This window comes from uncultured Barnesiella sp., from assembly GCF_946496565.1.
Lineage (GTDB): Bacteria > Bacteroidota > Bacteroidia > Bacteroidales > Barnesiellaceae > Barnesiella > Barnesiella merdigallinarum.
Genome location: NZ_CAMMHD010000020.1, coordinates 1 through 57,671 on the forward strand (window position 1 = coordinate 1; position 57,671 = coordinate 57,671).

At 54.5% G+C, this 57,671-nt stretch carries 45 protein-coding genes and 1 tRNA gene (1 of these 46 running past the window's edge); 15 read left to right on the forward strand and 31 right to left on the reverse strand.

From position 1 onward, the window contains the following. Window positions 1-347 precede the first annotated feature (347 nt). Window positions 348-2,129, forward strand: a complete 1,782-nt coding sequence (locus tag Q1K76_RS10365; protein ID WP_300133143.1) for a family 10 glycosylhydrolase — start codon at window positions 348-350, stop codon at window positions 2,127-2,129. Between the two features lie 125 nt (window positions 2,130-2,254). Beyond that, entirely contained in the window at window positions 2,255-3,661 is a 1,407-nt protein-coding gene (locus Q1K76_RS10370; RefSeq protein ID WP_300133146.1) for a mechanosensitive ion channel domain-containing protein, read from the forward strand. Here Q1K76_RS10370 and mfd read toward each other — a convergent pair. Next, window positions 3,600-6,944, reverse strand: coding sequence for a transcription-repair coupling factor (gene mfd, locus Q1K76_RS10375; RefSeq protein ID WP_300133148.1), 3,345 nt, complete (start codon window positions 6,942-6,944; stop codon window positions 3,600-3,602). The two genes, Q1K76_RS10370 and mfd, sit on opposite strands and share 62 nt — an antisense overlap. Before the next feature lie 79 nt (window positions 6,945-7,023). Next, window positions 7,024-9,813 carry a DNA polymerase I gene (gene polA, locus Q1K76_RS10380; RefSeq protein ID WP_300133150.1) on the reverse strand — a complete coding sequence of 930 codons (2,790 nt, stop codon included), beginning with the start codon at window positions 9,811-9,813 and terminating at the stop codon, window positions 7,024-7,026. A gap of 117 nt (window positions 9,814-9,930) precedes the next feature. Between polA and Q1K76_RS10385 the strand changes: the two genes are divergently transcribed. Further along, window positions 9,931-10,905, forward strand: coding sequence for a polyprenyl synthetase family protein (locus Q1K76_RS10385; protein ID WP_087407854.1), 975 nt, complete (start codon window positions 9,931-9,933; stop codon window positions 10,903-10,905). A gap of 95 nt (window positions 10,906-11,000) precedes the next feature. Here the strand turns inward: Q1K76_RS10385 and Q1K76_RS10390 are convergent, their stop codons facing one another. Then, a complete protein-coding gene (locus tag Q1K76_RS10390) occupies window positions 11,001-12,674 on the reverse strand; it encodes a nucleoside kinase (protein WP_300133154.1) in 1,674 nt (557 codons plus the stop codon). Window positions 12,675-12,857: 183 nt separating this feature from the next. Between Q1K76_RS10390 and Q1K76_RS10395 the strand changes: the two genes are divergently transcribed. Next, window positions 12,858-14,681: a Na/Pi cotransporter family protein gene (locus Q1K76_RS10395; RefSeq protein ID WP_300133157.1), complete on the forward strand. Its 1,824-nt coding sequence runs from the start codon at window positions 12,858-12,860 to the stop codon at window positions 14,679-14,681. An 82-nt stretch (window positions 14,682-14,763) separates the two neighbouring features. On the opposite strand, the gene Q1K76_RS10400 is transcribed toward Q1K76_RS10395, so the two are convergent. After that, window positions 14,764-15,462 carry an NAD-dependent deacylase gene (locus Q1K76_RS10400; RefSeq protein WP_087407851.1) on the reverse strand — a complete coding sequence of 233 codons (699 nt, stop codon included), beginning with the start codon at window positions 15,460-15,462 and terminating at the stop codon, window positions 14,764-14,766. Continuing rightward, the gene (locus Q1K76_RS11905) at window positions 15,459-16,502 is read right to left on the reverse strand and encodes an acyltransferase (protein ID WP_366944498.1); all 1,044 of its coding nucleotides are present in this window, start codon (window positions 16,500-16,502) and stop codon (window positions 15,459-15,461) included. The genes Q1K76_RS10400 and Q1K76_RS11905 overlap by 4 nt, the downstream gene beginning before the upstream one ends. Window positions 16,503-16,803: 301 nt before the next feature. Here Q1K76_RS11905 and Q1K76_RS10405 point away from each other — a divergent pair, with 301 nt between their 5' ends. Together Q1K76_RS10405 and Q1K76_RS10410 are read left to right on the forward strand one after the other, a co-directional pair. Beyond that, window positions 16,804-17,388 (forward strand): FKBP-type peptidyl-prolyl cis-trans isomerase, encoded by a 585-nt coding sequence (locus Q1K76_RS10405; protein ID WP_087407850.1) that lies wholly within the window; start codon window positions 16,804-16,806, stop codon window positions 17,386-17,388. A 94-nt stretch (window positions 17,389-17,482) separates the two neighbouring features. Beyond that, window positions 17,483-18,280 carry an FKBP-type peptidyl-prolyl cis-trans isomerase N-terminal domain-containing protein gene (locus Q1K76_RS10410; RefSeq protein ID WP_158096831.1) on the forward strand — a complete coding sequence of 266 codons (798 nt, stop codon included), beginning with the start codon at window positions 17,483-17,485 and terminating at the stop codon, window positions 18,278-18,280. A gap of 158 nt (window positions 18,281-18,438) precedes the next feature. On the opposite strand, the gene Q1K76_RS10415 is transcribed toward Q1K76_RS10410, so the two are convergent. The 7 genes from Q1K76_RS10415 to Q1K76_RS10445 are packed head-to-tail and all read right to left on the reverse strand — an operon-like array spanning window position 18,439 to window position 25,234. Further along, complete coding sequence (locus tag Q1K76_RS10415) at window positions 18,439-19,548, reverse strand: ABC transporter permease (RefSeq protein ID WP_258327604.1); 1,110 nt, start codon at window positions 19,546-19,548, stop codon at window positions 18,439-18,441. A 15-nt stretch (window positions 19,549-19,563) separates the two neighbouring features. Next, window positions 19,564-20,667 (reverse strand): ABC transporter permease, encoded by a 1,104-nt coding sequence (locus tag Q1K76_RS10420; RefSeq protein WP_300133163.1) that lies wholly within the window; start codon window positions 20,665-20,667, stop codon window positions 19,564-19,566. 4 nt (window positions 20,668-20,671) lie between these two features. Continuing rightward, on the reverse strand, window positions 20,672-21,415 hold the full coding sequence (locus Q1K76_RS10425; protein ID WP_087407846.1) for an ABC transporter ATP-binding protein: 744 nt from the start codon (window positions 21,413-21,415) through the stop codon (window positions 20,672-20,674). Then, entirely contained in the window at window positions 21,412-22,335 is a 924-nt protein-coding gene (locus Q1K76_RS10430) for an ABC transporter ATP-binding protein (RefSeq protein ID WP_300133166.1), read from the reverse strand. Before Q1K76_RS10430 ends, Q1K76_RS10425 begins: the two co-directional genes overlap by 4 nt. 12 nt (window positions 22,336-22,347) lie before the next feature. Next, a complete protein-coding gene (locus Q1K76_RS10435; RefSeq protein ID WP_300133168.1) occupies window positions 22,348-23,250 on the reverse strand; it encodes an HlyD family efflux transporter periplasmic adaptor subunit in 903 nt (300 codons plus the stop codon). A 29-nt stretch (window positions 23,251-23,279) separates the two neighbouring features. Then, a complete protein-coding gene (locus Q1K76_RS10440) occupies window positions 23,280-24,533 on the reverse strand; it encodes a TolC family protein (protein ID WP_258327608.1) in 1,254 nt (417 codons plus the stop codon). After that, a complete protein-coding gene (locus Q1K76_RS10445; RefSeq protein WP_300133171.1) occupies window positions 24,530-25,234 on the reverse strand; it encodes a TetR/AcrR family transcriptional regulator in 705 nt (234 codons plus the stop codon). The genes Q1K76_RS10440 and Q1K76_RS10445 overlap by 4 nt, the downstream gene beginning before the upstream one ends. Window positions 25,235-25,530: 296 nt before the next feature. Between Q1K76_RS10445 and Q1K76_RS10450 the strand changes: the two genes are divergently transcribed. Then, complete coding sequence (locus tag Q1K76_RS10450; protein WP_025278550.1) at window positions 25,531-25,992, forward strand: Lrp/AsnC ligand binding domain-containing protein; 462 nt, start codon at window positions 25,531-25,533, stop codon at window positions 25,990-25,992. Between the two features lie 139 nt (window positions 25,993-26,131). On the opposite strand, the gene Q1K76_RS10455 is transcribed toward Q1K76_RS10450, so the two are convergent. From Q1K76_RS10455 to pnp, 6 genes are all read right to left on the reverse strand, one after another. Next, window positions 26,132-27,505 (reverse strand): MATE family efflux transporter, encoded by a 1,374-nt coding sequence (locus Q1K76_RS10455; protein ID WP_300133174.1) that lies wholly within the window; start codon window positions 27,503-27,505, stop codon window positions 26,132-26,134. A 17-nt stretch (window positions 27,506-27,522) separates the two neighbouring features. Next, window positions 27,523-29,334, reverse strand: coding sequence for a 4-hydroxy-3-methylbut-2-en-1-yl diphosphate synthase (locus tag Q1K76_RS10460; RefSeq protein WP_300133176.1), 1,812 nt, complete (start codon window positions 29,332-29,334; stop codon window positions 27,523-27,525). 27 nt (window positions 29,335-29,361) lie between these two features. Next, the gene (purE, locus tag Q1K76_RS10465) at window positions 29,362-29,868 is read right to left on the reverse strand and encodes a 5-(carboxyamino)imidazole ribonucleotide mutase (RefSeq protein ID WP_087407839.1); all 507 of its coding nucleotides are present in this window, start codon (window positions 29,866-29,868) and stop codon (window positions 29,362-29,364) included. A gap of 22 nt (window positions 29,869-29,890) precedes the next feature. Continuing rightward, window positions 29,891-30,505 carry a hypothetical protein gene (locus Q1K76_RS10470; RefSeq protein WP_300133178.1) on the reverse strand — a complete coding sequence of 205 codons (615 nt, stop codon included), beginning with the start codon at window positions 30,503-30,505 and terminating at the stop codon, window positions 29,891-29,893. Between the two features lie 25 nt (window positions 30,506-30,530). Then, entirely contained in the window at window positions 30,531-32,000 is a 1,470-nt protein-coding gene (rpoN, locus tag Q1K76_RS10475) for an RNA polymerase factor sigma-54 (RefSeq protein ID WP_300133181.1), read from the reverse strand. Between the two features lie 161 nt (window positions 32,001-32,161). Further along, entirely contained in the window at window positions 32,162-34,327 is a 2,166-nt protein-coding gene (gene pnp / locus Q1K76_RS10480) for a polyribonucleotide nucleotidyltransferase (RefSeq protein ID WP_300133183.1), read from the reverse strand. Between the two features lie 268 nt (window positions 34,328-34,595). Between pnp and Q1K76_RS10485 the strand changes: the two genes are divergently transcribed. The 3 genes from Q1K76_RS10485 to Q1K76_RS10495 all read left to right on the forward strand — a co-directional run bounded on the left by Q1K76_RS10485 (window position 34,596) and on the right by Q1K76_RS10495 (window position 37,084). Continuing rightward, a complete protein-coding gene (locus Q1K76_RS10485) occupies window positions 34,596-35,738 on the forward strand; it encodes a redoxin domain-containing protein (RefSeq protein WP_300133186.1) in 1,143 nt (380 codons plus the stop codon). A 169-nt stretch (window positions 35,739-35,907) separates the two neighbouring features. Then, entirely contained in the window at window positions 35,908-36,378 is a 471-nt protein-coding gene (gene greA / locus Q1K76_RS10490) for a transcription elongation factor GreA (RefSeq protein ID WP_087407834.1), read from the forward strand. A 310-nt stretch (window positions 36,379-36,688) separates the two neighbouring features. Continuing rightward, a complete protein-coding gene (locus tag Q1K76_RS10495; RefSeq protein ID WP_087407833.1) occupies window positions 36,689-37,084 on the forward strand; it encodes an HIT family protein in 396 nt (131 codons plus the stop codon). Window positions 37,085-37,199: 115 nt separating this feature from the next. On the opposite strand, the gene Q1K76_RS10500 is transcribed toward Q1K76_RS10495, so the two are convergent. Genes Q1K76_RS10500 through aroQ form a run of 5 tightly spaced genes read right to left on the reverse strand, consistent with a single transcriptional unit; the run spans window position 37,200 to window position 41,379 of the window. Beyond that, window positions 37,200-38,441: an ABC transporter permease gene (locus Q1K76_RS10500; RefSeq protein ID WP_258327615.1), complete on the reverse strand. Its 1,242-nt coding sequence runs from the start codon at window positions 38,439-38,441 to the stop codon at window positions 37,200-37,202. A 9-nt stretch (window positions 38,442-38,450) separates the two neighbouring features. After that, window positions 38,451-38,786 carry a 30S ribosome-binding factor RbfA gene (rbfA, locus tag Q1K76_RS10505; RefSeq protein ID WP_087407831.1) on the reverse strand — a complete coding sequence of 112 codons (336 nt, stop codon included), beginning with the start codon at window positions 38,784-38,786 and terminating at the stop codon, window positions 38,451-38,453. 55 nt (window positions 38,787-38,841) lie between these two features. Further along, a complete protein-coding gene (locus tag Q1K76_RS10510) occupies window positions 38,842-39,477 on the reverse strand; it encodes an O-methyltransferase (RefSeq protein ID WP_087407830.1) in 636 nt (211 codons plus the stop codon). After that, complete coding sequence (gene pyk, locus Q1K76_RS10515) at window positions 39,474-40,940, reverse strand: pyruvate kinase (RefSeq protein ID WP_087407829.1); 1,467 nt, start codon at window positions 40,938-40,940, stop codon at window positions 39,474-39,476. The genes Q1K76_RS10510 and pyk overlap by 4 nt, the downstream gene beginning before the upstream one ends. 13 nt (window positions 40,941-40,953) lie before the next feature. Then, complete coding sequence (gene aroQ / locus Q1K76_RS10520) at window positions 40,954-41,379, reverse strand: type II 3-dehydroquinate dehydratase (protein ID WP_258327616.1); 426 nt, start codon at window positions 41,377-41,379, stop codon at window positions 40,954-40,956. 471 nt (window positions 41,380-41,850) lie between these two features. Here aroQ and xerD point away from each other — a divergent pair, with 471 nt between their 5' ends. From xerD to Q1K76_RS10540, 4 genes are all read left to right on the forward strand, one after another. After that, window positions 41,851-42,777 (forward strand): site-specific tyrosine recombinase XerD, encoded by a 927-nt coding sequence (xerD, locus tag Q1K76_RS10525; RefSeq protein ID WP_300133191.1) that lies wholly within the window; start codon window positions 41,851-41,853, stop codon window positions 42,775-42,777. Window positions 42,778-42,916: 139 nt separating this feature from the next. Beyond that, window positions 42,917-44,599 (forward strand): tetratricopeptide repeat protein, encoded by a 1,683-nt coding sequence (locus tag Q1K76_RS10530; RefSeq protein WP_300133194.1) that lies wholly within the window; start codon window positions 42,917-42,919, stop codon window positions 44,597-44,599. A gap of 176 nt (window positions 44,600-44,775) precedes the next feature. Beyond that, window positions 44,776-47,226: a YfhO family protein gene (locus Q1K76_RS10535; RefSeq protein WP_300133196.1), complete on the forward strand. Its 2,451-nt coding sequence runs from the start codon at window positions 44,776-44,778 to the stop codon at window positions 47,224-47,226. A 12-nt stretch (window positions 47,227-47,238) separates the two neighbouring features. After that, a complete protein-coding gene (locus Q1K76_RS10540; protein ID WP_087407824.1) occupies window positions 47,239-47,964 on the forward strand; it encodes a hypothetical protein in 726 nt (241 codons plus the stop codon). Window positions 47,965-47,970: 6 nt separating this feature from the next. Here the strand turns inward: Q1K76_RS10540 and ribF are convergent, their stop codons facing one another. Next, entirely contained in the window at window positions 47,971-48,894 is a 924-nt protein-coding gene (gene ribF, locus Q1K76_RS10545) for a riboflavin biosynthesis protein RibF (RefSeq protein WP_087407823.1), read from the reverse strand. After that, window positions 48,891-49,526 (reverse strand): HAD family phosphatase, encoded by a 636-nt coding sequence (locus Q1K76_RS10550; protein ID WP_087407822.1) that lies wholly within the window; start codon window positions 49,524-49,526, stop codon window positions 48,891-48,893. Before Q1K76_RS10550 ends, ribF begins: the two co-directional genes overlap by 4 nt. A 278-nt stretch (window positions 49,527-49,804) precedes the next feature. Between Q1K76_RS10550 and Q1K76_RS10555 the strand changes: the two genes are divergently transcribed. After that, window positions 49,805-49,878: transfer RNA gene (locus tag Q1K76_RS10555), tRNA-Ile, on the forward strand. 199 nt (window positions 49,879-50,077) lie between these two features. Here the strand turns inward: Q1K76_RS10555 and Q1K76_RS10560 are convergent. The 6 genes from Q1K76_RS10560 to Q1K76_RS10585 all read right to left on the reverse strand — a co-directional run. Continuing rightward, entirely contained in the window at window positions 50,078-51,499 is a 1,422-nt protein-coding gene (locus Q1K76_RS10560; RefSeq protein WP_300133200.1) for a Gfo/Idh/MocA family oxidoreductase, read from the reverse strand. Window positions 51,500-51,587: 88 nt separating this feature from the next. Next, window positions 51,588-53,849: a putative Ig domain-containing protein gene (locus Q1K76_RS10565; RefSeq protein WP_300133201.1), complete on the reverse strand. Its 2,262-nt coding sequence runs from the start codon at window positions 53,847-53,849 to the stop codon at window positions 51,588-51,590. Between the two features lie 87 nt (window positions 53,850-53,936). After that, a complete protein-coding gene (locus tag Q1K76_RS10570) occupies window positions 53,937-54,683 on the reverse strand; it encodes an endonuclease/exonuclease/phosphatase family protein (protein WP_087407819.1) in 747 nt (248 codons plus the stop codon). Window positions 54,684-54,694: 11 nt separating this feature from the next. Further along, window positions 54,695-55,423 (reverse strand): GDSL-type esterase/lipase family protein, encoded by a 729-nt coding sequence (locus tag Q1K76_RS10575; RefSeq protein WP_289542126.1) that lies wholly within the window; start codon window positions 55,421-55,423, stop codon window positions 54,695-54,697. A 6-nt stretch (window positions 55,424-55,429) separates the two neighbouring features. After that, a complete protein-coding gene (locus Q1K76_RS10580; RefSeq protein WP_300133204.1) occupies window positions 55,430-56,266 on the reverse strand; it encodes a hypothetical protein in 837 nt (278 codons plus the stop codon). A gap of 31 nt (window positions 56,267-56,297) precedes the next feature. Continuing rightward, on the reverse strand, window positions 56,298-57,671 hold the 3' portion of the coding sequence (locus Q1K76_RS10585; RefSeq protein ID WP_298662987.1) for a RagB/SusD family nutrient uptake outer membrane protein. Its footprint extends 285 nt past the window's final position; only the last 1,374 of its 1,659 coding nucleotides appear in the window; the start codon falls outside the window, past its right edge; the stop codon is at window positions 56,298-56,300.

Below are 57,671 nucleotides of genomic sequence, written 5' to 3' on the forward strand. Positions count from 1 at the left end.
TTCTACAAAGATAGTGAAAGGAGAGTGCAGAGACAAATGAAAACCATGTTTTCAAGTTTGGCAATGCCGAGCCGCATCCTATCTTCTACAAAGATAGTGAAAGGAGAGTGCAGAGACAAATGAAAACCATGTTTTCAAATTTGGCTATGTCGAGCCGCATCCTATCTTCTACAAAGATAAGGAATCTTTTGCTTATTTCTCTCTTTCCTCGTGTGGGAGAAGGGATGGCAGAGCAGAGTGTGTAAATGTATTTTAAATGTTATTTGTTTTATTTTAGCAAAACAGAGTGAATGAATCTCTCGCTTTCGGTGTATTTTTGTCCTGCACACCAATCTGCTGAAAATAACATGAAAAAACATCTGCTCCTCATCCTGTTGGCTACGGTTTTCTTATTCTCGGCCGTGGCCGAATCGCCCAAACGAGAATTACGGGCTACGTGGCTGGCCTCGGTAAGCAATATCGACTGGCCCAAATCGACTCAGACGGCCGCACAGCAGCAGGCTGCACTGGTCGAGATACTCGACGGTATGCAGGCGGCCCGCATGAATGCCGTCTACATGCAGGTGCGTCCCATGTGCGATGCGCTGTATCAGTCGGCCTACGAGCCGTGGTCGCAATACCTCACCGGCACGCGAGGCAAGGATCCCGGCTACGACCCGCTGGCATTTGCTATCGACGAGGCACACAAGCGGGGCATGGAGCTGCATGCCTGGATCAATCCCTACCGCTACGAGAGCGTGAAGAACATGCACGGGGCCGATGACCCCATCCGCAAGAATCACCCCGAGTGGTTGCTCGAGTATTCGTCGAGCTATATCCTCGACCCGGGCAATCCCGAAGTGACCGCCTATCTGGTCGATGTCATCGAGGATATTATCACCCACTACAACGTCGACGGCGTTATCTTCGACGACTATTTCTATCCCTACGAGGGAACCACCAACCAGGATGCCTATTCGCAGAGCCTCTACAAACCGGCCGGCAAGGATGTGGGCGACTGGCGTCGCGAGAATGTAAACACCTTGATGGCCGACATATACAGTATGATTCAGGCGACGAAGCCTACCGTGAAATTCGGTATTGGGCCCTTCGGTATCTGGGGCGGTCCGCAGAGCGTGGCCAACGCCTACGGCATCGACTACCTGAACACGAGCGGCGGCACGAGCGCCTATTCGCAACTCTATTGCGACGGGGTGGCCTGGCTGAAGGCCAAGAGCATCGACTACATCTCGCCGCAATGCTACTGGCCCAGCTTCAACACCCGGGCCTGGGGCTACAAGACGCTGGTGCCCTGGTGGGCCGGAGTGGCCGAGGTGATGGGGCGCCACTTCTACTCGAGCATGCGCATCTCGACCATGCCACAGAGCGCTCCGCAACGCCGCAGCATCCTGCAACGGCTTCGCATCACCGAGAGCGAATACGACAACCTCTCGATGGTCGAGCGTTCGGTAGCCGCTACGGCTGCTCAGGGGACCGAAGAGTGCGGTTTCGAGGTGGACATGAACCGGTCGACCGACCTGCTGGGGGCTCCGGGCCATGTCTTCTTCAACACGACCCAGTTCTTCAGCTATGGTCTGGCCGACTATCTGGCCGAGGAGAAGTTTACCCAACCCGCCCTGACCCCGCTCATGTCGTGGAAGACACCCCAAACGCTCCCCCGGATTACCGATATAACCCTCTCGGGCAACACCCTTTCGTGGCAGGCACCCGGGGCCGACGAGACCATACGATATGCTCTCTATTATGTGCCTAGCCGGGTGGTCAACAGTCCTGCCACGTATGAAAAGTCGACCTATCTGCAGCAGATTACCTGGGAGACGAGTGCCGACGTGTCGTCGTGCACGCAGTCGGGCTACTACTTTGTGGTGACGGCTATCGATGCCGCCGGCAACGAGTCGGAGCCCTATGTGAAGACCCCTTCGGGCATACAGACCGGCCGGGCCGAATCGCTGGCCGTGTATGGGGCGCAAGGTGTCGTGTGCGTATCGGCTCCCGAGGCGACGACCGTGCAGGTCTATGCCGTTACCGGGCAACTGGTGCGCGAGGCCGAGGTCGAGCGGGGCACAACCGAGATTACCCTTCCTGCCGGGCTCTACATAGTCAATGGCTACAAAGTAGTCGTTCGGTAGTTGCTTTTAGTTTTTTATGAAGATGGAGCTTCTCTCGTTTTTGGGGAGAAGCTCCTTTTTTTGTGTGAGGGTGGGGTGAACCCTACGAGCCGATGCGGCGTTTTTAGAAGAAAAAAACGGAAACGATGAATAAAGCGTACGAGATAGCCGACCGGCTCATGGCCTGGGTGTCGGATTTGTTGCAGCGGTTCACCGGCGAGCCTTCGCCGGTGTGGGACCAGATTGTGTACAGCCTGCTGGTCTTTGTCATTGCGATTGTGGTGGGCCGCATTCTGCGGGCCATCGTGATTTACGGGATTCACCTCGTGGCCCGCTATCGGGGCGGCAGTTTGATGAAGGGGCTGGTCAAGGCGCACCTCTTTACCCGACTGACGCACATCATTCCGCCGTTGGTCATCCTGTCGCTGTTGCCGTTTGCCTTTCACGGCACGCCGGCCTTCCTGAAACTTATCGAGAAACTCTGCTGGATTTATGTGTTGGGGGTGATTGTCTTCTCCCTCAATACGCAACTGTCGGTCTTTTGGGAAATCTATTCGAGCCGTACGGCCCTGCGCAACCGTCCCATGAAGGGGATGATTCAGATTATCCGGGGGCTGTTGGCCGGTTTCTGGGTAATCGTGTCGGTCTCGATTCTCATCGAGCGGTCGCCCATGGCGCTCATTACGGGACTGGGTGCTTTTGCCGCGGTGCTGATGCTGGTGTTCAAAGACAGTATTCTGGGCTTTGTGGCCGGGGTACAACTCTCGCAAAACGACATGATTCGCAACGGCGACTGGATTGTGGTGCCGGGCGGCAGTGTGAACGGCATCGTCATCGACGTGTCGCTCGACACAGTGAAGGTGCAGAACTTCGACAACACAATCGTGACCTTGCCGCCCTATTCGCTGGTGTCGGGCGAGGTGCAGAACTGGCGGGGCATGACCGATGCGGGAGGACGGCGCATCATGCGCTCGTTGACCATCGACATCAGCACGGTGAAATTCTGTACGCCCGAGTTTCTGGAAAAGATAAAGGAAGAGGTGGTGATTTTGCGCGATTTCATCGAGAAAAAGGAGGCTCAGCAGCAGCGGGGCATCGTCGAGAATACCCAGAACAGCGAGGGGCTGGTAAACGGAACCATCGAGACCAACCTGGGTCTCTTCCGGGCCTACATGACCCTCTATCTGCAACAGCACAAGTTCATCGGCAGCCAGATGCTCCTGATGGTGCGGGCCCTCGACCCGACCGACAACGGCCTGCCGTTGCAGCTCTATTGCTTCTCGACCAACACCGATTGGGCCAGCTACGAGTCGATTCAATCGGAGATTTTCGAGCACTACATGGCCATCATGCCTACCTTCGGGCTCTATCCTTTCCAGAATCCCTCGAGCCGCGACTACATCAATGCCGCCTTGATTACGGCCGGGCATCACCCCGACGAGATGTGGGGAATACCTTTTGGTACGATGCGTGCGGCCGGTTCGACGGCGGCTAAACCGGATCGGTCTGCAGCACCTCCTCAAGCACCGCAACCGCCGATTCCACCGAAGTAATATCCTTGATGGCCAGCGAACGGCGACCCTTTATCTCGCGCAGTTTGCATTGGCGCGGGTTCTTTTGCAGGTAGGCCAGTATGCGGCCGAAAGCGGCCGACTGGTAGTAGGCCACGTGTTCGTCGGAGACAAAGTAGAGGTACATCTGCCCCTGTTTCAGCCCCACCTTTTCGATACCCAACTGCTTGGCGAGCCGCCGCAGACGCACGATGCGTATCAGCTCCATGGCTTCGTGGGGGATGCGGCCGAAGCGGTCTTCGAGCCGTTCGCAGAACTGGCGGATGTCGGTCTCGCGTTCCATGTTGTCGAGCTCCTGGTAGAGCGAGATGCGCTCCGACTCCTGCGGCACGTAGTCGGCCGGGAAGAGTACCTCGAGGTCCGACTCGATGGTACACTCCGAGACAAACTCCTCGGGTTTCGCGTCGGAGTCGGCACCGTAGTAGAGGTCGCTGAACTCGTCGTTTTTCAACTCGTCGACCGCCTCTTTCAGAATCTTTTGATAGGTTTCATATCCCAAATCGGCGATGAAACCGCTCTGTTCGGCCCCCAGCAGGTTGCCGGCCCCCCGGATGTCGAGGTCTTGCATGGCGATGTGTATGCCGCTGCCCAGCTCCGAGAAGCTCTCGATGGCCTGCAACCGGCGGCGGGCATCGACCGAGAAGGTGTGGCGGGGCGGGGTGAGCAGGTAGCAGAAGGCCTTGCGGTTGCTGCGGCCCACACGGCCTCGGAGCTGGTGCAGCTCGCTCAACCCGAAGTTCTGGGCATCGTTGATGATGATGGTGTTGGTGTTGGGCATGTCGATGCCCGACTCAATGATGGTGGTGGCCAGCAGCACGTCGTAGTCGTAGTTGACAAAGTCGATGATGGCCTGCTCCAGTTTCTCGGGTGGCATCTGTCCGTGGCCGATGACCACGCGGGCATCGGGTACCAGGCGGTGTATGGTGTTCTCGAGTTCGTAGAGTTGCGGGATGCGGTTGTTGACGAAGAACACCTGTCCGCCGCGGCTCATTTCGAAGTTGATGGCCTCCTTGATAATATCGTCGTTGAAGGCGTGTACCTCGGTCTGTATGGGGTAGCGGTTGGCCGGCGGGGTGGTGATGACCGAGAGGTCGCGCGCCCCCATGAGCGAGAACTGCAGGGTGCGGGGGATAGGGGTGGCCGACATGGTGAGGGTGTCGACGTTGACCTTCATCTGTTTGAGTTTCTCCTTGACGGCTACGCCGAACTTCTGTTCCTCGTCGATGATGAGCAGCCCCAGGTCGTTGAATTTCACATCTTTTCCGATGAGCTTGTGGGTGCCGATGATGATGTCGATTTTGCGGTCGACCAGGTCTTTGAGTATCGCTTTCACCTCCGATGCCTTGCGGGCCCGGCTCAGATACTCTACCCGCACGGGGAACTCCTTGAGCCGCTCCTTAAACGTCTGGTAGTGCTGGAAGGCCAGCACGGTGGTGGGTACGAGTACCGCCACCTGCTTGTTGTCGCAGGTGGCCTTGAAGGCGGCCCGTATGGCAATCTCGGTTTTGCCGAATCCCACATCGCCGCAGATGAGCCGGTCCATGGGCCGTTCGCGCTCCATGTCGGCCTTGACCTCGGCGGTCGACTTTATCTGGTCGGGGGTATCTTCGTAGATAAACGAGGCCTCGAGTTCCTGTTGCAGGAACGAGTCGGGCGAAAAGGCGAAGCCCTTCTCCTGCTTGCGGGCGGCATAGAGCTTGATGAGGTCGCGGGCAATCTCTTTCATCTTGCCCTTGGTCTTCTCCTTCATGCGCTCCCAGGCGCCGCTGCCCAGCTTGTTGACGCGGGGCGTCTCTCCCTCTTTCCCCCGATATTTGGCCAGCTTGTGCAGGGCGTGAATGCTCACGAAGATGATGTCGTCGTTCTGGTAGGTGAGCTTGATAACCTCCTGCATCTTGCCGTTGATTTCGGTGCGGATGAGTCCGCCGAAGCGGCCGATTCCGTGGTCGACGTGCACGATGTAGTCGCCTACCTCTATCTGGTTGAGCTCCTTGAGCGAGAGGGCCAGTTTGCCCGAGCGGGCATGTTCGCTCTTGAGGGTATACTTGTGGAAGCGGTCGAATATCTGGTGGTCGGTGAAGCAGCACATCTTCAGATCGTTGTCGACGAACCCCTCGTGCAGCGTCTTCAGCACGGGGGTGAAGGTAATCGATTCGCCCCGCTCCTCGAAGATGGCCTGGAGCCGTTCGATCTGTTTTTCGCTGTCGCTGAGGATGTAGATGGTGTACTTTTTCTCGATGAATTGGGAGAACGACTGGCTCACCAGGTCGAAATTCTTGTGGTAGACCCCTTGCGGTGCGCAGTCGAACCGCATGACGGCGGGAGTCTTCGCCTCGCTCGAGGTACCGTAGTCGATGCGGCGGAACGACAGCGCCTTTTGGCGGAAGGCCGCAGGGTCGATAATCTTCTTCATGGCGTCGCGGTCGCCCTCCTCGGCAATGAGGGTCTGCTCCGAGAGCGACTCCGAGGCGACGGCCTCTATCCGGTCGAGTGCCCACGAGAGGTTGTGGCATACGAGAATGGCGTTTTTGTCGATGAAATCGAGCATCGAGATGCCTGAAGCCTCCTTCCCGCAGACATTCGAGACGATGTAGACCTCGTCGAGCCGTTCGGTCGAGAGTTGCGTCTCGACCTCGAAGGTGCGGATGCTCTCTACCTCTTTCCCGAAGAAATCGATACGGTAGGGCAACTCGTTGGTAAACGAAAAGACATCGAGTATACTGCCCCGCACAGCAAACTGCCCCGGCTCATACACATAGTCGACCTCGCTGAATCCCAGCTCGCGCAGCTTGTCGGCCAGAGCCACGATGTCGTACTTGCTCTTTTTGTCGATGTGGAGCGTCTGGTCCGACAGCGTATCGACCGGCACCACCTTCTCGGCAAGAGCCTCGGGATAGGTGATTACCAGCAGGGAGTCGCCTTTCTGGTTCAGCCGGTTGAGCACCTCGGTCCGCAGGATTTCGGAGGGAGGGTCGGGCTGTCCGTACTTGATGTCGCGCTTGTAGCCCGAGGGGAAGAGCAGGATGCGGTCGCTGCCGTTGATCTGCACCAGGTCGTTGTAGAGGTAGCCGGCTTCGTCGAGGTCGTTGGCGATGATGAGGTGCGGCTTCTTGTTCTCCAGCAAGTTGGAGAAGAGCAGAGCCGGGGCCGAGCCTTCGAGTCCCTGAATGAAGATGTTTTTTCTCTTGGAGTCCTTGACCAGCGATAAAAACGCATCACGCCTCGCCGACGTATTGAAGCGTGCAGAAAAACTTTGAATGTCCATGTTTATCGTTTACTAAACCGGGAAACAAAGTTACACAATTATTCGTCGTTACGAGGCGTATCGCGCTGTTATTTTGGGGTCAATGGGCCTCGAGCCAGTTGTGGCCGGTACCATAGTCGGCAACCAGCGGTACCTGCAAGGGGTAGGCGTTCTCCATCTCGTGGCGTACGATTTCCTGCACCCGTTCGAGTTCGTCGGTCGGGACGTTGAAGTTGAGTTCGTCGTGCACCTGCAGAATCATGCGGCTCTTCAGCCCCTCCTCTTCGAATCGCCGGGCGATGCGAATCATGGCAATCTTGATGATGTCGGCGGCACTGCCCTGGATGGGGGCGTTGATGGCGTTTCGTTCGGCATATCCCCGCACCACGCTGTTGTGCGAATGGATGTCGGGGAGCATGCGCTTGCGGCCGCAGATGGTCTCGACGTAACCCTTTTCGCGGGCCACCTCGATGCTCTTGTTCATGTACTCCTTGATTTGCGGGTAGCTCTCGAAATAGCCGTCGATTAGCTCTTTGGCCTCGCTGCGGGGGATGTTGAGCCGTTCGGCCAGCCCGAATACCGAGATGCCGTAGATGATGCCGAAGTTGGCCGTCTTGGCCTTCCGGCGCATGTCGGCCGTGACTTCACCGATAGGTACCTTGTAGATTTTGGCAGCCGTGGCGGCGTGGATGTCCGACCCCTCGCGGAAGGCCCCGATCATGTGCGGGTCGCCGCTCAGGTGGGCCATGATGCGCAGCTCTATCTGGGAGTAGTCGGCCGAGAAGAAGAGGCATCCCGGGTCGGGCACGAAGGCGCGGCGAATCTCGCGTCCCTCGTTGTCGCGTATGGGGATGTTCTGCAGGTTGGGGTTGCTCGAACTGAGGCGCCCGGTGGCGGTGACCGTCTGGTTGAACGAGGTGTGAATCTTCCCCGTCTTGGGATTGATGAGCTCGGGCAGGGCGTTGATATAGGTGCTCAGCAGCTTGCGGATGCCGCGCTGGTCGAGAATCTTGCCCACGATGGGATGCCGCGAACGCAGTTTCTCCAGTATCTCTTCGGTGGTGGAGTATTGTCCGGTCTTGGTCTTCTTGGCCTTCTCGTCGATTTTGAGCCGTTCGAAAAGAATCTCGCCCACCTGTCGGGCCGAACTCACGTTGAAGGTGGTACCGGCCAGCTGGTAAATCTCCTGTTCGAGTTCGCCCAGGCGGCGGGTGAGCAGGTCGGACGAGCTTTTCAGTTCGGCCGTGTCTACATTGACACCGGCAATCTCCATGTCGGCGAGCACTCGGGTGAGGGGCATCTCCATCTCGTAGAAGAGCTTCTCCATCTTATCTTTGGCCAGCTCCTTTTCGAGTCGGTTTTTCAGTTGCAGGGTCACGTCGGCATCCTCGGCGGCATAGGGGTAGACCTGCTCGACGGGTACCTGACGCATGGAGAGCTGCTTTTTCCCCTTCGGGCCGATGAGTTCTTCGATTTCCACCGTCTTGTAACCCAGATAGATGCTGGCCAGATAGTCCATGTTGTGGTACTGTTCGGGTTGCAGCAGGTAGTGGGCCACCATGGTGTCGAAGAGGTTGCCTTTGACCTCGACCCCGTAGTTGTGCAGCACGATGTAGTCGTATTTGATATTCTGCCCGATCTTGAGCGAGGCCGGGTTTTCGAGGGCCGACTTGAAGATGCGCACCGTTTCGCGGGCCTTCTCCTGGTCGTCGGGCACGGGTACGTAGTAGGCTTCGTGCTCCTTGAGGGCAAACGAGAGTCCTACCAGTTCGACGCTCATGGGGTCGACTCCGGTTGTCTCGGTGTCGAAGGCAAAGGCCGGGGCGCAGGCCAGCAGGGCGGCAAGGTCCCACATCTTTTCGGCGGTATCGACGAGGTGGTAGGTGTGGGGTACGGTGTGGATGTCGGCCAGCTTCGACTCGGCCGGCTTTTCGTCGGCAGCCTCTTCGGCAGGTTGCGGAGCCTGGTCGAAGAGCGAGCGCTGCGGGGCCGGTTTGGGCGCGGCGGCCGTGGCCGCTTTGTTGCCCAGCACCCGTTCGGTGAGGGTGCGGAACTCCAGCTCTTCGAAGATGGGGCGTAGTTTCTCGCCGTTGACCGGTTCGCGGCGCAGGGCCACTTCGTCGAAGGTCAAGGGTACATCGGTGCGGATGGTGGCCAGGAATCGGGAGAATTCGATCTGCTCGCGGTTGGTCTCGATTTTGGTCTTGAGGGCACCTTTCAGCCGGTCGGTGTGGGCCAGCAGGTTTTCGATGCCGCCAAAGTCGGCGATGAGTTTCACGGCGGTCTTCTCGCCTACGCCGGGGCAACCCGGTATGTTGTCGGAGCTGTCGCCCATGAGGCCCAGAATGTCGATGACCTGCTCGGGCGAGTCGATGCCGTATTTGGCCTTTATCTCGTCGGGGCCCAGTATCTCGAAGTCGCCGCCGAACTTGGGGCGATACATGAAGATGTGGGGCGATACCAGTTGTCCGTAGTCCTTGTCGGGGGTCATCATGTAGGTATCGAAACCCTCCTTCTCGGCCAGTTTGGCCAGAGTGCCTATCACGTCGTCGGCCTCGAAGCGGGGCACCTCGATGATGGGGATGTTGTAGGCCTCGATAATCTGCTTGATGATGGGCACCGAGTAGCGTATCACCTCGGGTGTCTCCTCACGCTGGGCCTTGTATTGCTCGTAGGCCTCGTGACGGAAGGTGGGACCCTGGGGGTCGAACCCCACGGCGATGTGCGAAGGATTCTCTTTCTTGAGCAACTCTTCGAGTGTATTGACAAACCCCAGAATGGCCGAAGTGTTTACACCTTTGGAGTTGATTCGGGGGTTCTTGATGAATGCGTAGTAAGAGCGGTAGATGAGCGCGTAGGCGTCTAACAGAAATAGTCTTTTCTCTTGCATGTCGGATATGCGGTTTGTAGATAAGAATTAAAAAAGCGTCATTGCAATGCGGTAAAATTACGATAAAAATACGGATTCTTTTGTTTTATTACTATTTTTGCAGCAGAATAAATTGATATGGATAAACTTTTGGTCATACGGCAACCTATAACCGACGAGCTCGACTTACTGAATAAGACCCTTACCGAGACACTGCACACGAACAGTCCCTTGATGAACGAGGTAATCAACACCTATCTCGAGAGTAAAGGCAAGCAGATAAGGCCTATTCTGGTATTGTTGTGCGCAAAACTGTTCGGCCCGGTACCACGCGAAGCAATCGATGCCGCCGCCTCGCTGGAGTTGTTGCACAACGCCAGCCTGATACACGACGATGTGGTAGACGAGTCGCAGAAACGCCGGGGGCTGCCTACGATCAACCATCTGTACGACAACCGCATTGCGGTGCTGACGGGCGACTATTTCGTGTCGTGTGCCCTGGCCTGTTCGGTGCGGACCAACCAGATGGCCATCATTGCCAGTTTGGGTGTGTTGGGTCGCGAGCTGGCTCGCGGGGAGATAGACCAGCTCTCCAATGCCCGGGAACATCGCCTTGACGAGGATGCCTATTTCGAGGTAATTCGCCGCAAGACGGCATCGCTCTTCTATGCCTGCATGCAGGTGGGCGCCTTGGCGGCCGGAGCCTGCGAAGCCGATGTAGAGCGGTTGGGGCAGTTTGGCGAAAAGCTGGGTCTCTGTTTCCAGATTAAAGACGACATATTCGACTATTTCGAAGACAAGGTGATAGGCAAACCCACCGGCAACGACCTGCGCGAAGGGAAGCTCACCCTGCCGCTCATCCATGCCATTACACAGGGTAAGGGCGAGGAGAACGAACGGATGCGGGCCTTGTTGAACGAGGAGCATCTCTCGGCCGAGAGTGTGCACACGCTCATCGAGTATGCCAAACGCGAGGGTGGTATCGACTATGCCTACGAGACCATGAAGCGGATACGCAACGAGGCCGTGGCTCTGCTCGAGGGATTCCCCCCTTCGGAGACGGTCGATGCGCTCATCTCCATACTCGACTATACGATCGAGCGCGAAAAGTAAGAAGACAGTTTTCTTTCCAGGAGACCAGAGAGATACGACAACGGGACTGCTCACGAGGGCAGTCCCGTTGGCCGTTTATGGGGTGAATGCAGGTATCAATATTTGAAGCTGCTGCCGCCGAGGAACTCGCGCAGAAGCGAGGTGGGCGGTATCTCGCGCTGGTTGATCGACTGGAAGTAGCCCAGGAAGTGGAGCAGACGGTGAGCCTCGGCATATTCGCGGCAGTTGTGCGGCACGGCGCTGAGAATGGGCTGTGCATAATCTTTCATCACGGCCAGCTCGAAGAGGAGCGACGAGTTGAACATGGCGTCGGCATTCTCCTGGTAGGGGAAAATCCACTTCTCTTCGCCTCGGCGCACGCTACCCCAGCGGGCTATGGTGCTTTGGGCCGAGGCACCGCGGTATTTGAAGTCGCGGATGATGCGGCGCAGCAGCCGGTTGTCGGCCGTGGGTATCCAGTTGTGGTCGTCGATTGAGATGGTGGTGAGGGCCGAGACGTAGATGCGGTACTTCAGGTGCGGCTCGATTTGAGGCGTCAGGTCGGGATTCAGCCCGTGGATGCCTTCGAGAATGAGCACGGCCCCCTCGTTGAGCTTCAGGGTGTTGCCTCGGTACTCGCGGCTGCCGGTCTCGAAATTGTAGGTAGGCATCGGTACCGTCTCGCCTTGCAACAGCCGGTTGAGGTCTTTGTTGAAGAGGTCGAGGTCGAGGGCATAGAGCGACTCATAGTCGTAGTCGCCCGTCTCGTCGCGGGGCGTATCCTCGCGGTTGACAAAGTAGTTGTCGAGCGAGATGGCCACCGGCTTGAGCAGGTTGGTCATCAACTGTATCGAGAGCCGTTTGGAGAAGGTGGTCTTACCCGATGACGAGGGCCCCGAGATGAGCACGATGCGGGTGCCCTCCTCGTGGTATCGGCGGGTGATGTCGTCGGCAATCTTGCTGATTTTCTTCTCGTGCAGCGCCTCGGCCACCTTGATGAGGTCGGTCGCCTGGCGGTTCTCGACCACTTGGTTCAGGTCGCCGATGTTGCTCAACCCCACGATGTGGTTGAAGGTGAGGTACTCCTTAAAGGCGTTCAACATCTTCTCCTGCGGTTCGATAGGAGCCGGCGTGGTGGGGTCGTCGGGGGTAGGAGGCACGAGCAGCACCCCGCCGTTGTACTTGATCAAGTCGAAACCCTGCAGGTAGCCTGTCGAGGGGGTGAGCCAGCTGTAATACGAGTCGGCCAGTCCGTCGAGGGTATGGTATTGGGTGTAGAGCTGGCGGGTCGACTGCAGCAGTTCCACCTTGTCGAGCATGCCTTGTGCCCGGAATACCTCGATGGCATCGGCCGTGTGGCACTCGATTTTCTCGAAAGGAATGTCGGCTGCGATAATCTGGGCCATGCGCTCCTTGATGCGGGCGATAGTTTCGGGTTTCAGTGCCTCGGGGTTGTCGAGCAGACAGTAGTACCCGTGCGAAAGGGAGTGCTCGATGCGCAGTCGTGTGCCGGGCACGATGTCGCGGATGGCCTTGTACATGACAAAGCAGAGCGAGCGCACGTAGGTGCGCATGCCCGAGGGGTGGGTAATGTCGAGAAACTCTATGTCCTTGGGGCCGTATACCCGGTATCTCAACTCTTCGGTCTTGTTGTTGACATAGGCACATACCGGACGATGAGCCAGTTGCGGTTTGGCCATTTCGTAAATTTCGAGCAGCGATTCACCGCCTTCTACGCGAATGGTCTTTCCGGTGTTTACACAAAAAACGTCAAATTTTTCTCTTTCCATCGTAGTTTTCAGCTCAGGGTAGAGCCTTCTTTAATTCGTTAATAAAAGTAAAACAACAATCTTTCCTCTGGGCAACTATTTTTATTTGTATAAATTTGCAAACGAATGCTTTTTCCAGATGCAAGATTGAGTGTTAAATATACCACAAAGAGGATAATAAAACAACTTATTTAAGAAACTTTTATGGAGTACACATTTCTGGACTTCTTGACCTTAATCGGGTCGGTAGGCTTGTTCCTGTATGGCATGAAGGTCATGAGTGAGGGGTTACAGAAGGTGGCGGGCGACAGGCTGCGCAATATCCTGGCTGTAATGACGAAGAATCGGTTTTCAGGAATGTTTACCGGTATATTGATAACAGCATTGATACAGAGCTCGTCGGCCTCGACGGTGATGGTGGTGAGTTTCGTCAATGCGGGTCTGATGACTCTGGGGCAGTCGATGGCCGTCATCATGGGTGCCAATGTGGGAACCACCGTTACGGCCTGGATTATCTCTATCTTCGGGTTCAAAGTCAACATCACGCTGTTTGCCTTGCCTCTGATTGGTATAGGCACTCCGCTGCTCTTCTCGGGCAGCAGCACCCGCAAGTCGTGGGGCGAGTTTCTCATCGGCTTCTCGTTCCTCTTCATGGGTCTCGATTACCTGAACCACTCGGTCCCCGACCTGAAAAGCAATCCCGAGATATTCGAGTTCCTCACCTCGTATACCCAGATGGGTTTCCTCTCTATCCTGATATTCTGTGCCGTGGGCGCTATTGTGACGATGATTGTGCAGGCCTCGAGTGCCACGCTGGCCATCTCGCTCATCATGTGCAGCAAGGGATGGATTACTTTCGACATCGCCGCCGCCCTGATTCTGGGCAGTAACATAGGTACCACCATTACTCCGCTGCTGGCTTCGATCAGTGCCAACGTGTCGGCCAAGCGGGCCGCCATGGGGCACCTGCTCTTCAACGTGCTGGGGTCGGTTTGGACGTTGATTCTCTATTATCCCTTCATCCGCTTCATCGTGTGGATATGCACCTCGCTGGGGGTAGGCAATCCCAACGACCTGATGGCTTTCGTCTCGGCCAACGAGCAGACCAACCCTTCGCTCATCAATGCCCTCAACAACGGAGGCACTCTGAATACGCCCGACTTTGAACAGCAAAAGGCCCATTTCGAGGCCATGCAGTTCTCGGTATCGTTCGGCCTGTCGATGTTCCACACGGTCTTCAATGTCATCAACGTAACCATCATGATCTGGTTTACAGGGCTCTACGAGAAGATTGTCACCCACCTGGTGCGGGTGAAAGACAAGAACGAGGAGGAGTTCCAGCTGAAATTCATTTCGCGTGGTATGCTCTCGGCCTCGGAGTTGAATTTGCCCCAGGCCCATCAGGAGATTGCCGTCTATGCCGAGCGGGTGCAACGCATGTTTGGCATGGTGAAAGACCTCTTGCACGAGAAGGAGGGGAGCGAGGCCTATATGAAACTCTATAACCGCATCGAAAAGTACGAGCAGATTTGCGACCGCATGGAGCTCGAGATTGCCGGGTTCCTGAATCTGGTAGTGGGTGGCCGGTTGAGCTTCGAAGGCAAGATGCGGGTAAACGGCATGCTCAGTATCGTGACTGAAATCGAGAGCATAGGCGACTGCTGCTACAACCTGGCCCGCACGCTGCAGCGCAAGCAAGACTCGCACATCGTCTTCAACGACGAGATTGTGAGCAACATCGACGCCATGTTCCGCCTCAACTCCGAGGCGTTGTCGAATATGGTGGCGCTCCTGTCGAGCAACGAACCTCCCATGAGCGAGATTATGATTTCGTACAACAAGGAGTGCGAAATCAACAACTTCCGCAATCAATTGCGTAAATCGAACATCGAGAATATCAACAACATGCATTACGAATATCAGGCCGGTATCTATTACATGGATATGATTTCGGAGTGCGAGCGGCTGGGCGACTATGTCATCAACGTAGTCGATGCCATCAAGCAGCAGGAGGTACGCCACGCCTGACCCGGTTTGTGATAGCCGTATAGCACAGAGCCCGCGGAAAACATCCGCGGGCTCTGTGTGTAATTGGGGAGCAGCAGCGAGGTCACGCCTCGTGTCGTAAATCTTCGATCAGTTCGGCCACGCCCTCCGAAGCCCCCTTCTGGATGACGTGTACGGGGCGGTTTATCGGTACCCGCACCTCTTTGGGGTCGATGAGGTAGATGGGTACCTGCGGGCGTACATAGGCCAGCAGCCCGGCAGCGGGGTAGACGTTGAGCGAGGTACCTATCACCACAAATATGTCGGCCTCTTCGGTGATGCGGATGGCCGGCTCGATCATGGGCACCGCCTCGCCGAACCACACGATGTGCGGCCGCAGCCGGTCGCCGTGCGAGTCGGTGGCATCGGGGGCCAGTTCGTACTGGTCGGGGGTGAGTTCGTAGACCCGGCTTTCGTCCTTGACCGACCGCACCTTGGTCAACTCGCCGTGCAGGTGGAGTACATGCGTGCTGCCGGCCCGCTCGTGCAGGTTGTCGACATTCTGGGTGATGATGGTCACGTCGTACTCTTTCTCGAGCTCGGCCAGCCCCTTGTGGCCCGCGTTGGGCTCGACGGTCAACAGCTCTTTGCGCCGTTTGTTGTAGAATCCCTGTACCAGGGCGGGATTACGTTCCCAGCCCTCGGGGGTAGCCACATCTTCTACGGGATAGCGGTCCCACAGGCCGCCGCTGTCGCGGAAGGTAGAGAGCCCGCTCTCTACACTCATGCCCGCTCCGGTGAGAACAACCAGTTTCTTTTTCATTGTTGTGATATTTTAGGTTTGTACATGAATCTTTTCCCAATACAACTCCATGACAGTATGGAGAGGAGAACCGTCGTAACCAGTACGACAGTAAAAGCCACTCCTGGCCCATAGTCGCATACTCCCAAGTGAACTGCCAGTTGAATGACCGGGAAATGGAATAGGTACATATCGTACGATACATTATCTATCCGGCTGAAAAAATGCCCCCATTTCCCTACCATGGAGAAGAAAAGCACTAATGACGCTACTATTATGGGGCCTATTGTGAATGAATAGAAAGGTATATATTCTCGTAAGCCAACTAATATGAACGCTATGAAAAATATATGCCATCGATATTTCATGAATTTGTCGAAATAGAAATAGATGAGGACTCCAGAGTAAAAAAACATCAATTGTCCTAATATCTGTCGAGATAAGATGTTATATATTTCTTGTCCGGTAGACTGAAAGAGAAATAGAAAAGTTAAACGGTATGCAATCGATAACAAGTAAATAGAAATAAAAACAAAGGTCTTATTCCATTTGAAACGTGTATAGCACCAAAAAACTATTGGAACAGATAGATATAATAGCCATTCGGTCTTCATCGTCCATAACGAACCGTTTACGGCTTGAGTCACATTTCCCGAGAAAACTCCGGGTAAACAGGGTTCGATAAAATTTAAAAAGGAGAGGTTGGCAAGAGTGTACTTTAGCCATTGACTCGATTGAAAATAATCGAGAATAGATCGGTCGGATATGGTGACTAAGCCTATGGAACAGAGTAGTACAATAAAAAAATAGGGAGGAAGAATTCTTCTGGCTCGTCGCTCCAAATATATTTTTACACTCCTTTTTTTTAGAAAACTTCCAAATACAAGGAATCCGCTGAGGGCAAAAAATCCACCTACTCCGGTAAAACTGTTTGTGGGCCAGGGTATTTCGAATCCGGTTAAGTAATTAAAATGGGCAATGAGAACCGATAATGCAAGATAGTATCTCACAAGATCCATGTTGTTACGTCGGGTTATAAGCAGAGGTTTGTTCTCTTGCATGACGGAAGTGAATAATAAAGTAAAAATAGAATAAAATAACGGATTAGACAAGAATTGTTCTCAAAATCTTTCTGTTGGTTTGAAAGGGAAACTTAATCAAAGAGTGAGGCATAGCAGAAGAGAGTTTTGTAGAAATCTTATAATAGTTATCAGATAAGTCTTGGTAAACTATTGAATGGTTGTATTCGGGGCCAAATTATATTTTTTTTTAAGGAGATTTTATCGAATTAAGCATAAAAGCCCTATCTTCGCCACGCAAATATTGTATTTATGTTTGCTTAACTGTACAATAGAATAGAAAATGGACAAACTGAGTTATGCTTTGGGTCTCAGCATGGGGCACAATTTCTTGGGTTCGGGTATTAAATCTCTGAATGTCGAGGACTTTGCCAAAGGCGTAGAGGCCGTATATAAGCACGAGAAGCCCGAGATTAGTTTCGAAGAGGCCAAACAGATTATCAACGAGTATTTCACCAACCTGCAAAACGAGATTGCCGAGGAGAACCGGCGGGCCGGCGAGGCTTTCCTGGCCGAGAATGCCAAGCGTCCCGAGGTAGTGGTTTTGCCCAGCGGTCTGCAATACGAGGTACTCGCCGAGGGTACAGGCCGCAAACCCAAGGCTACCGACAAGGTGCAGTGTCACTATCACGGTACGCTGATTGACGGACAGGTATTCGACAGTTCGGTACAACGGGGCACTCCCGCCGTCTTCGGGGTCAACCAGGTAATACCCGGTTGGGTAGAGGCTCTGCAACTGATGCCCGAGGGCTCGCGCTGGAAACTCTACATACCCTCCGATTTGGCATATGGCGAACAGGGCGCAGGGGGCAGCATCCCGGCCAACGCTACGCTCATCTTCGAAGTGGAACTGATAAAAGTATTGTAATTTATTTACCTCATAAACAATGAAAAAAAGTATTTTATTCTTTGTGGCACTTGCCGGTCTTACGGCAATGTCGTCTTGCGGAAACAAAGCCGCTGTGAAACTCGAAAACGCTGCCGATAGTGCCAGCTATGCGCTGGGTGTTTCGAATGGTGCCCGTCTGGGCGAGGCCATGAAATCGGGTATGTACGACCAACTGAAAGGTATCGATACCGGCGACTTCATGAAAGGCTTTGCCGCTGCCATGAAATCGGACTCGACTCAACGCTCTTATGAAATGGGTTTGAGCCAGGGTCTCTATGTGAAAGAGATGTTGAAAAACATCAAGCAAGGCACGGGCCTCGAAATCGATGTGCCTACCTTTATTCAGGCTTACGAAAAGGCTTTGGCTGGCGATACCACGCTGTTGATTTCGGACATGGAGGCCAATGGCGTTCTCGACGCTATCTTCAGAGCTGCTGCCGAGGCTAAGGAAAAAGAGGAACTCGCTCGTTTGGCCGAGTCTCCCGAAGCTAAAGAAAACCTGGCTAAAGGTGAAGCCTTCCTGGCCGAGAAAGCCAAAGAAGAGGGTGTAGTAAAGACCGAATCGGGTCTGCTCTACAAAGTAGTTAAAGCCGGTCAAGGCGAAACGCTTCAAGCCAACCAACGTGCCAAAGTATCGTACAAAGGTACATTGATCGACGGTACTCAATTCGATGCCAATGCCAGCGCTACCTTCTCGCCTGCCGGTGTAGTGAAAGGTTTCGGCGAAGGTCTGCAACTGATGCAAAAGGGTGGCAAATACATCCTCTATATCCCCGCCGAACTGGGCTACGGTGTACGTGGTGCCGGCGACAAGATCCCGACCAACTCGGTTCTCGTATTCGAGGTTGAGGTTCTGGATATTCTGAAATAAGAGGATAACCTCCCGTGAGGGGAAGTGGGTTGCCACAAGGTGCCTCGACCCTTGCGATTGAACCAGACGATTGTATTTTCATAAATAGAGAGAAAGAGCTCGGTATCGCACCGAACTCTTTCTTTTTTTGTAGATCCCCTCGTTGTGAGTTTTGAGATTCAATTAGTCTTTTTGTAGCTCAGGATAGCCCACGAAACCATCGCGGCTCCGATGGTGAGCAGACCCGCCGCATCGGTCCAGACATCGGCCAGCGAGCTGCCTTTGATGTAGATGCCGCGCATGGCATCGGCATAGTAGCGCATGGGATTCAGGTAGGTGATGGCCTGAGCCCACCCGGGCATCGAGGCGATGGGGGTGAAGATGCCGCTCACCAGCATGAATACCATCATGAAGAACCAGGTGACAAACATGGCCTGCTGGGCATTGTCGCTGTAGTTGGAGATGAGCAGCCCCATGCCGGCCGTCACCAGAATGTTGCCGGCCGTGAAGAAGTACATCAACCCCACCGACCCGGCACACGTGTAGCCGAATACCCAGCGGGCAATCAGCAGGCAGGCCGTGAGCACGAAGAAGGCCACCAGCCAGTAGGGTATGAGTTTGCAGAGGATGAAGGCTCCCCGGTTTACGGGGGTGACGTTGATCTGCTCGATGGTGCCCCGCTCTTTTTCGCTCACGATATTGAGGGCCGGAAAGAAGCCCGTGAGCATGGTGATGGCGATGACGATGAGGGCCGGCACCATGAACTTCTTGTAGTCGAGATAGGTGTTGAAGTAGTATTTCGACGACACGTCGAGCTGCGGACCGGCTGCTGCCGTAGTGGGTTGGGTCGGTGCATTCTCGGCGTAGTAGCGTTGGATGCACGAGGTGAGGTAACCGGCCCCGATGCTCCCCTTCGTGCCGTTGATGGTATTGACCTTTACCCCCACGGGCAGCGCCTCGCCCCGCTCCAGACAGCGGTCGAAGTCCGATTCGATGGTCAGGATGGCGTCGGCTTTGTTCCGGTCCATCAGCTGCATGGCCCGGGCCGGGTCGTCGCACACCTCCACCAGGTTGAAGTAGCCCGATGCGGTACAGCTCTCTACCAGTTTCGACGAGGCGACCGACCGGTTGCTGTCGACCACCACCAGGTCGATGTTGCGTATCTCCATGCTCACGGCAAAGGGAAATACCAGCATCATCAGCACCGGGAAGGCGATGGCCATCTTGGGCAGACCGGGATCCCTGAAAAACTGCTTGAACTCTTTCTCCAGCAAATAAAGTAGAACCATAGAACGACCTCCCGATTATAATCTTCGTTTAAATAGCCTTACACTCACGACCAGCAGAAACAGCGTCATCACCAGCAGGATGATGAACTCGGGGTAGATGTAGCTGAAACCCACCCCCTCGATCATTACCTTCTTGACCATGATGATGTACCACTTGGCCGGGATAATATCCGAAACGTATTGCAAAATCACGGGCATGCTCTCGCAGGGGAAGATGATGCCCGAGAAGATCATCGTGGGCATCGTGAGTCCCATGCCCGAGATGAGCAGCGCCGTCTTTTGGGTGGCCGAAACCACCGAGATGAGCAGCCCGATGCCCAGCGATGCGAGAATGAAGAGCACCGACACCACCGCTAGCAGGAACAGGCTGCCCCGCAACGGTACGCCCAGCACGAAGCGGGCGAGCAGCAGGATGGTGACCAGATTGATGAGCGACAGCGCCAGGTAGGGGATAGCCTTGCTGACGATGACTCCCACGGGGCGGATGGGCGAGACGAGCAGCAACTCCAGGGTGCCGCTCTCTTTCTCGCGCACGATCGAGATGGCGGTCATCATTGAGCAGACCAGCATGAGGATAAGCCCCATGACACCCGGCACGAAGTTGTAGGACGACCGCACGGCGGGGTTGTACATGTATTGCACGTGCGGGAACGAGGCCGTTTGCGTGCCCTCTGACGCACTCAACTCGCTTTGCACGGTAGACAATACCCCGTTCACGTAATTGACAATCATTTGGGCCGTATTGGGGTCGGACCCGTCGCCGAGTACCCGTATGGATGCCTTGTCGTAGTGGCGCAGCCGCTCGTCGAAGTTGCGTTCGAAACAGACGGCCACGTCCGACTTCCCGGCCCGGAACCGCTCGGCCACCTCGGCTACCGACCCCAGTACGGCCGTGACGTGCAGATAAGGGTTCTGGTCGATGCGTGCCACCGTCTGCCTCACCGACGGGTCGGCCAGGTCGCCCACCACGTCGACCCGGGCATCGTGCACCTCGGTACTGACGGCAAAGCCGAAGAGGATAATCTGCACGATGGGCATCACCAGCACGATGAGGATGGTGCGCCGGTCGCGGAATATGTGGCGGAACTCTTTCTTGATGAACGACAAAAACTCTTTCATAGCCTTACTCTCTTTTGGCTTGGTAGGCCAGTTTACGGAATACCGCGTCCATATCGGCCGCCTGATGGCGTTGCTTCAGGGCTGCGGGGGTGTCGAGGTCGGCAATGACACCGTCGACCATAATCGACACCCGGTCGCAATACTCGGCCTCGTCCATGTAGTGGGTGGTGACGAATATCGTCGTGCCCGCCTCGGCCGTCTCGCAGATGAGGTCCCAGAAGAGCCGCCGGGTCTCGGGGTCGACACCGCCGGTAGGCTCGTCGAGAAAGACGATGGCCGGTTCGTGGATGAGGGCGATGCTGAAGGCCAGCTTCTGCTTCCACCCCAGCGGCAGGTCGCCCACCAGTTCGTCTCTCAGGTCGGTCATGTTCAGGTAGCGCAGCATCTCGTCGCTCTTTTGCCGGATGCGCTTGCCGCTCAAGCCGTAAATGCCGCCGAAGAGGCGGATGTTTTCCCACACCTTCAGGTCGGCATAGAGCGAAAACTTCTGGCTCATGTAGCCGATGTGACGCTTGATTTTCTCCTGTTCGCGGCACAGGTCGTACCCGTTGACCGTGCCGCCGCCCGAGGTGGGGAGGCTCAGGCCGCACAGAATCTTCATGGCGGTGGTCTTGCCGGCTCCGTTGGCCCCGAGGAATCCGAAGATTTCGCCTCGGTGCACCCTGAAGCTGATGTGGTCGACCGCCGTGAAGTTGCCGAACTTCTTGGTCAACTGCTCTACGATGATGATGTCGGTATTTTCGTTCACGCCTTTTGCCTTTCTTTTTTTGCCAGTTCCATGAAACAATCTTCGATGTTGGGCTCGATTTCGTGTACCGTTGCGTCGCTGAATCCCGCTGCCCGAATCTGGGTCTGCAGCTCGTCGGGGGCAATGGTGCCGGGTGCGACGGCCACGTGGTGCTCCGACCCGAACGAGAAGCACCGCAGCAGGTCGTTTCGTCGCCGCAGATACTTCAGCAGCGGATAGGCCGGGTGGCCCGACACGCCGAAGAGCCGGTGCGGATATTGGGCCACGATGGCCGCCGGGGTGCCGGTCTCGATGATGTGCCCCTGCTGGATGAGCGATATGCGGTCGCAGAGCGACGCCTCGTCCATGTAGGGGGTCGATACCAGTATGGTGACGCCGGCCTCGCGGATGCGATAGAGCATGTTCCAGAACTCTTTGCGGCTCACGGCATCGACGCCGGTGGTGGGCTCGTCGAGAAAGAGTACCGTGGGGCGGTGCACCAGGGCGCAGCAGAGGGCCAGCTTCTGTTTCATGCCGCCCGACAGTTTCCCGGCCCGCCGGTCGCGGAAGGGTTCGATCTGGGAGTAAATCTCCCGGATGTTTTCGTAGTTGTCGGCTACGGTGGTGCCGAACATGGTGGCGAAGAAGTCGAGGTTTTCGGCCACCGTCAGGTCCTGGTACAGCGAGAACCGTCCCGGCATGTAGCCGATGCGCCGCCTGATGGCCATGAAATCCTTCACCACGTCGAGCCCCTCGACGCGGGCGTGGCCGCTGTCGGGAAGGAGCAGCGTCACCAGTATGCGGAAGAGTGTGGTCTTGCCGGCTCCGTCGGGGCCGATAAGGCCGTAAATCTCGCCCGCCCGTATGTCGAGCGAGACACGCTCCAACGCCTGGCAGGTCCCGTACCGCTTGCTCACCTCGTCTACTTCAATGGCTCCCATGGCTGCATCTCTCTATTTGAAACGGACGTACGCATACATGCCCAGTTTGAGGAAGCCGTCGTTCTCGAGGGACACCTTGGCGGCATAGACCAGATCGGCCCGCTCGTCCTGGGTCTGGATATTCTTGGGGGTAAACTCGGCCTCGTCGGCAATCCATACCAACCGGCCTTCGTACTGGCGGGGCTTGTCGGTACCGTCTTCGATGGTCACCTGCACGGTGTCGCCCAGCTTCACCTCGGCCAGTTGGGCCGTGGTGAGGTAGGCCCGCACGTAGACCTGCTTCAGGTCGGCCATCTTGAAGAGCGATTTCCCCGACGTCACCAGTTCGCCCGCTTCGGCAAACTTGGTCAGCACCGTGCCGTCGATAGGGGCCACGATGCGGCATTTGTTCAACTGGTCCTCCTTCTCGGCAATCTGCACGTCGTAGAGGGCCAACTCTTCGCGAATGCCCGTGTTGTTGCGCTCGTAGGTCTGTTTCTTGGCCGCCATCTCGCGCCGGGTCACGGCAATCTGCGAGGCGAGGTCGTCGACCTGTTTCTGGGTAGCGGCATCCCTGGCCTCGAGAGCCTGGTACCGCTTGTAGTCGGCCTGCAGTTTCTCGAGCTGGGCCTGTTGCGAGGCCAGTTGCCGGTCGATGTCTACCAGTTTGGTCTGGGTGTTCGACCGCTTGCGCACGAGCTCCTGCTTCTGCAGGTAGGTCTGTACCGAGTCGATGACACCCACGGTCTGTCCGGCCGTGAGCCGGTCGCCTTCGGTCAGTTGCAGGGATACGATGCGGCCGTTGGCCTCGGCCGAAACCAGCACCTCGGTCGCCTCTATCTGACCGCAGGCGTCGAAGTCGCGCGAGTGGTCGGCACAACTGCCGAGGGTGAGAAGTGCCGTTGCCAGGGCTGTGTATAAAATCTTCTCTTTCATGGTCTCTTGAGTTTATGTTCTGTATCGGTTTACTGTCCCAGAGTGGTCTTCAGGTCGCAGATGGCCATGATGAGCTGCACCTGGTGGAGCGATTCGGCCACCCGGGCGTTGAACTCCTCGTCAATCATGTCCATCAGGTCGGTGAGCATGATGACCCCCTGCTTGTACTGCTCCTCGCCGGCTTGGCGAATATCCTCGCGCAGTCTGATGATTTCGCTGTCTTGCTCGAGCACCTGCCGGGCTTTGCGCACCTCATTCAGGCGGTCGGTCACATCGAGCATCGTGTTGAAGACAAAGGTCTCCTGCTCGCGCTCGATGCGCTCTTTCTGTGCGGCTATCTTACGGATGTCGTTCTTGCGCGAATAGAGGGCTCCCAGATTCCACTGCATCTTTACCCCCACGGTGTAGTAGGGTTCGAACTCGTTTTTCAGGATGTTCAATCCCGGGCGTCCGATACCCCCCTGCAACGACAGGTTGAACTTGGGGTAGAGGTTGGTCTGCAAATCCTGACGCTGTACCCGGGTCTGCTCCAGCTGTGCCTTGTAGAGTTGCAGTTCGGGCCGCGCCAGGGTAGTGGTGTCGATTTGCAGGTCGACCGGCGGCTCTACGAACTGTGCTTGCGACAGGTCCTCGCCGGTGAGCCGCCCGAGCATGTCGACGTAGGCCTGGCGGTCGGAGTTCAGCGACGAGATGGTCTGCTTGTAGTTGAGTATGTTCACATCGACGATGCTCAAGTCCGACTTGTACGACACGCCGTGCTCGATGCCCGCCAGCACCGACTCGCGGTTGCGGTAGAGGCTCTTGATGGCAATCTCGTTTTGAGCAATCTGCTTGTCGATAAGCAGGATGCCCAGGAAGATATTCTCCACCTTCTGCCTGATGCTGTACAACGATACCTCTACCTGTTGGCTCTGTATCTGGGCATCGGCGCTCACCAGCCGCTTTTTGCTGGCCGTCGTGCCGCCGTCCCAGAGGGTCTGGCTCACCTCGCCCACCAGCGAATATTGGTCGTGAGGCAGGTTGAACTTGAACTCGGGTATCTCGAACGGCATCTCGACCACCTTTGACTGATATTGGGCTTTGCCGCTGATGGTGAGTTGCGGCAGCCAGCTCTGGCTGGCGGTGGACAAATCGTATTTCTCGGCTTCACGGATGAGGCCGAGCTCCTGTATCTGCGGGTAGTTGTTGCGGGCCTTTTCCACACAATCGCTCAGGGTCACTTGAGCGGCGGCCGCACTGGCGATACCGGCCCACAGGATAAGAAAAACCCATCTTTTCATCATATCTCTCTCGTTAAAATGCTCCTTGTTTTTGATTCCTTCTTTCCCGGTTCTCGGTCGGGCTCACATCGGCCGTACAGCCGGTGGTAGAGCAGGGCGATAATCTCGTCGTGCCGCCTCTTCAGGGCCTGGTCTATCTGGTCACGCGGCATTCCCACCGCCTGTTCCATCACCGGTACCGACATGTAGGTCGAGAAGCTCAGCGAAATGAGGTCGAGAAACAGTTGTTCGAAGGTGATGGGGTTGCACCGGCCGGCCCGCACCTCGTTGTCGAGCAGGACCTTGTGATGGCCGGCAAGTCCCGAAATGAGGCTTATGGTGCTTTCGCGGTAACGGTTCAGCAGTTCGGGGTTGTGCCGGGCTACGTCGTACAGGAAACTGACCAGTTGGCGATGCTGGTCGAGGAATTCGAGCAGACGGATTACGCCACCTTTCAGGTTGGGCCAAAATGCAATAGTTTCGGCCGACATGGCATTGCGTACCGAGGTAAACAGTTCGTGCAGGTTTTTGTCGAGAACCTTGAAGAAAATCTGTTCCTTGGTTTGGAAATAGTAGTGCAGCATGGCGTGTGTTACACCGGCCCGGCGGGCTATCTCGGTCGTAGTGGCCAGCAGGTATCCTTTCTCGAGAAACAACTCTTCGGCAGCCGCCATGACGGCCCCCTCGGTATTCTTTCTTTTGGTGTTGGGTTTGGCTTGTGACATAGGTCATGTTTTATTTAACAGCGCTGTTAATTGCAATTATAACTATTCTGGACAAAATCGACAATAAAAAATCGATTTTTAACACAATCGGGGAGGCGGCAGTCCGCTTCGAAAAGTGTTTCAGCCCTTCTGTATTCTTCATTTTTTTATGAAAAAGTATCTTATAAAGGCTCAATAAGCCATCTGTTTTTAGTAAGGGAAGTATCTTTTTGTCAAAAAAAATAGCTAAAACATAGTTGTATATTCAAAAAGAAGTGATATTTTTGTCGCAAAATGATTTATGTAAATAAAATTTTATGGAAAAGATAGATAATCTAGATCGTCAGATTCTCGAGATTATAATGCGCAATGCTCGCATTCCGTCGAAAGACGTAGCCGCCGAGTGCGGCGTTTCGCGTGCGGCTATCCACCAGCGCATACAGCGCATGATCGATATGCACGTGATTACCGGTTCGGGGTATCATGTGAACCCCAAGTCGCTGGGTTTCAGAACTTGTACCTATATTGGGGTGAAGTTGGAGAAGGGGTCGATGTATCGCGATGTAGTTCCCGAGCTCGAAAAGATTCCCGAGGTAGTGGAGTGCCACTTTACCACAGGTCCCTATACAATGTTGTGCAAGCTCTATGCCCGGGACAACGAGCATCTGATGGAGCTCTTGAACGACAAGATTCAGCACATCAAGGGGGTGGTTTCGACCGAGACGCTTATCTCGCTCGAGCAGAGCATGAACCGCGAAATTCCGGTGATGAAGGAGTAAGCAACGATTTGCACGGGACACGCTGTGCAGACTCGACGTATAAAGACGAGGATGGCTTCGACGCATGTAGCGCGGGGCCATCCTCGTTTGTTATCAGCGGGTTGGATAATAATCCATGGGGGAAGCATGCCGTATTTTCTCAAGCGGCGGGCGTTACCCGATTGTTTTGCCCCAGTTTCCGGTTGGTTTGCCAGAGCATCAGCAGGGTGACGAGGGTGGCAATCGTGTCGGATACCGGCATGGCGCCCCACACGCCGTTCAGTTCGAACAGGCGGGGGAAGATGAGCAGCAGCGGTATGAGAAAGATGACCTGCCGCGTAAGACTCATGAAGATGGCCTTCGAGGCCATGCCCAGCGACTGGAACAGGTTGGTGGCGACCATCTGGATGCCCACGATGGGGAAGACGCCCATGGCGATGCGCATGCCGTGTATAGCCACGTCGATAAGATGTTCGTCGGTGGTAAAGGCCCGTATGATGTAGTAGGGGAAGAAGGTGGAACCTATCCACCCCACCGTGGCGCAGAGGGTGGCCACGACACAGGTAATCTTGAAGGCCCGTTTCATGCGGTCGTAGTTGCCGGCTCCGTAGTTGTAGCCCACGACGGGCTGCATGCCCTGGCACAACCCCACGATGAGCATCACCACCAGGGTGGCGTAGCTGTTGAAGATGCCGAAGGCACCAATGGCCTCGTCGCCTCCGTAGCGGTAGAGCGAGGTGTTGATGATGGCGTTGATTACGCTGCTGGCGATATTGATCAGGAAGGGTGACATGCCTATGGAGACGATGTTGATGAGGATGGCCCACTCGAGCTTGAAGTACCGGCGGTGGAACCGCACGTTGCTGCGGGTGTTGCAGAAGTGTGCCATCACGAAAACCGCCGAGATGGCCATGGCTATGTCGGTAGCGATGGCCGCCCCCTTGATGCCCAGCTTGAGGCCGAAGATGAAGATGGGGGCGAGAACGAGGTTGGAGAAGGCGCCGATGAGCATCGTGTACATGGCCTTGCCGGGATAGCCCGAGGCCCGCATCATGTTGTTGAAGCTGTAGCACAGGTTGGTGCAGAGCATGCCGGGCATGATGTAGAGCAGGAACTCGCGGGCATAGGGTATGGTGCGGTCGCTGCCGCCGAAGCTGCGCAGAATGTCGTCCATGAAGATGACGAAGAGCGAGAGGTAGCAGAGGGCGAAGGTGACGGAGAGGATGAGGCTGTTGGCCAGAATCTTCTCGGCCTTCTCCTTGTCGTCCTGTCCCATCACAATCGAGATGCGGGCCGCCGCACCCTGTCCGACCAGCATGCCGATGGCTCCCGAAATCGACATGATGGGGAAGGTGAGGGCCAGCCCCGATATGGCGTCGGGGCCCACACCTTGCCCGATAAAGATGCGGTCGATTACGTTGTAGAGCGACATGACCATCGTCCCCACGATGGCCGGTACCGAGTACCGCCAAAGCAGTTTGCCCACGGGGAGCGTGGCCAGTTCGGCGCGAATGTTGTTCTTGCTGTCGTTCATCGTTCAGGTCAGAAATCTCAAGCGGGGTCGCACCAGTCGCCGTTGGCTTTGATGAGGGCGATGAGCTTTTCGATAGCCTGCTCCTCGGGTATGTTCTTTTCGATACAGCTCTTGCCTTTGTAGAGGCTCACCCGGTTGCGACCGGCACCCACGTAGCCGTAGTCGGCATCAGCCATCTCGCCGGGACCGTTTACGATACAGCCCATGACACCTATTTTGAGTCCGGTCAGATGCGAGGTGGCCGCTTTGACCCGGGCCAGAGTCGTTTGCAGGTCGAACATGGTGCGTCCGCAACTGGGGCACGAGATGTATTCGGTCTTGCTGAACCGCTTGCGGGCGGCCTGCAAAATGGTGAACATGTAGTCTGTGAGGCTCTGTGCTGCTATTTCTCCCTCGTTGCAGAGGTAGACACCGTCGATGAGGCTGTCGAGCAGGAAGGGGCCGAAATCGGCTCCGGCCTTCACTTGCAGCTCCTCAGGGTTGTTTTCGCGATAGTCTCGCTTCAGTATCACGGGGCAGGTGCAGCCGGCTGCGGTCAGCCGAGCCAAGGCAGCACGCGTGTCGCCCACAGGGTTGATGTGGTGCGAGGTGACGATGAGTACCACCCCCTTCTCGCCGGCCAACCGGTTGAGCAGCGGCTCGGTCAGTTCGGTCGTGTCGGCCTGCAGGAACCGTAAGGGAGCCTGGCTCAAGGTCAGGGCTTGCCAGTCGGTTGCCCGGAAGAGCGGGCAGGTGCGGGCCTCACCCCGGTAGTGGGGATAGTCGACAATCGAACGCACCGCACCCCCGGCCGCCTGGTCGCGGGTGTAGTAGAAGTCGGCTTTGGCTCCCTTGCCGGGTTTCCCCTCGGCCAGGACCACCGGCTGTTCGCCGGCGCCAATCTCCTCGATGTGCTCTTTGGGGCGGGCGGCCAACTGCTCGAGCGAGAGGTGGGGAGCCTCAATGGGTGTATGGCCGGCCCGGGCGGTGATGTAGTCGACCAGCTTGCGGGCCACCGGCACCTCGGCCTCGGGCGCTTCGCTTAGCGAAACCCGTATGGTGTCGCCTATACCGTCGGCCAACAGGGTGCCTATACCCACGGCCGACTTTATCCGTCCGTCCTCTCCATCGCCGGCTTCGGTCACCCCCAGGTGCAGCGGGTAGTGCATGCCCTCGGCATCCATCGTCTGGATGAGCAGCCGCACGGTGGCTACCATCACCACCGTGTTGGAGGCCTTGATCGAGATGGCTACGTCGTCGAAATGTTCGTCGCGGCAGATGCGCAGGAACTCCATGCACGACTCGACCATGCCCGCCGGCGTATCGCCGTAGCGGCTCATGATGCGGTCGGAGAGAGAACCGTGGTTCACTCCCAGCCGGATGGCCGTGTGGTGCTCCTTGCAGATGTCGAGGAAGGAGACAAACCGCTCCCGCAGGCGTTTCAGTTCGGCGGCATACTCCTCGTCGGTGTAGTCTATCTGCTTGAAGGTGCGGGCGCTGTCGACGAAGTTACCGGGGTTGATACGCACCTTTTCGACGGTGCAGGCCGCTGCGTCGGCCGCCTTGGGGTTGAAGTGGATGTCGGCCACCAGCGGGGTGTGGTATCCCCGCTCATGAAGCTCTTTCTCGATATTGGCCAGGTTTTCGGCCTCGCGCACCCCCTGGGCGGTAAGTCTCACATAGTCGGCCCCGGCCTCGATAATGCGGATACACTGCTCTACGCTGCCCGGGGTGTCGAGCGTAGAGGTGTTGGTCATCGACTGTATGCGTATCGGGTACGACCCTCCGAGAGGCGTGTCGCCTATCTGTACGACGCTGCTTTCCCGGCGACGGTAGTTGTAATAGTCCATGATAAAAGAGAACGGCGTGAATAGCGATTAGTTGGTTTTGAATTTGTATTTGACTTCGGCCAGCGCCTCGTTGGCGGCAACGATTTTCTGGGTGAGTCCGGCTTTATATCGCTCTACCTTTTCGGCAATGGCGGCATCGCCCAGGGCCAGCATCTGGGTAGCCAGGATAGCGGCATTGAGCGAGGCGTTGATACCTACGGTAGCTACGGGGATTCCCGGGGGCATCTGCACGATGGCCAGCAGGGCGTCGAGACCCTCCATGCCCGATTTGATGGGCACACCGATGACGGGCAGCGGGGTCATCGAGGCGATGACGCCGGGCAGGTGTGCAGCCATGCCGGCCGCAGCGATAATGACTTTGATGCCGCGGGCTTTGGCTCCTTTGGCAAACTCCTCGACCTGAGCCGGGGTGCGGTGTGCCGAGAGGGCCAGCATCTCGAAGGGGATTTCGCACTCGTCGAGCAGCTTGGCGGCTTTCTCCATGACGGGGAGGTCGGAAGTGCTCCCCATGATTATACTTACAACAGGTTTCATAATGGTATATATTACTTATCGGTTATACAAAAATAAAGAACATCGACCCGCAGCAGAGTATCCCCAGGGCAAATCCGGCGCCTACCTGTCCCAGCGTGTGGCGTTTGAGCAGGATGCGCGACGAGCCTATGGCACCGGCCAGCAGCACGGAGGCAATCTGCAGCGGCAGGATATAGGGGGTGAGCATGAGGCCGTAGAAACTCATCAGAAAGACCAGCGTCACCATGGAGCCGGCTGCCACCATGTGGGCGCTTATCTTCCAGTACCGGTTGATGAAGAGCGAGATGATGAGCGCGACGATGGCACCCGCGATGAAGGCGATAATCCAGCTGGGTATCCCGAATCGGTAGAGATAGAGGTAGCAGGCTACGTAGCAGGCGAAGTTGATGAGGTAGGGGATGGTACGCTCGGTGCGTTCGTGCAGCCTGAAGTCGCTGATGTGTCCCAGTTTGTAGAGGATATAGATGCCCAGCGAGGGGAGTATGCAGGTCGTGAGCAACACCCCCACGATGACGATGCCCAGCAGGCGGTCGCCGAAGATGCGCATGTACGACGTGTAGAGCGCGATGGCGATGCCGTAGGTAGGCATGAGCAGCGGATGAAACACGGTCGACAGTAGGGTTGCCAGTTTGTTCATAAGTCGTTATGTTTTTTTTAGTCGTTCAAATCTCTTTGCGCAACCGGGCCACGGGGATGGAGAGCTGCTCGCGATATTTGGCGATGGTACGTCGTGCTATGGGGTATCCCTTCTGTTGCAGCATCTCGCACAGCTTGTCGTCGGAGAGCGGCTTGCGCTTGTCTTCGTGGTCGACCAGCTCTTGCAGCAGCCGTTTGATTTCGCGGGTCGAGACCTCTTCGCCGGTATCGTTCTGCATGGCCTCGGAGAAGAAATATTTTAACGGATAAATACCGAAATTTGTTTGCACATACTTGCTGTTGCTGGCCCGCGAGATGGTAGAGATGTCGTAGCCGGTACGCTCGGCCACATCTTTCAGAATCATCGGCTTGAGGGTACGCTCGTCGCCGGTGAGGAAGAACTCCTTTTGCAGCTCGACGATGACCGTGATGGTCTTGAGCAGTGTCTCTTGCCGTTGCTTCACGGCGTTGACAAACCACTGGGCCGCGTCGAGTTTCTGCTTGACAAACAAGAGGGCATCGCGTTTGTCGCGGGTCTGGTTCTGTTTGTTCGACGAGTAGTCTTCCAGCATGTCCTGATAGTCACGGCTTACGTGAAGCTCGGGTATATTGCTGTTGTTGAGGCTGATGGTGAGCTCGCCATCCTGAGCCTCGACGTAGAAGTCGGGGATGATGTGGTGCTCCGAGTTGCCCGAGTAGCTGTTGTTCCAGGCACTGCCCGGCTTGGGATTGAGCAGGGTGATTTCGTGAATGGCCTGTTTCAGCTCTTCTTCGCTCACGTTGCACTGGCGCATGATTTTGTCGTAGTGCTTCTTGGAAAACTCGTCGAACATCTGGTCCACGATTTTGTAGGCCAGCAGGTTGGCGGGTGTACCCTCGTGACGCTCGAGCTGCAGCAGCAGGCATTCGCGCAGGTTCGAGGCCCCCACGCCGGCAGGTTCGAACTCCTGAATCATTTGCAGAATATCCTCGACCTGACTCACTGGTACGTCGAGCCCCACCTGAAAGATGAGGTCGTCGGTGATGGCCTGGATGGGGCGCTGCAGATAGCCGTTGTCGTCGATGTTGCCGATGATATATTGGGCAATCTGATACGACGTGTCGTCGAGCGGCTGTTCGCCCAACTGGCTCTCGAGGTAGTCGTGGAACGACGAAGCCGAGACAAAGGGAATATCCTCTTTCTTGTCGTCTTTCGAGAAGTTGTCGGCCTCGAGCCGGTAGTCGGGGATGTCGTCTTCGGTGCGGTAGTCGCCCAGCGAGAGCTCTTCGGCCGATTCGGTGGGATTCCCGTCTTCGTCGGCGTTGGGGTTGTAGTCGTTCAGGCTGTCGAGACTTTCTTCCCGGCCCTCTTCCAGGGCGGGGTTGTCGACCAGCTCTTGTTGCACGCGCTCTTCAAACTCCACTTCGGTAAGTTCGAGGAGCCGGATGAGCTGTATCTGCTGGGGTGAGAGCTTTTGTTGCAGCTTCTGTTGTAGCTGCTGTTTCAGTGCTGCCATAGGCCGAGAATCATTTGCAAACGAAGGTAACGATTTTTACGCTAAATAAGTAAAAAAATGAGAATTTTTAACCCCGCGCAATATCTGTTTGAGGTAGGCGAAAAAAAAGAGCCGTATATCGGGATGATATACGGCTCGTATGGCGGAACAGATAGAATCTGTTACTGTTTCTTGTTGTCGCGGTGACGGTCGTTGCGCGGGGCTCTTTCGGGACGGGGCAACAGAGCTTTCATCGAGAGACGGTATTTGCCGGTCTTCTTGTCGATTTCGATGAGTTTCACCGTTACTTCGTCGCCTTCGTGGATACCCGAGGTCTCCATCGTCTCGAGACGGTCCCAGCTGATTTCCGAGATGTGGAGCAGACCATCTTTGCCGGGGAGAATCTCTACGAATGCACCGAAGGGCAGAATCGATTTCACTACACCGGTATAGGTTTCGCCCTCTTCGGGTTGAGCCGTGATGGCTTTGATGCGGCGTTTGGCATCCTGAATCGACTCGAGGTTGGCTGCCGAGATTTCGATGTGGCCCTCGTTGTCGATTTCGTCGATGGTAACGATGGCACCGCTGGCTTCCTGAATGCTTTGGATGATTTTCCCGCCCGGGCCGATTACGGCACCGATCATCTCTTTGGGGATAATCATCGTCTCGAGACGAGGCGCATGCGGCTTGAGGTCGGCACGCGGTTCGGCGATGGTATCGGTGATGATGTTGAGGATGTGCATACGACCCTCGCGAGCCTGGTTCAGGGCTTTCTCGAGAACTTCGTAGGAGAGACCGTCGCACTTGATGTCCATCTGGGTGGCGGTGATACCGTCGCGGGTACCGGTCACCTTGAAGTCCATGTCGCCGAGGTGGTCCTCGTCACCGAGAATATCGGAGAGGATGGCATATTTCACATTGTCTTTGTCGGTAATCAAGCCCATGGCGATACCCGAAACCGGTTTCTTGATCTGTACACCGGCATCCATCAGGGCCAGCGTACCGGCACAAACGGTAGCCATCGACGACGAGCCGTTCGACTCGAGAATATCCGATACGACACGGATTACATAGGGGTAATCCTTCGGGATCATGCGCTTGAGGGCGCGGTTGGCCAGGTTGCCGTGACCGATTTCACGGCGGCCTACGCCGCGTTGAGCTTTGGCTTCGCCGGTCGAGAAGGGGGGGAAGTTGTAGTGCAGCAGGAAGCGGTCGCGACCCTGGTTGAGCACGTCGTCGAGAATCTTCTCGTCGAGTTTGGTACCGAGGGTAACGGTGGCCAGGGCCTGCGTCTCACCACGGGTGAACACGGCCGATCCGTGAGGACCCGGCAGGTAGTCTACTTCGCACCAGATGGGGCGAATCTGCGTGGTGGTACGGCCGTCGAGACGGATGCCTTCGTCGAGGATGCAGCGACGTACGGCCTCTTTTTCTACATCGTGGTAGTAGCGGCGTACGAGCGGTTCCTTTTCGGCGAGCTCTTCTTCGCTCAGACCGGCCAGATAGTCGTCGACGATAGCGTCGAAGGCGTTTTGGCGGGCGTGCTTGTCGGCATTACCCGAGCGGGCAATGGCGTAAGCCTTGTCGTAGCATTTTGCCCACACGTCTTTGCGCAGATCTTCGTCGTTGGTTTCGTGGCAATATTCGCGTTTTACGGTCGAACCCACGGCCTCGGCCAACTCTTTCTGTACGAGGCAGTGAACCTTGATGGCTTCATGGGCGGCTTTGAGGGCTTCGAGCAGGTCGGTCTCCGAAACTTCGTCCATTTCGCCTTCGACCATCATGATGTTTTCATAAGTGGCACCTACCATCAAATCCATGTCGGCTCTTTCGAGTTCGCTGAAGGTAGGATTTATTCTGAATTTACCGTCGATGCGGGCAACCCGTACTTCCGAAATAGGACCGTTGAAGGGAATATCCGACACGGCCAGGGCAGCCGATGCGGCCAGACCGGCCAGGGCATCGGGCATGTCTACGCCATCGGTCGAGAACAGCATGATGTTCACGAAGGTGTCGGCGTGATAGTTGTCGGGGAACAACGGACGCAGTACGCGGTCTACCAGGCGGGCGGTGAGTATCTCGTAGTCTGAAGCTCGGCCCTCACGTTTGGTAAAACCTCCGGGGAAACGGCCGAAAGCTGAATAACGCTCTTTGTATTCTACTTGCAAAGGCATGAAATCCACGCCTTCACCGGCTTCTTGTGCCGAACATACCGTGGCCAACAGCATGGTGTTGCCCATGCGTACTTCTACGGCCCCATCGGCTTGCTTGGCGAGCTTGCCGGTTTCGATGGTGATGGTCCTTCCATCACCCAAATCGATGGTCTTCTTAATAACTTGTTTAATCATAAAATCGATTTTTCTGTATTTTTTTCTTCTCAAAATCACGCAAAGATAATGAAAGTTTGAATGCAAAACTATGATTATGAAATAAAAATGAAAAAATATCGCCTATAAAAGTAGTTTGGCGAACAGATAGTGCGGTTTTTTGCGGGGGCATTCTTTCATTTTGCTTTTGGTACAGAGGCACCGAGGCATTGGAATGTGTGAAAAAAAACATATCTTTGTAACTGGTTTTCTCCAAGGGGAGATGGCCATGAACTTAAAATCTGAAACAATGAGAAAGTGGATATTTTTATGTGCGATAGCCGTGGCTGTTACCTCGTGTAGCAAGCGGCAGTTTACCATCGAAGGCGACGTGACGGGTGCTCACGGACAAATGCTTTACCTCGAATCGCTGGCTACGGGACAGCCTGTGGCGCTCGACTCGGTGACTCTCGACGACAAGGGCGCTTTCAAATTCAAACAAGAGGCACCGCAATATCCCGAGTTTTATCAGCTGCGGTTGAATGGGGCTCTGGTTCATTTTGCCGTCGACTCTACCGAGACGCTGTCGTTCTCGGCCCGGGCTACCGATTTTGCCGACGGCTACGAACTGACCGGTTCGGACGAGTGTACCAAGATGCGCATCGTGACCGACGAGAGCGGTAAGTTGAAACGTCGCATCAATGAACTCAACAAAGCTGTATCGGCCAACAGCAACCAGGTCGATACCTTGCGGGCACAAGCTATTCAGGCTTTGGCCGAGTACAAGGAGAAGATGCTCAACCTGGTGCTGGAGAATCCGGCATCGGCCGCCGCTTATTATATCGTGTTCCAGGAGATTAACGGCAGTCGGGTATTCGACCCTTACAATGCCGAAGACCGCAAGTTGATTGCCGCCGTGGCTACGAGTTTCGATATGCACTATCCCGAGTCGCCCCGCGCCAAGCAGTTGAAGCAGATGACACTGGAAGCCATCGCTGCCGAGCGAGCTGCCCGCCAGAGCAACGAGGCCAATATCGAGGCAGAGACTACCTCGTATATCGACGTGGAACTGTATGACCAGTTGGGTCGCAAGCAGACCTTGGGCGAGCAGGTGGAAGCCAATAAGGTGGTGCTTCTCAGTTTCACCGCTTACCAGACCGATTATTCCCCGGCTTACAATATGAAGCTGGCCGAACTCTACAAGAAATACAGGAGCCGTGGTCTCCAGATCTATCAGGTTTCGCTCGATGCCGACGAACAGTCGTGGAAGGTAGCTGCCGACAATCTGCCGTGGGTGTGCGTGCGCGATCCGCAGAGTGTCTATTCGCGCAACGCCGCTATCTATAATGTGAAGAACTTGCCTACCTGTTTCGTCATCGACAAGAACGACGGCATTGTGAAACGCATCGAGAAAGTGGGTGAAATCGAGGCTGCTATACAATCGCGTCTCTAATGAGCCGACAAGTAAACTTTTGACGATTCTCGGCGTTTTTTTTTGGAAGATTAAAAAAAGGGCGTATCTTTGTCACAGTGAAAGCACAAAAAGGAGTCCCGGCTAACGGCGGGATTTCTTTTTTGTTTAATATGGAATAATAATTTATAAACACTATAGGAGTAAAATTATGGCTATTACGTACATGACCGAAGAAGGTTACAAAAAACTGATGGAAGAGATAGCTTATCTCGAAAATGTGAAGCGTCCCGAAATCTCTCGTGCGATTGGCGAAGCTCGCGACAAAGGTGACCTCTCGGAAAATGCCGAGTATGATGCTGCCAAAGAGGCACAGGGCATGCTCGAAATGAAAATCTCGCAGTTGAAAGATCTCGTGGCCAACGCCCGTTTCATCGATGAGAGCAAGTTGAACACCCACACGGTGCAAATCTTGAACACCGTAACTATCAAGAATGTCAAGAATGGCGCGGTAATGAAATATACCATCGTGTCGGAGTCGGAGGCCAATCTGCGTGAAGGCAAGATTTCGGCCACGACACCTATCGCCAAGGGTCTGCTGGGCAAGCAGGTTGGCGACATCGTTGAGATTCAGGTTCCTTCGGGCCTGATGTCGTTCGAGATTGTAGATATTTCCATTTAACCCCATAGGCCGGTGTGCACACGTTGCATATCGGCTTTTTTGTCACAGGCGTTCTCCCGCTCTCTCCTATAGTTTGCAGAGCGGGAGAACGCTTTTTTTTGTTCCCTTTCCCTATCTTGTCGCCGACAGGAGCAGCTCCGACACAACTCCAAGATGAAAAGTTTGTTTTCTTTTTGCCTCTGCTCCCGCCTTTCACTATCTTTGAATAAGATAGGAGTCGGTTCGGCATAGTCAAAGTTGAAAACTGCGTTTTCCTTTGCCTCTACTCTCACCTTTCACTATCTTTGTAACAACTAAAAAACAAGAAACCATGGCAACCATTTTCAGTCGTATTGTAGCCGGTGAAATTCCGTGCTACAAAGTAGCCGAGGACGAGAATTATTTTGCATTCCTCGACATCAATCCCGTAGCCAAAGGGCATACGCTGGTGATTCCGAAAAAGGAGGTCGACTATATCTTCGATCTCGACGACGAGGCTTATGTAGGTCTCACCCGCTTCGCCAAACGGGTGGCCCGGGCTATCGAGAAGGCCGTGCCCTGTAAACGGGTAGGTGTGGCCGTGATGGGTCTCGAAGTGCCTCATACGCACATTCATCTGGTGCCTATCAACCACGAGTCCGATATGAATTTCTTCCGCGACAAGCTGTCGCTCGACGCTGCCGAAATGCAGTCTATTGCCGATGCGATTGCTCGCGAAATGAAGTGATGAGGAGATAGACCAAGATAACGACGGGGCGGCTCAAAAACAGTTTTGGGCCGCCCTGTTGGTATGTTGGTATGGGATAAGTATATATTAAAGAGGTAGGTATGCGTGCCAGAGGTTACTCTCTATTTGATTTCTCGGCGAGCAGGCGCTTGCGCAGAAACTTGGCAGGATACCAGGCGGTAACGAAGCCCAGGATGAGGACGATGGCGGTGACGGCCAGCGTGTCGAACAGTTCGAGCCGTACGGGGTAGGCGTCGGTGATGAACATACCCTCGGTGCTGCCCAGCTTCAGCAACCCGTACTCCTGTTGCAGGTAGCAGAGTATTACCCCCAGAATGAGGCCCGAACCGGCCCCGATAGCCGAGATGAGCCACCCCTCGGCCAGGAATATGCGCGAGATGAGTCGGTCGTCGGCTCCCAGTTTTTGCAGGGTGTCGATGTCGCGTTTCTTGTCGATGATGAGCATCGAGAGGGCGCCTATTACGTTGAAGGTGGCAATCATCAGGATAAACGAGAGGATGAGGAAGGTAATCCACTTCTCAATCTGTACCCACTTGTACCAGTCGTTCTGCTCGATGTGGGTCGCCACGCGGTACGAGTCGCCCAAAGTCTCTTTCAGCTTCTGGGCCACGGCATGCTCGGTGTAGTCGGGAGCGAGGCGCAGCTCGATGGCGGTTGCCTCGGTGGTGTAGCTGAACATCTCGCGGGCGGTGGCCAGGGGCAGAATCACCAGTTGGTCGTCGTAGATGGCCTGGTTGGAGCAGAAGACGCCGGCCACGAAGAAACGCCTGCTGTTGAACGATTGTGCCGGGTTGGCCAGATTGACCCGTCCCAGCCGGTTGGGAGCATAGAGCTCTACGGGGTAGGGGGTGTTGGTGGCGATACCCAGTTGGGCGGCAATGCCTATGCCCAGCGATACATAGTCGACTCGCCCGTCGTTGAGCATGAAGGTGCCGCTGGTGATAAGCTCCTCGATGTGCGACAGCTGGGTATAGTTGTCGGGAACCCCTTTTACCAGCACCGGTTGCTGGCGGTCCTTGTATTGGCACAGGGCATTCTCCTCGATGACGGGCGAGACGATGGCCACCTCGGGCCATGAGGCTATCTGTTTCAGCTCGGGAGCCTCGGTATCGAGCGTTTTCCCCTCACGCGGAGTAATCTTGATTTGCGGGTCTATCTGCGAGTAGAGCGACCCGATCAGCTGCGTGAATCCGTTGTAGACCGACAGGGTGCAGATGAGTGCCAGCGTGGTAATGGCCACCCCGCACACCGATACGATCGATATGGCATTGATGGCGCTGTGCGACTTCTTGGAGAAGAGGTAGCGCCAGGCAATTTTGCGGGAGAGCCGACTCATCGGTATACGCTATTTTTTCAACAGCGAGTCGATATTCTCGATGTAGTCGAGCGAGTCGTCGAGGAAGAACGAGAGTTCGGGCGTCTTTCGCAACTGGAAGCGCACGCGCTGCGACAGTTCGTAGCGTATGGTCTTGGCGTTGGCGTTGATGTTGGCAATCATTTCGGCGCTCTTTTCGGGCGGGAAGATGCTCAGGTAGGCTTTGGCCGTACTCAGGTCGGGGCTGACGCGTACCACGCTCACCGAGATGATGATGCCGTGGGTCTTGCGGGTTTCGCCCAGAAAAATGTCGCTCAGCTCCTTCTGCAGCAGGCGGCTTATTTTGTTCTGTCGTGTTGTTTCCATATATAGCTCCTTTTTTTAGATATAACCAAGTTGAGTGGGTAAAGATTGTGTGGCATTACGGTTTTTTCCACAAAATGGTGAGCCCGTCGCGCAGGGGCAGAATCACCTTCTCTACCCGGTTGTCGGTGGCGACGAAGTCGTTGAAGCGTTCGATGCCCACCGTTTGGGCGTCGCGGCTGTGCGGGTCGGTCACCACCTTGCCGTCCCACAGGGTATTGTCGGCCAGGATGATACCCCCCGGCCGCACCTTGGGCAACACCAGCTCGTAATACTTCAGATAGTCGCGCTTGTTGGCGTCGATAAACACGAGGTCGTAGGTGTCGGCAAGGGAGGGGACAATCTCGCAGGCGTCGCCTATGTACAGTTTGATACGGTCGCCTACGGGCGAGCGGTCGAAGTAGCTGCGGGTGAAGTCTTCGATTTCGTCGTCGATTTCGATGGTATGCACTTCGCCCCCTTCGCACAACCCCTCGGCCAGGCAGAGGGCCGAGTAGCCGGTGAAGGTGCCCAGCTCGAGGATGCGGTGCGGCCGCATCATGCGACAGAACATCTTGAGAATGCGCCCTTGCAGATGGCCCGACACCATGCGGGGCCGCAGGTGATACAGGTGCGTATTCCGGTCGAGCGCGGCAAGCAGTTCGTCCTCGGGGTCGATGTGGGTCAATATGTACTCTTCCAGTTCGCGGGTCATGCTTCGGCGTCTTCGATATTGGGCAAGGTATAGTGGTTGAAGTTGTCGAGCACTTCGCTTATCCGGTTTATCTCGAGGAATGTGGTGCCTTTTCCTTCGCCGAATCCTCCGCCCAGGTAGGCAATAAGGTCGTCGCGGTCGATGAGGTGCAGCTCCATGAGGTGGTTCAGACCGTTGAACAGGTATTCGCGCGAGGTGCGGGTGCGCTCCTGATAGAGGGGGAATACGCCGTAAGAGAGAGCCAGCAACCGTATGGTGCGCTCGTAGTAGCAGAGAGCCAGCACCGGGTAGCGTCCCCGGTAGGCAGCCACATAGCGGGCGGTGCGGCCCGTATAGCTGTCGGTGATGATGGCCTTTGTACCCAGTTTGTTGAAGGTCTTTACCGCCTGTTTGGCCAGGAACGAGGTGACGTCGGGTTCGTCGGCCGACGAAATGACCCGGATGTTGCTCTCGGTGAGCTTGTTGTTTTCGGCCTCCTCGGCTACGCGGGCCATGGTGGCTACCGCCTCGACGGGATATTTGCCGTAGGCCGTCTCGCCGCTGAGCATGAGGGCGTCGGTGTGCTGGTAGATGGCGTTGGCTATGTCAGTTACCTCGGCACGGGTGGGCCGGGGGTTCTTGATCATCGAGTGGAGCATCTGGGTGGCGACGATAACCGGCTTTTTGGCCTGGATGCACTTCTTGATGAGGCGGGCCTGGATGCCGGGAATCTTCTCCTGGGGTACCTCGATACCCAGGTCGCCGCGGGCTACCATCACGCCGTATGCGGCCTCGAGTATCTCGTCGATGTTGTCCACACCCTCCTGGTTTTCGATTTTGGCGATAATCTTGATCGGGCTCTTATACTCGTCGAGAATGGCCTGAATGTCGAGCACATCCTGTTTGCTGCGCACGAACGAGTGGGCAATGAAGTCGATTTCCTGCTTGATGGCATAGCGGATGTTGCGGATGTCGCGCTCGGTGAGCGAGGGGAGGTTGATGCGCACGCCCGGCACGTTGACACTCTTGCGGGCTCCCAGTTCGCCGTTGTTGAGCGACTCGCACAGCAGTTCGTCGTTCTCTTTGCCGCGTACGATGAACTCGAGTTCGCCGTCGTCGATGAGGATGTGGCTGCCCACCTCCAGGTCTTGGGCAAAGTTGGGGTAGCTTACCCCGATGTATCCGTGGCCGGTGAGGGTCCCCTCGCGGCCGGTAATGCGCACGAAGTCGCCCGTGACAAACGACAGATTGTTACCGTCGGCCAGTGCGGTGGTGCGCACCTCGGGGCCCTTGGTATCCATCAGGATGGCTATTTTGTTGGAGACGGCGCGCACGTTGTCGATGATTTTGCGGAATCCCTCTTCCTGCAGGTGGGCCGAGTTCATACGAACGACATTCATGCCGTTGTCGTAGAGTTGTTTGATGAAGTCGACATCGCAGCGCGAGTCGGATATGGTCGCTACTATTTTCGTGTATTTGGACATAGGTGAAAGGGGTTTATCGTTTTTTTTCAATCAAAGCCTCGATGGCAAGTCGGTACGAGTCGAGTCCGAACCCGATAATCGAGCCGGCAACGGCTGCCGCTATCATGGATTTGTGGCGGTACTCCTCGCGGGCGTGGATATTGGAGATGTGTACCTCGACCACGGGGGCCGGTACGGCACGTATGGCATCGCTCAAGGCGATGGAGGTGTGGGTGTAGGCTCCGGCATTGAGCACGATGCCGTCGCAAGAGAACCCCGCCTCTTGAATCTTGTCGATGAGTTCGCCCTCGATATTGGACTGGAAATAGCCGATGCGGTGGTCGGCATAGCGCTGTTGCAACTCGCCGAGAAAGTCGTCGAAACTTTTTTCCCCGTAAATGCTCTTTTCCCGTTTGCCCAACAAGTTGAGGTTGGGCCCGTTGATAATGAGTATATCCATAATAACAATCTTTTTTGTACGGAGAGTCTCTCTGCCGATTGTCCCTCCGGCCTTTTTGTCTATTTAGATTCGATGCGATAGGATACGGCTCGGCATAGTCCAATTTGAAAGTTTTGTTTTCAGTTGTCTCTGCACTCGCCTTTCGCTATCTTTTAGATAAGACAGGATGCGGCTCGGCAAAAAAATCTCAAACGAGTTTGATTTTTCTGCACTCGCCTTTCACTATCTTTACAGAAGATAGGAGTCGGCTCGGCATAACCCAAACACGAAACTGGGTTTCGGTTTGTCTCTGCACTCGCTTTTCACTATCTTTAGATAAGACAGGATGCGGCTCGGCAAAAAATCTCAAACGAGTTTGATTTTTCTGCACTCGCCTTTCACTATCTTTGCCCTGAAAGCCGATGCTCCGGGATATTCTCCCTAAGATAGGGCAAAATTACGGAAAAAAATGATATATCGGATAAAAAGAGTATGCCAAAAGTCGATGCAGATAATTTGTTGAAGCGTTTTGGGCGCTATTTGAAGTTGGAACGAGGGCTTTCCACCAATACGGTAGAGGGCTATCAATGCGATGTCGAGAAGCTTGTGGATTTTATTCAGACCGAGAATCTCGATTGGAGTCAGGTTACCGGCGACGACCTGCACCGGTTTGTATGCACGTTGCAAGACCTGGGCATCGGAGCCCGGTCGCAGGCTCGCATCATCTCGGGAATCAAGTCGTTTTTCGGTTTCCTGAAGTTGGAGAAGCTCATCGAGAACGACCCTTCGGAGTGGATCGAGAGTCCGAAGCTGGGGGTGAAGTTGCCCGATGTGCTCACGGTCGATGAGGTAGACCGTATGGTCGAGTCGTTCGACCTGTCGCAACCCGAGGACCGTCGCAACCGAGCCATCATCGAGACCCTCTATGGTTGCGGGTTGCGGGTGTCGGAGCTGGTGGGGCTGCGTATCTCCGATCTCTATTTGACCGACGGTTATATCATTGTCGAGGGCAAGGGCGAGAAGCGTCGCCTCGTTCCTATCTCGCAGAACGCGATACGCGAGATAAACCTCTATATGGAAGACCGGCGGGAGCTCGACATCAAGCGGGGCAGCGAGGATATTCTGTTTTTGAACCGGCGGGGGGCGAAGCTTACCCGGGTGATGGTCTACTATATTGTGAAACGGGCCTGCGAGCGGTGTGGCATTCGCAAGCAGGTGAGCCCCCACACGCTGCGTCATACCTTTGCCACCCACCTGCTCGAGGGGGGGGCCAACCTGCGGGCCATTCAACAGATGTTGGGGCACGAGAGCATCACCACCACCGAGATATATACCCACCTCGACAGGCAGTTCCTGCGGCAGGAAATCTTGCAATATCATCCCCGAAACCAGCGGAAAGCCCCCAATAAAGGGGGTTAGAGAAAAAAATTTGTATAAAAATAGTGAGAGTGTTCTATTTTTGTTTATTTTTGCCTTTAAATATGAAATGCACTAATTCTGTTCTTCAAAATAGGAAAGGAAATATTTCAAAAATAAGTGTAACCAAACAATTATTATTATGATTAAGAAAATCTATCTTCCCCTAATGCTTCTCATGACATTGGCATTTGTAGGGTGTAACAAAGACATGAAGCCGTTATCGGCCGATTATTTTACGGTGACCCCTTCTCCTCTTGAAGTAGTAGGTGGCCAGGTTCCTGCAACCATTACGGGAACTTTCCCTGAAAAGTATTTCGATAAGAAATCGGTAGTTACAGTAACTCCCTACCTGGTTTACGCCGAGGGTGAAACTGCCGGTACTCCGTTTGTTTATCAAGGGGAAAAGGTAGAAGGTAACGACCAAGCCATTTCGTACAAAATGGGTGGTGTTGTTTCCATGCCTGTAAATTTCAAATACATTCCCGAGATGCGTAAATCGGAACTGCAACTGGCTTTCAAAGTTCAAAGAGGTAACAAAACGTATGAATTGCCTCGTGTAACGGTTGCCGAGGGTGTCGTTTCTACGGCCGAAATCGCCAACGCTCAAGAGGTGAACCCCGCTATCACGCCCGACAAGTTCCAACGTATTATCAAAGAGACCTACTCGGCCGACATCATGTTCCTCATCCAACAGGCCAACCTGCGTGCCGAGCAACTGAAATCGGAAGAGATGAAAGCTCTCCACAACGAAATCAACGCTGCTGCCGAGGCTCCCAACAAAGAGTTGACCAACATCAACATTTCGTCTTACGCTTCGCCTGATGGTGGTGTGAAACTGAATACCACGCTGGCCGAGAACCGTGAGAAGAATACGGTTAACTACATGAAGAAGAGCTTGAAGAAAGACAAAGTTGAAGCCGACATGACTGCCGAATTTACGGCTCAAGACTGGGAAGGTTTCCAAGAACTGGTTTCGAAATCGAACATCCAAGACAAAGAGCTCATCCTGAACGTACTTTCGATGTACTCCGACCCCGAACAACGCGAACGTGAAATCAAGAACATGTCGTCGGTATTCAAAGTATTGGCCGAGGAGATTCTCCCGCAACTGCGTTATTCGAGAATCACGGCTTCGGTGAACGTAATCGGTAAATCGGACGAGGAAATCTCGAAACTGGCTCAAGAAGATGCTAAAGCCCTCTCGGTTGACGAACTGCTCTACGCTGCTACGCTGGTTAAGACCAACAAAGAGAAAGCTGCCATCTATACGAAAGTAGTTGAAATCTATCCGAACGACTACCGTGGTTACAACAACCTGGGTATGGTTCAATACGAAGAAGGCGACCTCGCTGCTGCCAAAGCTAACTTCGACAAGGCTGCCCGCATCGCTCCCAATACTCCCGAGGTGGCTATGAACCAAGGTTTGATCGCTCTCTCGAACAGCGATTACGCTGCCGCCGAACAAGCCTTTGGCAAATCGGCCGGTGTTGAGGAACTCAACGAAGCTCTGGGTGTATTCTACATGAAGAAAGGCGACTACAACGCAGCCGTAAAAGCATTTGGCGATGTTAAATCGAACAACGCCGCTCTGGCTCAAATCTTGGTAAAAGATTACAGCAAGGCTAAAGCTACGCTGGCCGGTGTTGAAACTCCCAATGCCAATACTTACTACCTGATGGCTGTTCTGGGTGCTCGTACCAACAACGAACAAATGGTTGTTTCGAACCTGAAGAAAGCTATCAGCATGGATTCTGCAAAAGCTCAACAAGCTGCTACCGATCTTGAATTTGCCAAATTCGACATCGCTTCGCTTGTAAAATAAGTTAGCAGATAAATAGACCATCATAGGGCCGAGGTTGCATGTGCAACCCCGGCCCTCTTTTTTCTCCGAAAGGCAAAGTTGCCTGAAAGAGGGTTTTTGTTTCAGTTTGTTCGCCTGGGAGCGTGATAATTACGGTTAAACTTGTACATTTGCAAAAAAAATACAGATTCGTAACAATGAAAAGTCATAAGAACCTTTGGGCCCTCTTGCCGGTCCTGTTGTTTGTCGTCTTGTCGTTTATCTATTTCTCGCCCGACGTTGTCGAAGGCAAGATTCTGTTCCAACACGATACCCAGCAGGGGTTGGCCATAGGCCACGAAGCCAAGACCTACGCCGAGCAAACGGGCGAAATGCCTCGCTGGACCGGCTCGGTATTCTCGGGTATGCCTACCTTCCAGATTGCACCCACCTACTCGAGCAACGCTCCGCTGAAGGGGTTGCAGCACGTCTATAACCTGTGGCTGGTATCGCCCGTGTCGCTGGTCTTCATCATGATGCTGGGCTTCTATATTCTGCTGCTCACGCTCAACGTGCGGTGGTATCTGGCGGCCTTCGGTGCGGTGGCTTATGCCTTTTCGTCCTACTTCTTCATCATTATTGCGGCGGGCCATATCTGGAAGTTCATCACGCTCGCCTACATTCCCCCTACGATTGCCGGCATCATTCTGGCCTATCGGGGGCGCTATCTGTTGGGTGGAGCCCTGGCGGCACTCTTCGGCGCGTTGCAAATCATGTCGAACCACGTGCAGATGTCCTACTACTTCCTCTTTGTCATCTGTGCCGTAGTCGTTGCCTATGGCGTGGAGCACTACCGCTCGCACACCATGCCGCGCTTTTTCAAGGCCACCGGCGTGTTGCTGGTAGCTGCCGTGCTGGCCGTGGGTGCCAATGCTTCGAATCTGTATCACACCTACAAATATTCCAAAGAGTCGATGCGTGGAGGCCATACCGAGCTCTCTTCGCCCGATGGCGACAAGGTGGCCAAACCGGCCGGAAGCGGTCTGGACAAAGAGTATATCACCCAGTGGAGCTACGGCAAGATGGAGACTCTCACCCTCCTGATTCCCGACAGCAAGGGTGGTGCCAGCGGTCCGCTCTCTGAGAGCGAGCGGGCGGTGAAGGCGGCCAATCCCGAGATTCGTCCCTACCTGTCGCAACTCGATCGTTACTGGGGCGACCAGCCCTTTACCTCGGGACCGGTCTATGTGGGTGCCCTCATCTTCTTCCTCTTCGTGCTGGGTTGCTTCATCGTGCGCACGCCGCTCAAGTGGGCCTTGCTGGTGGTGACGATTCTGACCGTCATGCTCTCGTGGGGTAAGAACATGATGTGGCTCACCGACTGGTTTATCGATTACTTCCCCATGTACAACCGATTCCGTACGGTGTCGAGCATCTTGGTGGTGGCCGAGTTCTGCATGCCGCTGCTGGCCGTGCTGGCGCTGAAAAAGATATTCGACGACCCGTCGATACTCTCGCGTGAGAAACGGTGGTTCTACCTGAGCGGCGGCATTGTGGCCGGTATCGCTCTGCTGGCGGCTCTGGCCCCTGGCCTCTTCGATACCTTCTTGAAAGACTATGAGCGCGAAGCCGCCGGTCAACCCGGTTATGCCGAACTCTTTGCCGGTGTGGCCGAAGCCCGCAAGGCTATCTTCACGGCCGATGCCTGGCGATCGTTCATCATCGTGGTGCTGGGCTTTGCCGTGCTGTGGCTGCTCAATCGGAAGAAGGTGAGTGCTACCGTGGCCATGGTGGCCCTGGCGGTGATTCTGGTAGGCGATATGTATCCGGTCAACAAGCGCTACCTCAACAGCGACAACTTCGTGACACCGGCCCGCAAGACCAATCCCTTCCCCATGACCGATGCCGACCGCTATATCCTGCAAGACAAGGACATGAATTACCGGGTGCTCAATGCGGCGGCCGGCGAGACGCTGGCAGCCAGTTTCAACGAGCCCCGCACGTCGTATTACCACAAGTCGGTCGGCGGCTACCACGCCGCCAAATTGCGCCGCTATCAAGACCTGATAGACCGTCAGCTCGTCAATGGCAACATGGTGGTACTGAACATGCTCAATACCCGCTACATCATACAGCCGCTCGAGGATGGGCGCGAGACCGTCGTGCGCAACCCCGGAGCGCTGGGCAACGCCTGGTTTGTATCGGAGGTCGAGTGGGTCGACAATGCCGATGCCGAGATGGCAGCCATTACCGACTTCGACCCGTCGCACACGGCGGTGGCCGATCGCCGCTTTGCCCGGGAGATTGGCGACAAGGTGGTTCCCCCCGCAGCCGGTGACACCATCTACGAGACTGCCTACAAGCCCGACGAGCTCACCTATCGCTACCGTTCGCAACAAGGCGGTTTAGCGGTCTTCTCCGAGATTTATTTCCCTTGGGGCTGGCAGGTGACTGTCGACGGGAAACCCATCGATATGGCGCGTGTAAACTACGTGTTGCGGGCTGTCAATCTGCCGGCCGGCGAACACGAAGTGATATTCCGGTTCGACCCGCCCTCGGTACATACGACCGAAGCCATTGCCTATGTGTCGCTCTTCCTCATCCTGGCCGGCTTTGTGGGCACGGGGGTAGTCTATTGGCGTCGTCGTAAATCGGTACCGCAAGCCTAAAAGCCGTAGTCTATGCAGAAGAAGTTCTGGAAGGAGTATACCTCGCCGATGAGCCGCATGCGTCAAGCCTGGGGGTTCGGCATCCACTCGCCCTTTGCCTTTCGTCTCATCACGAAGGTGATACGCGAGAAGGCCCGTTATTATGCCTATGATGATGTAGAGGCAATAGCTCGTGCTCGTGTCATCGATGCCCTTCAGCGGCGGCAGAAACGGCAGCGACGGCTCATCTCCAAGAGCCGGGGGCGTCTCTTTTTCCGGCTGACCAACTTCTTCCGGCCCGACGACATTCTCGAGATAGGCTCTTCGTGGGGCATCTCGTCGCTCTATTTGCGGCTGGCCGAGCGTTCGGCACGTCTGACGATAGTCGAGCCGAATGCCGAGATTGGCAGTTTTGCCGAACAGCTCTTTGCCGAGGCCGGCGAGCAGGCCGAATTTGTGCGGGAACCTCATGCCATTGCACTCCCCGATTATCTGGCCGGTGAGCACGAGGGTTTCTATATCGTGGTCAATCGTCTGCCCAAGGCTCAGTATCGGGCGTTGCCCCGGTTGCTCGACCCGGCGCTCGACAAGCCTTCGATATTGATAATCGACGGCATTCGCCGGAATAGTGCGGTGAAAGAGTGGTGGGAGTCGCTCCTCAAGGACGAGCGGGTGCGCGTGACGGTCGACATGAAAAATGTGGGGTTTGTCTGCTGCAATCCCAAACTGAACAAACAGGATTATCAGGTATCGTTGTAAGGGGGCCTATTCGGCCAGAATTTTGCGGATGGCGGCCTCGTCGGCTACCAGTTGGGCCTGCAGTGCCTCGATGTGGGCAAACGTCTGTTCGGGGCGTATATACTGCACCAGCTCCACCGCTAAAGCCTCGCCATAGAGATTGCCTGCGAAGTCGAAGATATTGGCCTCGATACAGTAGTCGTTGGGGCGGTTCAGGGTAGGGCGGTTGCCGATGTTGAGCATGCCGCCGTAGCGATGTCCGTCGGCCCGTACAATCCGCACGGCATATACCCCGTTTGCCGGAATCAGCTTATCGGGGTAGTCGATGTCGATATTGGCCGTGGGGAATCCCAGCTCGCGCCCCACATGAAAACCGTTCACCACATGCCCGTGAAGCGTATAGGGGTATGACAGCAGGTGGTTGGCTGTGGCCAGGTCGCCCTGCAACAGCAGCTTGCGAATGATCGACGAGCTCACCGGCCCGGCGTCGGTCACCAGCTCCTCGGCGTGTAGAATCTCCATCCCCAGCTCCTTGCCATATTTCACATAGTCGTCGAATCCCTCGGCCCGATTGTGACCGAATCGATGGTCGTAGCCGATAATCAGCCCCTTGACCCGGTACTGCGACGACAGCACCCGAAGGAAGTCGAAGGCCGAGAGCATGGACATCTCGCGGGTAAAGTCGAGAAAAATCACGCGGTCGACACCCGTTTGCCGCAGCAACGCCTCGCGTTCGTCGGGCGAAGTGAGCAGGCGAAACGGCACCTCGGGGTGCAACACCTGTTGCGGGTGCGTGCGAAACGAAATCACGGCCGATGCCAGTCGACGTGCAGCCGCTTCGGCCTCGACCCGGGCAATCACGGCCCGGTGGCCGCGGTGCACACCGTCGAATACGCCCAGCGTAGCAAACAGCGGTTGGTTCGGAGCTATGTCGGTCGGTCGGGTGGTCATGGGCGAGAGTTGAAAAAGTCGATAATGCCGCAGTCGGGCGTTACGAGATGAGTCTTGAATCCGAGAGCCGCGGCGGCATCGAGGTTCTTTTGCGAGTCGTCGAAGAAGAGCGTCTCCTGCGGTACGATGTGCGACGAGGCAATCACCTTCTCGAAAATCTCGGCATTCGGTTTGCAAGCTTTCAGCCGGTAAGAGAGGTAGATGTCGTCGAAATAATCCTCCACCGTCAGCCCCTCCTGGGCAAAACAGTCGGCAATCTTCGTGTCGAACATGATGGGATTGGTGTTACTCAGCATCATCACCCGGTAGTGGCTGCGCAACCGGCGCAACAACTGCAGACGCTCGACGGGGATACCTACGAGAAACGCGTTGATGGCATCGACGATGTCGCGGTCCGACACCCCGTCACGACCGATGCGACGGTGCATGTAAGCCAGAAAATCGGCCGCCGATATTTCGCCGGCCTCCAGTTTCATAAACTCGCCCTGCTGGCCATACAGCCCCAGCATGTTGGCCGCCTGCGTGTCGCCCAGCGCCGCCAGCGCATCGACGCACTGCTGTTGGTCGAGGTCGATAATCACCCCGCCCAAGTCGAAAAGCAAATTGTGAATACCCGTCAATGAAGCCTCCATAGCTCTACAAGTTAAGTGATGCAAAAGTAGCGAATTTTGTGCAGCTATCGGGTATTTGTAAAGAGAATTTAGTACATTCGGGCCTGTTGCCGGGAGGCCCTGGCCGCTTCGATTGCACGATAGGCAGCCGTCGGCAATCCTCGACTCAGCCGCAATATCTGTCGTTGAACTCTGCCCGGACTCTATCGTCGCGATATTTTCGAGAAAAAACGGCAAAATATTTGTGGCTTTCTATGAAAACCGCTATCTTTGCACTCGCTTACGGAAATATCCGTGCCGGTCCTATAGCTCAGTTGGTTAGAGCATCTGACTCATAATCAGGGGGTCCTTGGTTCAAGCCCAAGTGGGACCACAACTTCAGAAAATCTATCAGGCGAAGCTCCCGCAGAGTTTCGCCTTTTTTATTTTGCCTCGTTTCGATACGCTCTCAAAAAATAGGCCGGGAGCATTGTCGCAATGTTCCCGGCCCGGTATCACTTATCTATCTTTCGAAAACTCAATTCTCATGGTTGAGCTCTACTTCACGTGTATGAGAAAAACATGTTTTGTCGTTACATATCTATCCGTTTCTTGAGTACCCGGCTTTTTTCAGCCAAGAATCCCATGACATGGCTCTCGATAGAGAGGTCGATTGTACTGGTTAGATAAGACGCATCGCGATTGGCTACGGCCAGCACAAAGTCTTTCACAATACCGAAATCGCCGCCGGCATGGCCTTCGTATCCCGGCAAGGAAGAAATATCCTTATTCCATACCAGTTGTTTACGGGTGAGAAAATCGGTAACGGTAAACTTCTTCATATCACCCTCGATCCATCCTTTTGTTCCCATAATGCGGGTCAGACGACCACCGGTTGCCGTGAATGCCTCCATCGAGAAGGCTCCGGTTATGTTGCCGTCGAACTCGAGAGAAGCTACGAAATGGTCACATTGATCGTTATTGCAACGGTAAACGCAGCGACCATAGTCAGTCGTTCTCAATTTCTCGAGAATCAGGCTGTCATACTTGCTGTTCCGACAATCGTTGTCGGGAATATCAAAGACATAAAGGAACTGTCTGTCTTTCAAATAGATTTTCTTGGCCGAATAGGGACAGCGTGACTCCATCGGACAGTCGAGACACCGTTCGGTAGACCCCTCGGGTGCATTCTCCCGCTTGAACAGCTTTAACCCTCCGTAGGCCGACACCGACTTGCAGGGCTTGTTGACAAGCCACCGCATCATATCCATGTCATGACACGACTTGGCAATGATAATAGGCGTAGTATCTTTCGAACTCTTCCAGTTACCCCGCACATAAGAATGAGCCATGTGATAGAATCGGATACACTCCATATGCTGTATGCTCACCAAATCGCCAATCTTCCCCGAGTCGAGCACCTTTTTTAGAGCAATAAAATAGGGTGCATACCGCAACACATGGCAAATACCCACAATGCGGTCGTACCGCTTGGCATACTTCAAAATATCGGTACACTCTTTAATCGATTGTGCTACAGGCTTTTCCAATAGCAAATCATAACCGGCAGCCATCGCTTTCAAAGCCGGTGCATAGTGCAGGTTATCGGGGGTTGCGATAATCACGGCATCGGCAAACTTTGGCCGACTGAACACTTCACTCCAATCGTCAAAGCAATTTTCATCGGGTATCTGGTACAGATTCTTCATATACTCCTGTCGCTCCCGATTTATATCGGCAACACCCACAATCTTGAGCGATTTGGGATAATGCTCGGAGTAGCTGGCATACGTGCGACCACGGGCACCAGCCCCAATGACAATGGCCGTTACCGGCTTGTCGACCACGGCTTCCTGGCTCTCCAAATCCGATTCAAGCAGTTTGGCCAAATCGTCCGAACCGGCTGTGGCCGAGCCATTCAACGACTCTACAGTCTGCGATATGGCCTTGAAATCGGATAGAGCGGCAGCAACAGTCGTTGCTCCCATCAGCCTTAAAAATTCACTTCTTTTCATGTTCTAACACTACAAAAATAAGCGACGGCCCCGATATCCCGGACTAAAAGAAGATACCGGGGTCCGTCGTTAGAAAACCAATTTACTACTACTTCTTCACGATAAAAGGTTTGGTCAATCGACCTTCGTCGGTCGACAATACCAGATAATAAACACCTTCAGGCATATCGACTGTCGAGATAGCCTCGTCGATTACATCGCCATAGAATGCCTTGCTCCATACGCTGGTACCCAACGGAGTCACAATGTTGACTTGAGCCCGTACGCTCTTACCGAAGCTGGCCTTCATGGTTATTTCGCCATAAGCCACTGTGGGATATAACTGGAATGAATCGGCGCTTATACCCTCTATGCTACTGGGATCGTCGTTGGAAAGTATCATTTGCAGTTCCAGTTCATCGTCGCAACCCGACGCACCGGTAGCTTTCACCGTAAAGCTGTAAATGCCCTCTTCATTCGACTCGGAAGGAGTTCCCGAAATAAGTCCTTCGGGCGACAAGGTAAGGCCATCGGGCAAGGCCCCACCAGTAAGCGCACATATAATACCCTCGCCCTCTATCTCGAGTTGGAGCGAATAGGGATAGCCTATATAGGCATCGGGACAATGGTCGGTCACGATAAACACATCGCAGCCTTCACCCGACTTGATAACCAGCGTGTACTCTTTCTGAATAGACGATGCTTCGTCCGATACCTGAAGCGTAAACGTGAACGAACCATTCTTGGTAGGAGTTCCCGAGATAGCCCCGTCGTCGCTCAACGAAAGTCCATCGGGGAGTGCACCCTCGGTAATCTCAAACGACACAGCTCCTTCGGTATTGTCGACAACGATATTGCTGTAATAGGGCTCACCAACGACTCCTGCTTCGAGAGTCTTGGTCTTCACCATCAGTACATAGGAATACAACACCGTGTACACATCATAATCGCCTACAAAAGGAAGCGTGAGGTCCACCCCATCGAAAACCGTAGAACCGTCTCGATGATGCCCCGTTACATATACTTTATCACAATCGGGCGACATGGTTACGCACCAGGCTACCTCGTGCTGGTTGGCGTTATCGGGAGTAATGGTCTTTTCAAGTTGTACCAGTTCCCAAGTTTCACCGTCGTATTTGGCAAAATAGCCATCATGACCTTTGAAAGTATATTCCTTGGATTCACCACGGGGATTCATATTTACGGCAGTTCCACCCTTAGAGCCGTCGCCGTTTACATTACCGGCCACATACACATCGTCGTTCTTGTCGATAAACAGAGCCTTTGCCTCGTCGCGACCGCTTCCACCCAGGTTCATACCGTCCAGATAGGCTCCCGCAGGTGAATACTTAATCAGGAACGAATCGAAATTTCCATTGAACCCGAGAGCCGGTTGTCCCTCAGGAGTAACAGCCGATTGGCAGTGCCCCCAGATATAAACATTCCCTTGAGAGTCGGAATCGATTGAGCGAGTATCGATACGGTTGGAGTTCTTTACATGGGTAATCCACTGTCCCACACCCTCGCGAGAGAGTTTGGCCACATAAGTATCCTGGGTAGACTCACCGCCTATGTCGGTTGTAATAGACTCCCCATCGGTACCGGTGAGGGTAAACGAAGAACCAAAACGGCCGGTAAGCAGGATATTCTCGTCTTTATCCAGTTTCACGTCCCAGCCATAAGAATATTTGGGGCCAAAGCCTGCAATAGCCCACTGGCATTCCAGCGAACTGTTGTAGCATGCCAAAAAGGTGCCGGTATCAGTTCCACCAATAGTCACGCTCTTTCCGTTTCCGAAATCGGTCTGTCCTATGGTCGAACCCGTCACGTAGATAAGGCCTTCGCTGTCGGTAGCAACCGAGTTACACAGAGAAGCTCCCGTACCTTTTATCACGGCCGAGTTTTTATAGGTTCCGTCTTTACCATAGACTACAATGCAGGCATCGGTCGACTGAGTAGCACTCCAGGTCTGGTCGGTGCCATCGATAGTTACGTCGCCCGCAATTTTGCCCACGGCCACAATGTCGCCACCCGAGGTAACCGCAATGCGCTCAAACGAATCGTCTTTCGTACCACCGACTACTCGAGCCCACTGGAAATTCAGTTCGGCATCATATTTCACAAGAATAGCGTCCATACCGCCACGGCCTTTTACCATCGTACCATTGGTAAACTCGACATTACCCCGGCAAATGCCCGAAATATAATAGTTGCCGTCGGCATCGGTCAACGAACTGTACGGCTCGTCGGCCCCCGTACTACCATACGAAGCCGCCGTTTCAAACTTGGCATCTTTGGCCATAGCTTCTCCTACACAAAATAAGGGAAGCAATATAATTCCTGCTCCGATGTAAATTTTTCTTAGTTTCATAACTCCATGTTTTTAATAGTAAATAATTTAGACGACGATTAAAATTAAACTGAGAATAAGACAATATGATACTCTTTTGGTTTCCTGTTATTTGGCCAGCTCGAGTGTGACCATGATCGGAAAATGGTCCGACAAGGTGTTGTCGGAAAACACTTTTGTTTCCTTGACTACCCAGCCACTCGACGGATAATAGCCTATATGGTCAAAGCCCTCGCTGAAAGCCAGAGTCCACACGCTCGACAGTTCATTTATCTCGGCCGTACCCACACGGCGGTTCATATCACCAGCCAAGAGATACCACTTGCCCATTTGGGGGATACGGGCCACCTCTTTAATCTGAGCCATGCCGTTATCGAGATTGGACATGTCGAGATGGGTGTCGACAATCGAGACCTCGGTTCCATCGGGCAAAGTAATATCGGCAATAGCGGCACAGCGCTGTTCGGTTCCGGCAGCACAAGGCAACATGATACGACGGGTCTCGTCGAAACTGTACTTGCTCAGAATGGCATTGCCAAATTTTCCTCCGTAGCAACTTTCGAGGGTGACGTAGAACATGCCCTGATACCCTGTAAGAGCAGCCAGTTCATTGAGCATATTGATATTGTTGTTAATTGTTCTCGGCTTATTGGCTCCCGAACGGTTGGTATAATACTCGACCTCTTGCAAAGCCACGATATCGGGATCTTGAGCCTTGATAAAGGCCGCAATATCGGCCATCGGGGCATCGTACCCCGCATGAATATTGAACGACATGATTTTAAGTTGAGTCTGAGCCGACACACTGCCCCACAGACACACACTCAGCAAAATGAATATAAATTTTTTGGTCATAATTTTAATTTTCAATTGTTTAAAGAATATTCTCGAGCTAATACATCGTAAATGGTCGATGCTATTAGCTGGTTACCTTCTATGCCGGGATGAATCCCGTCGGGAAACAAGTCCTGATGCCCTTTCAATGCCGTGTGCAGGTCTATGACTGTGAGCCCCTGAGTCTTGGCTACACGCTCTATGGCCGGTATGATTTCACTGGTTATCACACCGTCGTCAGCTCCGATAGAGTTGCTGTATGCGATAGCCGGGGTACACAGAAAGACCCTGGGCCGTGTAGAGAGGCTGCGAAGCTCGAGCACGAAATCGGTCAAATCGGATTCAAACTCCGACCCGTGGTAGGGCCAGTTGATCGACCGGGAATCGTTGGTCCCGAACTTGACAATCACGATGTTGGGGAGAAAGGCTTTCGCGTTGGTAAACTCTTTGGTGTTCCAATAGGGCTGATTCCCGTTTTTCAACAGAGTAGTACCGCTGCAACCAAAGTTGCCTACCTCGAAACCTTCGCCCAGCATATTGCCCAGCAAGGCCGGATAACATTCTTTTTCCCGGTCGTTCAAGAACTGTCGGGCGCCATAGGTGATGCTGTTGCCTATGCAAGCTACTTTTCGGACCGACTCGATAACCGGCGGACGCTCTCCTTTCGGATAATCCTCGGTATCATCGGAACAGCCAACCAGACTCCACGACAGGGAGAGTAACATCAATGCACAAATAAACAGATGATTATACTTTTTCATTGTTCCCTATTTTAATCCTATTCGTATGAATAATGCTTTATGATTCGATACCGTGGCATCGCCTTTTACCATTACCGTCTGTGTGCCCCAATTTTGAGAAAGAGGGGTGAGAATGTAATCATACCTTGATACAGGCTCATCGGCAGGATAGGTATTCTCTGCTGCAAACTTGCAAGAACGACGGTATTTTGTTGTCAAGATATTGAGGACATTCCCCGACAAGTCCTCATGAATAGAGGCACAGATGACAATATTCTGTTTCACTTGGTCGGCATAAGCAGCCAGAGCCTCGGCCTGGCGAACCCTTTTGCTGGCATCGTTCCGATCGAACTGACAAGTAGCTACAAGAACCGTCTCGCCCGATTTCAATTCATAAGGCATGGTGAGTAACACCAACTCATTGTTCAAATTCACCTTATTAGTTCCATAAAAGCACTCTCGCACAAAAAGAGAGACACCGGTTTCGCCACCATCTTCACGCCCGGTCGAGGCAAATACGCCCTGCCTGCGGTTACCCTCTTTGCTGCACCGATAGGCAACATCGGCCACCAAATTGGTCTTGCCGGTACGGGTAGTCCCATAATCGACATCTTGCAAAGCCACCACATCGGTATTGTTTTCTTGAATAAATGCGGCCAAAGGTTCTACCTGGTACGAGCCTGAAGCCATACCCCTATTGGCGCTCAATGACAACAAAGAAAATGAACGGTCCCCGGCCAAGGTTACCAGAGATTCTTCACTTTCGGTTTCATCCGGCCCAGATAAAACTGGGTCGGACGAACCGCAAGCTGTCATTAAAAGCACTCCAAACAGGCATAAGATGAATGTACAATGAGTTCTCATATAAAAGATAGTTTAATGATTCTCAAATAGATTACCACCCGGGATTATTGGGCAACAAATTAGGGTTGCGCTGCGTTTGGGTAAACGGTATGGGCCACAGATAATTCTTCTCAGCCGAGAAGGTACGACCGGTCATAAGGACCAAGTTACCCTCGCTGTCGGTAGGAATATCCTTTACATACTCATATTCGCTGGCAGGCACAGTGCTTTTACGCATGCCGGTCACATCTTTGGCCAGCAGGTCGCCCTGTTTCCAACGCATTAAATCGAAGTAACGCTCGCCCTCGAGAGCCAGCTCAACCCGACGCTCGCGGCGAATCTCATCGCGTAAGTCGAGGCCATAGGCTTTCAAAGTAGTCAATACCATCTTGTCGGCTCCCACCCGGTCGCGGAGCAGATTGATCGACTTGTCAATATCGGGCTGGGTAATAGCGTCGCCACGCATCTCCTTAGCCTCAATCCAGTTGAGCAAAACCTCGGCATAACGCATCAGCGGGATTGCATTCTGGTCTTTGTTATAGCGCGAAATAGCCGAGAGCTCTACAAATTTGGTAAAATACCAGCCGGTTGTCGTGCGGCAACTGGTTGCCGAGTTGGAGAACTTGGGTTGTTCATAAATCGTTTTTCCGGGATATCCGCCCCATTCAGCCCCGGGTTTCAAGATAGTCTGAGCCATACGGGGATCTCGGTTGTTGAAGATGGCTTCGTGGGTATTCTCACGATAACGGCTTGCCGGGATGGTTATAGGCAGCCCGTTGCACAGATAAGCATCCATGAGCGAACGAGTAGGCGCATAACGAGTTTCTTCGTTGGGCACCTGCAACTCACGGCTGAGGTTATGGGTCAACCCGGCCTCCTCGCTATACAGACGGGTAACGATAAACTCACGGTTGCTTTTGTTTGTTACCGGGTTGGCGGCAAGGGTAAACAACTCGTGGTAGGTCGTCTCGGGGTTGCCGTTGTCATACAACTTGTGGAAATTGGCGGTCATCACTTCCTCTGCTGCAGCAACAGCATCGTCCCAACGTTCGTGATACAGGGCAAAGCGCGACTTGAAAGCCCATGCGGCCTCCTTGGTAGGACGTCCCAATTCGGTATCTTTCAAATCTTTGGCATAGGGCAATGCCGTAGCGGCCAATTCATACTCATTGAGAATCCACTCAATCAGAGTCTCTTTGTCGGTACGCGAGCCGTACAGAGCCTCATCGCCTACATCGATGGTATTGACAACCAAAGGCACATCACCGAAACAGTTGACCAAGTAACTATACAAATAGGCGCGCATGAATCGGGCTTCGCCGGCATAGCGCTCCCGAATCGAAGCCGAAACCTTCTGAGCCCGCTCATAGTTCTCCAAGAAATGGTTGCAGCGTCTTATCCCGTCATAGTCGTTGGTCCACTCGGA

Coding starts and splice junctions, on each gene's coding strand:
- Q1K76_RS10365 (WP_300133143.1), top strand. CDS start 348: ATGAAAAAACATCTGCTCCTCATCCTGTTGGCTACGGTTTTCTTATTC.
- Q1K76_RS10370 (WP_300133146.1), top strand. CDS start 2,255: ATGAATAAAGCGTACGAGATAGCCGACCGGCTCATGGCCTGGGTGTCG.
- mfd (WP_300133148.1), bottom strand. CDS start 6,944: ATGGACATTCAAAGTTTTTCTGCACGCTTCAATACGTCGGCGAGGCGT.
- polA (WP_300133150.1), bottom strand. CDS start 9,813: ATGCAAGAGAAAAGACTATTTCTGTTAGACGCCTACGCGCTCATCTAC.
- Q1K76_RS10385 (WP_087407854.1), top strand. CDS start 9,931: ATGGATAAACTTTTGGTCATACGGCAACCTATAACCGACGAGCTCGAC.
- Q1K76_RS10390 (WP_300133154.1), bottom strand. CDS start 12,674: ATGGAAAGAGAAAAATTTGACGTTTTTTGTGTAAACACCGGAAAGACC.
- Q1K76_RS10395 (WP_300133157.1), top strand. CDS start 12,858: ATGGAGTACACATTTCTGGACTTCTTGACCTTAATCGGGTCGGTAGGC.
- Q1K76_RS10400 (WP_087407851.1), bottom strand. CDS start 15,462: ATGAAAAAGAAACTGGTTGTTCTCACCGGAGCGGGCATGAGTGTAGAG.
- Q1K76_RS11905 (WP_366944498.1), bottom strand. CDS start 16,502: ATGCAAGAGAACAAACCTCTGCTTATAACCCGACGTAACAACATGGAT.
- Q1K76_RS10405 (WP_087407850.1), top strand. CDS start 16,804: ATGGACAAACTGAGTTATGCTTTGGGTCTCAGCATGGGGCACAATTTC.
- Q1K76_RS10415 (WP_258327604.1), bottom strand. CDS start 19,548: ATGGTTCTACTTTATTTGCTGGAGAAAGAGTTCAAGCAGTTTTTCAGG.
- Q1K76_RS10420 (WP_300133163.1), bottom strand. CDS start 20,667: ATGAAAGAGTTTTTGTCGTTCATCAAGAAAGAGTTCCGCCACATATTC.
- Q1K76_RS10430 (WP_300133166.1), bottom strand. CDS start 22,335: ATGGGAGCCATTGAAGTAGACGAGGTGAGCAAGCGGTACGGGACCTGC.
- Q1K76_RS10435 (WP_300133168.1), bottom strand. CDS start 23,250: ATGAAAGAGAAGATTTTATACACAGCCCTGGCAACGGCACTTCTCACC.
- Q1K76_RS10440 (WP_258327608.1), bottom strand. CDS start 24,533: ATGATGAAAAGATGGGTTTTTCTTATCCTGTGGGCCGGTATCGCCAGT.
- Q1K76_RS10445 (WP_300133171.1), bottom strand. CDS start 25,234: ATGTCACAAGCCAAACCCAACACCAAAAGAAAGAATACCGAGGGGGCC.
- Q1K76_RS10450 (WP_025278550.1), top strand. CDS start 25,531: ATGGAAAAGATAGATAATCTAGATCGTCAGATTCTCGAGATTATAATG.
- Q1K76_RS10455 (WP_300133174.1), bottom strand. CDS start 27,505: ATGAACGACAGCAAGAACAACATTCGCGCCGAACTGGCCACGCTCCCC.
- Q1K76_RS10460 (WP_300133176.1), bottom strand. CDS start 29,334: ATGGACTATTACAACTACCGTCGCCGGGAAAGCAGCGTCGTACAGATA.
- purE (WP_087407839.1), bottom strand. CDS start 29,868: ATGAAACCTGTTGTAAGTATAATCATGGGGAGCACTTCCGACCTCCCC.
- Q1K76_RS10470 (WP_300133178.1), bottom strand. CDS start 30,505: ATGAACAAACTGGCAACCCTACTGTCGACCGTGTTTCATCCGCTGCTC.
- rpoN (WP_300133181.1), bottom strand. CDS start 32,000: ATGGCAGCACTGAAACAGCAGCTACAACAGAAGCTGCAACAAAAGCTC.
- pnp (WP_300133183.1), bottom strand. CDS start 34,327: ATGATTAAACAAGTTATTAAGAAGACCATCGATTTGGGTGATGGAAGG.
- Q1K76_RS10485 (WP_300133186.1), top strand. CDS start 34,596: ATGAGAAAGTGGATATTTTTATGTGCGATAGCCGTGGCTGTTACCTCG.
- greA (WP_087407834.1), top strand. CDS start 35,908: ATGGCTATTACGTACATGACCGAAGAAGGTTACAAAAAACTGATGGAA.
- Q1K76_RS10495 (WP_087407833.1), top strand. CDS start 36,689: ATGGCAACCATTTTCAGTCGTATTGTAGCCGGTGAAATTCCGTGCTAC.
- Q1K76_RS10500 (WP_258327615.1), bottom strand. CDS start 38,441: ATGAGTCGGCTCTCCCGCAAAATTGCCTGGCGCTACCTCTTCTCCAAG.
- rbfA (WP_087407831.1), bottom strand. CDS start 38,786: ATGGAAACAACACGACAGAACAAAATAAGCCGCCTGCTGCAGAAGGAG.
- Q1K76_RS10510 (WP_087407830.1), bottom strand. CDS start 39,477: ATGACCCGCGAACTGGAAGAGTACATATTGACCCACATCGACCCCGAG.
- pyk (WP_087407829.1), bottom strand. CDS start 40,940: ATGTCCAAATACACGAAAATAGTAGCGACCATATCCGACTCGCGCTGC.
- aroQ (WP_258327616.1), bottom strand. CDS start 41,379: ATGGATATACTCATTATCAACGGGCCCAACCTCAACTTGTTGGGCAAA.
- xerD (WP_300133191.1), top strand. CDS start 41,851: ATGCCAAAAGTCGATGCAGATAATTTGTTGAAGCGTTTTGGGCGCTAT.
- Q1K76_RS10530 (WP_300133194.1), top strand. CDS start 42,917: ATGATTAAGAAAATCTATCTTCCCCTAATGCTTCTCATGACATTGGCA.
- Q1K76_RS10535 (WP_300133196.1), top strand. CDS start 44,776: ATGAAAAGTCATAAGAACCTTTGGGCCCTCTTGCCGGTCCTGTTGTTT.
- Q1K76_RS10540 (WP_087407824.1), top strand. CDS start 47,239: ATGCAGAAGAAGTTCTGGAAGGAGTATACCTCGCCGATGAGCCGCATG.
- ribF (WP_087407823.1), bottom strand. CDS start 48,894: ATGACCACCCGACCGACCGACATAGCTCCGAACCAACCGCTGTTTGCT.
- Q1K76_RS10550 (WP_087407822.1), bottom strand. CDS start 49,526: ATGGAGGCTTCATTGACGGGTATTCACAATTTGCTTTTCGACTTGGGC.
- Q1K76_RS10560 (WP_300133200.1), bottom strand. CDS start 51,499: ATGAAAAGAAGTGAATTTTTAAGGCTGATGGGAGCAACGACTGTTGCT.
- Q1K76_RS10565 (WP_300133201.1), bottom strand. CDS start 53,849: ATGAAACTAAGAAAAATTTACATCGGAGCAGGAATTATATTGCTTCCC.
- Q1K76_RS10570 (WP_087407819.1), bottom strand. CDS start 54,683: ATGACCAAAAAATTTATATTCATTTTGCTGAGTGTGTGTCTGTGGGGC.
- Q1K76_RS10575 (WP_289542126.1), bottom strand. CDS start 55,423: ATGAAAAAGTATAATCATCTGTTTATTTGTGCATTGATGTTACTCTCC.
- Q1K76_RS10580 (WP_300133204.1), bottom strand. CDS start 56,266: ATGAGAACTCATTGTACATTCATCTTATGCCTGTTTGGAGTGCTTTTA.